The 57,671-nt window shown below is 45.8% G+C and carries 47 protein-coding genes and 2 pseudogenes (2 of these 49 running past the window's edge); 42 read left to right on the top strand and 7 right to left on the bottom strand.

Translation table 11 applies throughout. The features are described 5' to 3' along the window. Both DWZ44_RS03875 and DWZ44_RS03870 read left to right on the top strand, forming a co-directional pair. Nucleotides 1–3,346, top strand: partial view of an LPD28 domain-containing protein gene (locus DWZ44_RS03875; RefSeq protein WP_117804248.1) — the 3' portion only. 23 nt of this gene lie to the left of the window's left edge; the window shows 3,346 of its 3,369 coding nt (coding positions 24–3,369); its start codon lies beyond the left edge, outside the window; its stop codon occupies nt 3,344–3,346. Between the two features lies 1 nt (nt 3,347). Next, entirely contained in the window at nt 3,348–3,563 is a 216-nt protein-coding gene (locus DWZ44_RS03870) for a transposon-transfer assisting family protein (RefSeq protein ID WP_117500161.1), read from the top strand. A gap of 96 nt (nt 3,564–3,659) precedes the next feature. Here DWZ44_RS03870 and DWZ44_RS18610 read toward each other — a convergent pair whose 3' ends face one another. Further along, a complete protein-coding gene (locus DWZ44_RS18610) occupies nt 3,660–4,427 on the bottom strand; it encodes a hypothetical protein (protein ID WP_227567379.1) in 768 nt (255 codons plus the stop codon). On the opposite strand from DWZ44_RS18610, the gene DWZ44_RS18605 reads away from it, so the two are divergent. From DWZ44_RS18605 to DWZ44_RS03830, 8 genes and pseudogenes are all read left to right on the top strand, one after another. Next, nucleotides 4,426–4,770: a TnpV protein gene (locus DWZ44_RS18605; RefSeq protein ID WP_349101367.1), complete on the top strand. Its 345-nt coding sequence runs from the start codon at nt 4,426–4,428 to the stop codon at nt 4,768–4,770. The two genes, DWZ44_RS18610 and DWZ44_RS18605, sit on opposite strands and share 2 nt — an antisense overlap. After that, nucleotides 4,698–10,403 (top strand): annotated as a pseudogene (locus DWZ44_RS03865) (DEAD/DEAH box helicase family protein); the annotation flags it as partial. The gene DWZ44_RS18605 and the pseudogene DWZ44_RS03865, both read left to right, overlap by 73 nt. 797 nt (nt 10,404–11,200) lie before the next feature. Continuing rightward, complete coding sequence (gene ltrA / locus DWZ44_RS03860) at nt 11,201–13,060, top strand: group II intron reverse transcriptase/maturase (RefSeq protein WP_007045790.1); 1,860 nt, start codon at nt 11,201–11,203, stop codon at nt 13,058–13,060. Nucleotides 13,061–13,239: 179 nt separating this feature from the next. Then, a pseudogene (locus tag DWZ44_RS03855) lies at nt 13,240–15,264 on the top strand (helicase-related protein); the annotation flags it as partial. 1 nt (nt 15,265) lies between these two features. Beyond that, nucleotides 15,266–16,084 (top strand): DUF3849 domain-containing protein, encoded by an 819-nt coding sequence (locus DWZ44_RS03850; protein WP_117500081.1) that lies wholly within the window; start codon nt 15,266–15,268, stop codon nt 16,082–16,084. A 2-nt stretch (nt 16,085–16,086) separates the two neighbouring features. After that, the gene (locus DWZ44_RS03845) at nt 16,087–16,425 is read left to right on the top strand and encodes a plasmid mobilization protein (protein ID WP_003526263.1); all 339 of its coding nucleotides are present in this window, start codon (nt 16,087–16,089) and stop codon (nt 16,423–16,425) included. A 151-nt stretch (nt 16,426–16,576) separates the two neighbouring features. Further along, nucleotides 16,577–16,879 (top strand): hypothetical protein, encoded by a 303-nt coding sequence (locus tag DWZ44_RS03835; RefSeq protein WP_007045794.1) that lies wholly within the window; start codon nt 16,577–16,579, stop codon nt 16,877–16,879. Next, nucleotides 16,876–17,175, top strand: coding sequence for a CD1845 family protein (locus DWZ44_RS03830; RefSeq protein ID WP_008817075.1), 300 nt, complete (start codon nt 16,876–16,878; stop codon nt 17,173–17,175). The genes DWZ44_RS03835 and DWZ44_RS03830 overlap by 4 nt, the downstream gene beginning before the upstream one ends. A gap of 74 nt (nt 17,176–17,249) precedes the next feature. On the opposite strand, the gene DWZ44_RS03825 is transcribed toward DWZ44_RS03830, so the two are convergent. Continuing rightward, on the bottom strand, nt 17,250–18,662 hold the full coding sequence (locus DWZ44_RS03825) for an ATP-binding protein (RefSeq protein ID WP_117804247.1): 1,413 nt from the start codon (nt 18,660–18,662) through the stop codon (nt 17,250–17,252). A 115-nt stretch (nt 18,663–18,777) separates the two neighbouring features. Between DWZ44_RS03825 and DWZ44_RS03820 the strand changes: the two genes are divergently transcribed. Further along, nucleotides 18,778–20,190 (top strand): relaxase/mobilization nuclease domain-containing protein, encoded by a 1,413-nt coding sequence (locus DWZ44_RS03820; RefSeq protein ID WP_117500083.1) that lies wholly within the window; start codon nt 18,778–18,780, stop codon nt 20,188–20,190. 222 nt (nt 20,191–20,412) lie between these two features. On the opposite strand, the gene DWZ44_RS03810 is transcribed toward DWZ44_RS03820, so the two are convergent. Then, nucleotides 20,413–20,769: a helix-turn-helix domain-containing protein gene (locus DWZ44_RS03810; protein ID WP_117500085.1), complete on the bottom strand. Its 357-nt coding sequence runs from the start codon at nt 20,767–20,769 to the stop codon at nt 20,413–20,415. A 171-nt stretch (nt 20,770–20,940) separates the two neighbouring features. On the opposite strand from DWZ44_RS03810, the gene DWZ44_RS03805 reads away from it, so the two are divergent. The 5 genes from DWZ44_RS03805 (at nt 20,941) to DWZ44_RS03785 (ending at nt 26,132) form a co-directional block, all read left to right on the top strand. Then, a complete protein-coding gene (locus DWZ44_RS03805) occupies nt 20,941–21,144 on the top strand; it encodes a helix-turn-helix domain-containing protein (RefSeq protein ID WP_055066046.1) in 204 nt (67 codons plus the stop codon). Further along, nucleotides 21,122–21,805, top strand: coding sequence for a response regulator transcription factor (locus DWZ44_RS03800; RefSeq protein ID WP_117500087.1), 684 nt, complete (start codon nt 21,122–21,124; stop codon nt 21,803–21,805). Before DWZ44_RS03805 ends, DWZ44_RS03800 begins: the two co-directional genes overlap by 23 nt. A 9-nt stretch (nt 21,806–21,814) precedes the next feature. Beyond that, nucleotides 21,815–23,050 (top strand): sensor histidine kinase, encoded by a 1,236-nt coding sequence (locus tag DWZ44_RS03795; protein WP_117804246.1) that lies wholly within the window; start codon nt 21,815–21,817, stop codon nt 23,048–23,050. A gap of 62 nt (nt 23,051–23,112) precedes the next feature. Continuing rightward, nucleotides 23,113–23,796: an ABC transporter ATP-binding protein gene (locus DWZ44_RS03790; RefSeq protein WP_117500089.1), complete on the top strand. Its 684-nt coding sequence runs from the start codon at nt 23,113–23,115 to the stop codon at nt 23,794–23,796. Then, the gene (locus DWZ44_RS03785) at nt 23,793–26,132 is read left to right on the top strand and encodes an FtsX-like permease family protein (protein ID WP_117804245.1); all 2,340 of its coding nucleotides are present in this window, start codon (nt 23,793–23,795) and stop codon (nt 26,130–26,132) included. Before DWZ44_RS03790 ends, DWZ44_RS03785 begins: the two co-directional genes overlap by 4 nt. Before the next feature lie 141 nt (nt 26,133–26,273). On the opposite strand, the gene DWZ44_RS03780 is transcribed toward DWZ44_RS03785, so the two are convergent. Continuing rightward, the gene (locus DWZ44_RS03780; protein WP_034972320.1) at nt 26,274–26,516 is read right to left on the bottom strand and encodes a hypothetical protein; all 243 of its coding nucleotides are present in this window, start codon (nt 26,514–26,516) and stop codon (nt 26,274–26,276) included. A 218-nt stretch (nt 26,517–26,734) separates the two neighbouring features. Here DWZ44_RS03780 and DWZ44_RS03770 point away from each other — a divergent pair, with 218 nt between their 5' ends. The 20 genes from DWZ44_RS03770 (at nt 26,735) to DWZ44_RS03660 (ending at nt 48,153) form a co-directional block, all read left to right on the top strand. Beyond that, nucleotides 26,735–27,148: a sigma-70 family RNA polymerase sigma factor gene (locus DWZ44_RS03770; protein ID WP_117500091.1), complete on the top strand. Its 414-nt coding sequence runs from the start codon at nt 26,735–26,737 to the stop codon at nt 27,146–27,148. A 123-nt stretch (nt 27,149–27,271) separates the two neighbouring features. Beyond that, nucleotides 27,272–27,448 carry a DNA-binding protein gene (locus tag DWZ44_RS03765; RefSeq protein WP_117500092.1) on the top strand — a complete coding sequence of 59 codons (177 nt, stop codon included), beginning with the start codon at nt 27,272–27,274 and terminating at the stop codon, nt 27,446–27,448. A gap of 61 nt (nt 27,449–27,509) precedes the next feature. Beyond that, nucleotides 27,510–28,193 (top strand): response regulator transcription factor, encoded by a 684-nt coding sequence (locus tag DWZ44_RS03760; protein ID WP_117500093.1) that lies wholly within the window; start codon nt 27,510–27,512, stop codon nt 28,191–28,193. Further along, nucleotides 28,190–29,221, top strand: a complete 1,032-nt coding sequence (locus DWZ44_RS03755) for a sensor histidine kinase (protein ID WP_117500094.1) — start codon at nt 28,190–28,192, stop codon at nt 29,219–29,221. Before DWZ44_RS03760 ends, DWZ44_RS03755 begins: the two co-directional genes overlap by 4 nt. A 143-nt stretch (nt 29,222–29,364) precedes the next feature. Then, nucleotides 29,365–30,030: an ABC transporter ATP-binding protein gene (locus tag DWZ44_RS03750; RefSeq protein WP_040342337.1), complete on the top strand. Its 666-nt coding sequence runs from the start codon at nt 29,365–29,367 to the stop codon at nt 30,028–30,030. 16 nt (nt 30,031–30,046) lie between these two features. Then, the gene (locus DWZ44_RS03745) at nt 30,047–32,680 is read left to right on the top strand and encodes an ABC transporter permease (protein ID WP_117500095.1); all 2,634 of its coding nucleotides are present in this window, start codon (nt 30,047–30,049) and stop codon (nt 32,678–32,680) included. A gap of 637 nt (nt 32,681–33,317) precedes the next feature. Then, nucleotides 33,318–33,731 carry a sigma factor-like helix-turn-helix DNA-binding protein gene (locus tag DWZ44_RS03730; RefSeq protein WP_117500098.1) on the top strand — a complete coding sequence of 138 codons (414 nt, stop codon included), beginning with the start codon at nt 33,318–33,320 and terminating at the stop codon, nt 33,729–33,731. A 498-nt stretch (nt 33,732–34,229) separates the two neighbouring features. Then, nucleotides 34,230–34,580: a type II toxin-antitoxin system PemK/MazF family toxin gene (locus tag DWZ44_RS03720; RefSeq protein ID WP_117804244.1), complete on the top strand. Its 351-nt coding sequence runs from the start codon at nt 34,230–34,232 to the stop codon at nt 34,578–34,580. A 79-nt stretch (nt 34,581–34,659) separates the two neighbouring features. Next, nucleotides 34,660–34,821 (top strand): hypothetical protein, encoded by a 162-nt coding sequence (locus DWZ44_RS18370; protein WP_004797315.1) that lies wholly within the window; start codon nt 34,660–34,662, stop codon nt 34,819–34,821. Nucleotides 34,822–34,927: 106 nt separating this feature from the next. Beyond that, nucleotides 34,928–36,574: a recombinase family protein gene (locus DWZ44_RS03715; protein ID WP_243002022.1), complete on the top strand. Its 1,647-nt coding sequence runs from the start codon at nt 34,928–34,930 to the stop codon at nt 36,572–36,574. A 235-nt stretch (nt 36,575–36,809) separates the two neighbouring features. Continuing rightward, entirely contained in the window at nt 36,810–37,499 is a 690-nt protein-coding gene (locus tag DWZ44_RS03705; RefSeq protein ID WP_055181289.1) for a response regulator transcription factor, read from the top strand. Next, on the top strand, nt 37,475–38,740 hold the full coding sequence (locus DWZ44_RS03700; protein ID WP_117804243.1) for a sensor histidine kinase: 1,266 nt from the start codon (nt 37,475–37,477) through the stop codon (nt 38,738–38,740). Before DWZ44_RS03705 ends, DWZ44_RS03700 begins: the two co-directional genes overlap by 25 nt. A 177-nt stretch (nt 38,741–38,917) precedes the next feature. After that, nucleotides 38,918–39,592 (top strand): ABC transporter ATP-binding protein, encoded by a 675-nt coding sequence (locus DWZ44_RS03695; protein WP_015520995.1) that lies wholly within the window; start codon nt 38,918–38,920, stop codon nt 39,590–39,592. After that, nucleotides 39,589–42,033, top strand: coding sequence for an ABC transporter permease (locus tag DWZ44_RS03690; RefSeq protein WP_117804242.1), 2,445 nt, complete (start codon nt 39,589–39,591; stop codon nt 42,031–42,033). The genes DWZ44_RS03695 and DWZ44_RS03690 overlap by 4 nt, the downstream gene beginning before the upstream one ends. Before the next feature lie 408 nt (nt 42,034–42,441). Next, on the top strand, nt 42,442–43,479 hold the full coding sequence (locus tag DWZ44_RS03685; RefSeq protein ID WP_117804241.1) for a helix-turn-helix domain-containing protein: 1,038 nt from the start codon (nt 42,442–42,444) through the stop codon (nt 43,477–43,479). A gap of 176 nt (nt 43,480–43,655) precedes the next feature. Beyond that, nucleotides 43,656–43,727, top strand: a complete 72-nt coding sequence (locus DWZ44_RS03680; RefSeq protein ID WP_279220571.1) for a hypothetical protein — start codon at nt 43,656–43,658, stop codon at nt 43,725–43,727. A gap of 51 nt (nt 43,728–43,778) precedes the next feature. Beyond that, on the top strand, nt 43,779–44,978 hold the full coding sequence (locus DWZ44_RS03675; protein ID WP_330411355.1) for an ROK family transcriptional regulator: 1,200 nt from the start codon (nt 43,779–43,781) through the stop codon (nt 44,976–44,978). 361 nt (nt 44,979–45,339) lie between these two features. Further along, nucleotides 45,340–46,368 (top strand): zinc-dependent alcohol dehydrogenase, encoded by a 1,029-nt coding sequence (locus DWZ44_RS03670; RefSeq protein WP_117804239.1) that lies wholly within the window; start codon nt 45,340–45,342, stop codon nt 46,366–46,368. Nucleotides 46,369–46,377: 9 nt separating this feature from the next. Further along, nucleotides 46,378–46,770, top strand: coding sequence for a VOC family protein (locus DWZ44_RS03665; protein WP_055219658.1), 393 nt, complete (start codon nt 46,378–46,380; stop codon nt 46,768–46,770). Between the two features lie 18 nt (nt 46,771–46,788). Then, entirely contained in the window at nt 46,789–48,153 is a 1,365-nt protein-coding gene (locus DWZ44_RS03660) for an MFS transporter (RefSeq protein WP_117804238.1), read from the top strand. A gap of 32 nt (nt 48,154–48,185) precedes the next feature. On the opposite strand, the gene DWZ44_RS03655 is transcribed toward DWZ44_RS03660, so the two are convergent. Then, nucleotides 48,186–48,491 carry a MarR family transcriptional regulator gene (locus DWZ44_RS03655; protein ID WP_238061358.1) on the bottom strand — a complete coding sequence of 102 codons (306 nt, stop codon included), beginning with the start codon at nt 48,489–48,491 and terminating at the stop codon, nt 48,186–48,188. Nucleotides 48,492–48,714: 223 nt separating this feature from the next. On the opposite strand from DWZ44_RS03655, the gene DWZ44_RS03650 reads away from it, so the two are divergent. The 5 genes from DWZ44_RS03650 (at nt 48,715) to DWZ44_RS03630 (ending at nt 55,443) form a co-directional block, all read left to right on the top strand. Further along, complete coding sequence (locus tag DWZ44_RS03650; RefSeq protein WP_117804237.1) at nt 48,715–49,569, top strand: YitT family protein; 855 nt, start codon at nt 48,715–48,717, stop codon at nt 49,567–49,569. 256 nt (nt 49,570–49,825) lie between these two features. Next, entirely contained in the window at nt 49,826–51,226 is a 1,401-nt protein-coding gene (gene rhaB, locus DWZ44_RS03645; RefSeq protein WP_117804236.1) for a rhamnulokinase, read from the top strand. Between the two features lie 34 nt (nt 51,227–51,260). Beyond that, a complete protein-coding gene (locus DWZ44_RS03640; RefSeq protein ID WP_117804235.1) occupies nt 51,261–52,682 on the top strand; it encodes an arabinose isomerase in 1,422 nt (473 codons plus the stop codon). 46 nt (nt 52,683–52,728) lie between these two features. Then, nucleotides 52,729–53,550, top strand: coding sequence for a rhamnulose-1-phosphate aldolase (gene rhaD / locus DWZ44_RS03635; RefSeq protein ID WP_055265851.1), 822 nt, complete (start codon nt 52,729–52,731; stop codon nt 53,548–53,550). A 210-nt stretch (nt 53,551–53,760) separates the two neighbouring features. After that, nucleotides 53,761–55,443 carry an AAA family ATPase gene (locus DWZ44_RS03630; protein WP_117804234.1) on the top strand — a complete coding sequence of 561 codons (1,683 nt, stop codon included), beginning with the start codon at nt 53,761–53,763 and terminating at the stop codon, nt 55,441–55,443. A gap of 64 nt (nt 55,444–55,507) precedes the next feature. On the opposite strand, the gene DWZ44_RS03625 is transcribed toward DWZ44_RS03630, so the two are convergent. Both DWZ44_RS03625 and DWZ44_RS19445 read right to left on the bottom strand, forming a co-directional pair. Beyond that, nucleotides 55,508–56,440, bottom strand: coding sequence for an AEC family transporter (locus DWZ44_RS03625; protein ID WP_117804233.1), 933 nt, complete (start codon nt 56,438–56,440; stop codon nt 55,508–55,510). Nucleotides 56,441–56,826: 386 nt separating this feature from the next. Beyond that, nucleotides 56,827–56,910 carry a putative holin-like toxin gene (locus tag DWZ44_RS19445; RefSeq protein WP_415976438.1) on the bottom strand — a complete coding sequence of 28 codons (84 nt, stop codon included), beginning with the start codon at nt 56,908–56,910 and terminating at the stop codon, nt 56,827–56,829. A gap of 310 nt (nt 56,911–57,220) precedes the next feature. Here DWZ44_RS19445 and DWZ44_RS03620 point away from each other — a divergent pair, with 310 nt between their 5' ends. Beyond that, nucleotides 57,221–57,671, top strand: the 5' portion of a protein-coding gene (locus DWZ44_RS03620) for a type I restriction endonuclease subunit R (RefSeq protein ID WP_117804232.1). Its footprint extends 2,468 nt past the window's final position; the window shows 451 of its 2,919 coding nt (coding positions 1–451); the start codon lies at nt 57,221–57,223; its stop codon lies off the right edge, out of view.

Raw genomic sequence — 57,671 nt, 5'->3', positions numbered from 1 at the left:
AGTCAAGCAGTCGGTCAGCACCAGAGATGCGGCAGCGTTTTATGGGATCGAGGTCAAACGAAATGGCATGGCCTGCTGTCCCTTTCACGATGATAAGAACCCCAGCATGAAGGTAGACCAGCGGTTCCACTGCTTTGGCTGCGGTGAAGATGGGGATGTGATCGACTTTACCGCAAAGCTCTTTGACCTCTCCCCAAAAGAAGCGGCGGAGAAACTGGCACAGGACTTTGGCCTGATCTATGACAGTCAGGCCCCTCCCCGTAGGAGATATGTCCGGCAGAAAACAGAGGCACAAAAGTTTCGGGAGGACCGGCAGCGGTGTTATCGCGTACTGTCCGATTACTACTATCTGCTGAAAAAATGGGAGGCCGACAATTCTCCCCGGACACCGGAGGAAGAACCGCACCCCCGTTTTGTGGAAGCAATCCAGAAGAAAACCTATGTAGAGTACCTGTTGGACCTTTTTTTTTATGAAAGTGAAGAAGAACAAAAGGCATGGATTGCAGAACACACAGCAGAAATCACACATTTGGAAAGGAGATTGAAAATCATGGCTGAGAACAAACCCACCAACCGAGAGCGGCTAAGGGAAATCACAGATGGCATCGAGCAGGGGATCAAGGAACTGTTTGAGAGTGAAAAGTATATGCGCTATCTGTCCGTCATGTCCCGCTTCCACCGCTATTCGGTAAACAACACCATGCTCATCTATATGCAGAAGCCGGACGCTACATTGGTAGCCGGATACAATAAGTGGAAAGACCAGTTTGAGCGTCATGTAAAAAAGGGCGAGCATGGCATTACCATCATTGCTCCCACACCATATAAGAAGAAAATCGAGGAGCAGAAACTGGACCCGGATACCAAGGCTCCGATTTTGGATAAAGACGGAAAGATCGTCACAGAGGAAAAAGAAATCGAGATCCCCATGTTTCGCCCGGTCAAGGTCTTTGATGTGAGCCAGACCGACGGGAAACCTTTGCCTGAGCTTGCTTCCTCCCTTTCCGGCAATGTGCCAAATTATGAGGCATTCATGGAGGCTCTGCGCCGCAGTGCGCCGGTGCCGATCACTTTTGAAGCAATGGCCGCCGATACGGACGGCTATTTTTCTGCCGATCATCAGAAAATCGCCATTCGCCAGGGCATGAGTGAGGTGCAGACGGTTTCGGCCACAGTACACGAGATTGCCCACAGCAAGCTCCACAATCAGAAAAAGATTCAGATTGCCAATGACGAGCAATATCAGGAGATCGAGCTGTTTGATAAACCCGGTCTGTTCTCCAATGGGCGGATTGTCCGTGATAATCTGCCGGAGGGCGTTTATTGCTATGACCTGCGCGGTTCTGACTACGACCCCGGAGAGCCGGTCTGTGTAGAAGAACAAGTGGTTGTAAACCATGCAGGTTCCGTTCTGCTGACAGAGCCGCTGGAGCTGGCGGAAGATGGACGCCTGATGCTGACCGAGGAAGAAGGGCTGAATTTTGTTGGCGGCTTTTCTACCCTCACCCAGTTTTTGCAAGAACAGAGGAAAGACCGCCACACGGAGGAAGTGGAGGCTGAAAGCATCTCCTATGCAGTCTGCAAATATTTTGGCATCGAGACCGGAGAAAACAGCTTCGGCTATATTGCAAGCTGGAGTCAGGGCAAGGAGCTGAAAGAGCTGAGAGCCAGTTTGGAGACCATCAATAAGACCTCCGGCACTTTGATCTCTGACATTGAGCGCCACTATAAGGAAATATGTAAAGAGCGTGGGATTGATCCCCATGCAAAGGCAGAGCCGGAAACCGCCCCGATAGAGCAGCCAACCGGCAATCTGACTTACTATGTGGCAGAGTGCATGGAGTTTTCAAACCTTGGAGAATATCACGATAACCTGTCTTTGGAGGAGGCGGTCCGCATCTATCAGGAAATTCCGGCAGAGCGAATGAACGGGATCAAGGGCATTGGCTTTGAGCTGAAAGACGGAAGCGACTATGAAGGACCGTTTCCAATTTTGACCGGGCAGACCATTGACCTGGACACTATTCAGGCAATCGACTATTACCGTGACAATCCGCTGGTACAGAAAGCGGTAAAGGAACTGGCTGCGGCCATGTCGGAAATGGAGGTACTGGGGGCGGATGCCAACCAGCAGGAGGCTTTGTTTCTGATCAACGATACTACCTATTTTCATATCCAACCTTGTGACAGCGGATGGGACTACACTCTTTACGATGCTGCGTCCATGAAAGAGCTGGATGGTGGTCAGCTGGATATGCCGGAGCTTTCCTGCATGAAGGCAGTTCTCCAGATTTGTGATGATAACGATCTGGACAGCACTTTGCTCAGACGCGCTCCCTTGTCTATGGTTGAGACCTTGCAGGAAGCTGCTTATGAGCAGATGCAAGCAGAGGCAAGTCAGATGACCGCTTCTGCCCAGCTGCCGGAAGCGCAGGAGCAGGCACTGGATGAATACCCCATGCCAGATGAGCAGGTATCCACACAGGATATGCAGGAATACGGCTACTCCTATGATGGGATGCTCCCTGTTACCAGAGAACGGGCGTTGGAACTGGATGCCGCCGGTTTGACCGTCTATGTGCTGCATGAGGACAATACGGAGAGCATGGTGTTTGACCCGCAGGAAATCATGGATCATGGCGGTCTTTTCGGTGTGGACCATGAGGAATGGGAGAAAAGCCCTCAGTTCCACGAAAAGGTCATGGAGCGTCAGGAACATCAGCAGGAACGCGAACAGGCATTTCTCTCCCAGAACAGAGATTGCTTTGCCATCTATCAGGTAAGTCGTGACGATCCGCAGAATGTGCGCTTTATGAATCTGGACTGGTTAAAGTCCCATAACATTTCCATAGACCGCAGCAATTATGACCTCATTTACACAGCTCCTCTGAGGGAGTCTGGCACTGTGCCGGAGCAGCTGGAAAAACTCTATCAGCAATTCAATCTGGAAAAGCCCGTGGACTTTCACAGTCCCTCCATGAGCGTCAGCGACATCGTTGCGATCAGACAGGACGGTAAGGTATCCTGTCATTACTGTGACAGTGTTGGTTTTACCCAGATCCCCGGATTCCTGCCAGAAAACCCGCTGAAAAATGCGGAAATGATGCTAGAGGACGATTACGGCATGATCGACGGTATCATCAACAATGGCGCAAAAGAACCTACGGTGGCAGAGCTGGAACAGCAGGCCCGAAGCGGTCAGCCCATTTCCCTGATGGAGTTGGCAGCCGCCACCCATCGGGAGGAACGGGAAAAGAAAAAGTCCGTCATGGAGCAGCTGAAAGGCCAGCCCAAGACAGAACACAAAAAGACAGCACCCAAAAAGAGTGCGGAAAGGGAGATTTGATATGGGCAACTTTACTTTTGAGGAAATGAACCTGATGTGCATTTACAATACCGGCAGCCGCACCGGGCTGATTGACAGTCTGCGTGAGATGCGCGGCGAGCTTTCGCCGGAGGAAACGGAGCTGAAAGAGTTGACCGACAGCGCTCTTACGAAGCTCTGTGCGATGACCGATGAGAAGTTTGCCGAACTGGAGCTGTACCCGGATTTTGACCAGTAAACAACATAACCGCAGGGATGGGGTGGCGATCTGCAACCCCGCCTTTTTACCCCAAAACTGAAAGGAGGACAGAATACTATGCCAACCAAAGCTGAACTATATGCACAGATGGCGGAGAAAGTGGCAACGCAACTCACTGGAAGCTGGCAGGAATGGGCAGGGTTCCTTACTACGGCAGCCCGACTTTACAAGTACCCGTTCCATGAGCAGCTGATGATCTACGCCCAGCGCCCGGACGCTACCGCCTGTGCAGAGTACGATTTGTGGAATGAAAAGATGGGCCGGTATGTAAGGCGTGGCTCCAAGGGAATCGCTCTGGTGGACGATTCCGGGGACAGACCCCGCCTGCGCTATGTTTTTGATATTTCCGACACCGGAACCCGTGAACATTCCCGCACTCCCTGGCTGTGGCAGCTGGAGGAGCGCCATTTGGATTCGGTGCAGGCCATGCTTGAGCGCACCTATGATGTTTCCGGTGATGACCTTGCCGGACAGCTCACGGAGGTAGCCGGAAAACTGGCTGAGGAATACTGGACGGAGCATCAGCAGGACTTCTTCTATATCGTTGACGGTTCCTTTTTGGAGGAATATGATGAGTTTAACATCGGAGTACAGTTCAAGGCAGCAGCCACCGTCAGCATCACTTACGCTTTGATGTCCCGCTGCGGACTGGAGCCGGAACGCTACTTCGACCACGAAGATTTCATGGCAATCTTTGATTTCAATACCCCGTCCACCATCGGGGCGCTGGGAACAGCGGTCAGCCAGATCAACCAGCAGGTGCTGAGGCAGATCGGCGTTAGCGTCCGAAATGCAGAGCGCGAAGCCAACCAAGAAAGGAGCAAACAAGATGAACAATCCCATGACCTATATCCAGAACGGAGACTATCTGATTCCCGACCTGAAGCTGAGCCAGCAGCCGGAGAAACCCCTGGGCAAGTACGGCAGGATGAGGAAAACCTACCTGAAGGAACATCGTCCCATCCTCTACAACCAGATGCTGCTGAGCGAGAAGCTGTACCAGCACCTTCTGGAGATCGACGAGACCGCCCAGAACAGACTGGAGCAGATGATGCCCCAGCTGGCGAAGGAAGCGGGAGCCACCGAGGAACTGAAAGCCAGCGATCCCATGAAGTGGGTGGGGCTGATGAACACCTGCAAAGCTCAGGCAGAGGAGATTCTGATGGCGGAGCTTATCAACAGCTGACTCTAAACCTGTTCCTCTCCGAAGCGGAACAGATCCAATCCATAGATGAAGCAGAGAATGTAGCACATACATCCTCTGCTTTTTCTTTTGCCCAAAATGACATTGACCATGTGCTGCGTTTGGGAGGCAATACAGACCGTCAGAGGGAGCGTGTGGTTGCAGCCTTTGAAAAGCAGAAAACCACCGCTGAGATTGCCGAGATACTGAAAACGCTGTACCACGGTGGCAACGGCCTTGGCAGTGTGAGTGCATGGTATGCCGAGGATGGTATCCATCTTTCCCACGGGAAGTCTGTCCGTTATGACAGGTCTGCCCAGGTCATTTCTTGGGAGCGCGCCGCAGAGCGTATCGGGGAGCTTTTGGAAAGTGGTCAGTTTGCCTCCAATGTGGAGCTTGCAGAAGCGGCAGGCTATGAACGATCCCTCCTCTCGGAAAAGCTCTGGCATCTGTATCACGATCTCAGTGAGGACGCCAGAAAAGCCGGATATTTGTCCTGCCTGTCAGAGATCAAAGGCAATGGATTCCCAGAGGAGACCCGCCGTCTGACGGAGAAGCTGAGTGAACCGGCTTTCCGCCAGACCCTCAAGGAAGAATACGCTGCCTTCTGGACTGCCTATCAGCAGGACCGTGACCTGTTGCGTTTTCACTATCATAGACCGAGGGAGATCTGGGAGAACCTGAAGGACCTTGACCTGCCACGCAGGACCTTTTCTTCAGAGCTTTCCCAAGTGCCAACCGTCCAGCACTTTATTACCGAGGATGAGATCGACGCCGCCATGACCGGCGGAAGCAGTTTCGCCGGAGGAAAAGGCCGTATCTATGCGTTCTTCATGGAAAACCATACGGATAAGGAAAAAGTGAGATTCCTTAAAGACGAGTATGGCATTGGCGGACGCTCTCATGCCCTGTCCGGCGCAACACACAGCGGCGAAGATCACGATGGGAAAGGACTGCACTATAAAAAGCAGGACTGCCCGGATGTTCACTTGAACTGGGAAAAGGTTTCCAAGCGCATTACCTCACTTGTCAAGAAAGGTCGCTATCTTACCGAACAGGAACAAGCGCAGTATGACAAGATCCAGGCTGAAAAGGATCTGGCAGAAGAAGATGCCATTCAAGCCCAGCAGCCGGAGATAGAGGAAGAAACGCCAAAGCCTACCCTTCGGGAGCAGTTTGAGCAGTATAAGCCTGTGGTGACTGCCGCCATATCTGAGGATGTGGCATATCGAAATGCCTGCGGTCATTCCGACCGTGAAAATGCTGTCATCGAGGGCAATGCCGCTGTGCGCCGTGCGGTTCTTGGCTCTAAGGATATGGAGCTGATCCGCCTTTATTCGGATGTGCCGGAGTTCCGCCAGCGCCTGCACCGGGAAGTGATCGACGAAACCTATCCAAAGCTCCATGAGCTTCTGCGCCCTCTTTCTCAGGAAGATATTGATACTGCCCTTTGTGCATGGAACGGCAATATCGAGAGTAAACACGCTGTCGTCCGCTATATGAAAGACCATGCAAGAGAGAAGGATACCGCTGCATGGCTGGCTCAGGAATACGGTGGCAGCAACAGCCCGTTCGTTGTCCGTGCCGGAAGCCCGGAGGAAACACAGCTGCCCTGGCCGAAGGTACAGCGCAGGCTTGCCCAGCTGATTCAGGAGGACCGGTTCTATACCGAAGAAGAACAGGATCGTTTTGACAATATCGACCCTATCGCCATCCGGGAAGCCCTGGAGGAAAGAGGGATCGTCAACGGACAGGTGGCAGACCCGGAAAAACTGGACAATGACCCGTTTATCCAACAGGTGATGTCGGATGCCGAGCAGATCGCAGCTGCCGAGACAGAACAGACTTCCGAGGTTTCCATTTCTGATGAGGAATATGATGCAGTTCGCCGCCCGACTCCGCAAAGAACCTCCTATGATCCTGCCGCCCCGGTTTATGCCGTGGGCGATACCGTGTATATCGAGGATGACGCCTATCAGATCACCGAGCTGCGGGAGGACACCGTGCAGCTTCTGCCTACCGGCATGGTATATCCCATCTATCGGGCAGAGCGCAAAGAACAGTTCGAGCAGCTGCTTCGGGCAGACCGCCGCAATGCTTACTATACCGAGTTTCTTCCCATTGACCCGGACAAGGCAGATCAAGACCTGCGGGATGTATTGGCCCATGGACTGATGGATGAAGCGGATAAACAGCAGCTTTCCACGCTACTGCAATCTGGCAGGAGCAACAGTGAGATCGCCTACTGGCTGAGCAGAGCCTACCCTCATGAGATTGAGACCCTGAATCTGGAGACCGGCGATATTGCCGATTACCGTACCACGGCACAGGGCATGGAGCTGGAAGTCCTGGACGCAGAGGAAAAGCGTCTGGCTGTGCTGTATTTCCGCTGGGATGAGGTTGCGCCTTTGCTGCGCGGGATGTATGCCCGTCAGCAGGACGGCTTTGGACAGGAACAGCCCCAACCGGCTACCGAATCCCCGACCTTCCATTCCGAGACCATGGCCGTCTATCCGGGCGATAAGAACCATCTACCTTATGATGTGGTGGTGGAACGGTTGCATATTGAGGAGCCGGAGCCGCCAGCCCCTGTAACAGAGCCGGAGAAAACCTTTGAGGAAGTGCTGGATGAACACCCGGTTTCCATTCAGGTCAACGGCCAGTGGCAGACCTTCCCCAATGCCAAAGCTGCCGAGGAAGCCTCCTATGAGGAATACAAGGCTAACCTGCGCCGCAATGCACAGAACTTCCGCATTACCGATGAGCATTTGGGTGAAGGCGGTCCAAAAGCCAAGTTCCAGGCAAATGTTAATGCCATTCGTTTGCTGAAAGAGCTGGAATCTGCCGGACAGCAGGCAAGCCCCGAACAACAGGAGATTCTTTCCCGTTATGTGGGCTGGGGCGGTCTTTCAGATGCCTTTGACCCGGAAAAACCGGCATGGGTTTCCGAGTATGCCCAGCTGAAAGAGTTGCTGACCCCGGAGGAATATGCCGCCGCCAGAAGCTCTACCCTCAATGCCCATTACACTAGCCCTACGGTTATTCAGGCAATCTATGAAGCGGTGGGGCGCATGGGCTTTGAGACCGGAAATATTTTGGAGCCATCTATGGGTGTGGGCAACTTCTTCGGTATGCTGCCGGAGGAAATGAGAAACAGCCGTCTATACGGTGTGGAGCTGGACCCGGTTTCCGGGCGCATCGCAAAGCAGCTCTATCCCAAGGCGGACATCACAGTAGGCGGCTTTGAGACCACTGACAGGCGGGACTTCTTTGACCTTGCCATCGGCAATGTGCCTTTTGGTCAGTATCAGGTCAATGACAAAGCCTACAACAAGCTGAATTTCAACATTCATAATTACTTTTTCGCCAAAGCATTGAATCAGGTGCGTCCCGGCGGTGTGGTAGCTTTTGTGACCTCCCGCTATACCATGGATGCCAAGGATTCCACCGTGCGCCGCTATCTTGCCCAGCGTGCCGAGCTACTGGGAGCGATCCGTCTGCCTAATGACGCGTTCAAAAAGAATGCCGGTGCCGAGGTTGTATCGGACATCATCTTTCTCCAAAAGCGGGACCGTCCGCTGGACATTGCACCAGAGTGGACGCAGACCGGACAAACGGAGGATGGGTTTGCCATCAACCGGTATTTTATCGACCACCCGGAAATGGTGCTGGGCAGACAGGAGCCGGTAAGCACTGCTCATGGTATGGATTACACCGTGAACCCTATCGAGGGACTGGAGCTTTCCGATCAGCTGCATGATGCTGTGAAGTACATTCATGGCACTTATCAGGAGGCAGAGCTGCCGGAGCTGGGCGAAGGCGAAGCCATTGACACCTCCATTCCTGCCGACCCAAATGTGAAGAACTATTCCTATGCCATTGTAGACGGGCAGGTGTACTATCGGGAAAACAGCCGCATGGTGCGCCCTGACCTCAACGCCACCGCCGAAGCCCGTGTAAAAGGTCTTGTGGGACTGCGTGATTGTGTGCAGGAACTGATCGACCTTCAGATGGATGCAGCGGTTCCAGACAGCACCATTACCCAAAAGCAGGCGGAACTGAACAGCCTCTATGACAGCTTTTCTGCAAAATATGGCCTTATCAATGACCGTGCAAACCGACTGGCCTATGCAGATGATTCTTCCTATTACCTGCTCTGTGCGCTGGAAGTCATCGACGAGGACGGAAAGCTGGAGCGCAAGGCGGATATGTTCACCAAACGGACCATCAAGCCCCATCAGGCAGTGGCTACTGTGGATACGGCAAGCGAAGCACTGGCGGTGTCCATCTCGGAAAAAGCCTGCGTAGATATGAGCTATATGAGTCGGCTTACCGGAAAAACAAAAGAAGAACTGGCCGGAGAGCTGCAAGGCGTGATCTTCCGTGTACCGGGACAGTTGGAGAAAGACGGCACACCCCATTATGTGACTGCTGATGAATACCTTTCCGGCAATGTACGCCGCAAACTGCGTCAGGCACAGAGGGCGGCACAGCAGAACCTTTCTTTTGCAGTCAATGTGGAAGCCCTTACCGCCGCCCAGCCCAAAGACCTGGATGCGTCGGAAATCGAGGTGCGTCTGGGCGCTACCTGGATTGACAAGGAGTACATCCAGCAGTTTATGTACGAGACCTTCAACACCCCGTTTTATCTCCAGCGCAGCATTGAGGTCAACTATTCCTCCTTCACTGCTGAATGGCAGATCAAGGGGAAATCTTCTGTATCCTACAACGATGTGGCAGCTTACACTACCTATGGAACCAGCCGCGCCAATGCTTATAAGATTTTGGAGGACAGCCTGAACCTGCGGGATGTCCGTATCTATGACACCATAGAGGACGCAGACGGAAAAGAGCGCCGCGTACTAAACGCCAAGGAGACCACTCTGGCTGCCCAAAAACAGCAGGCTATCCGGGAAGCCTTTAGGGACTGGATCTGGAGAGACCCGGAGCGACGCCAGACTTTGGTGCGCCAGTATAACGAGGAAATGAACTCTACCCGTCCCCGCGAGTATGATGGCAGCCATATCACTTTTGGCGGCATGAACCCGGCCATTACCCTGCGGGAACACCAGAAAAGCGCCATCGCCCATGTGCTGTATGGCGGAAATACCCTGCTGGCACACGAAGTAGGCGCAGGCAAAACCTTTGAGATGGTGGCCGCTGCGATGGAAGCCAAACGCCTGGGCTTGTGCCAGAAATCTCTCTTTGTGGTTCCCAACCATCTGACTGAGCAGTGGGCATCGGAGTTTCTGCGCCTCTATCCTTCTGCCAACATCTTAGTCACAACCAAAAAGGACTTTGAGACCCATAACCGCAAGAAGTTCTGCGCCCGTATTGCGACCGGTGACTACGACGCCATCATCATGGGACACAGTCAGTTTGAGCGTATCCCCGTCAGCCGGGAGCGTCAGGAACGGCTTCTCTATGAGCAGATCGACGAGATCACCGAGGGCATCGCAGAGGTGCAGGCCAGCGGCGGCGAGCGTTTTACCGTCAAGCAGCTGGAGCGTACCAGAAAGTCTCTGGAAGCCAGACTGGAAAAGCTGCAAGCCGAGGGGCGAAAAGATGATGTGGTAACTTTTGAGCAGCTGGGTGTGGACCGGCTGTTTGTGGACGAGGCCCACAACTACAAGAACCGTGCGAAACGTTGTGCATAAGTCGTAGCAGACAGCTATGACGAAAAGCACCATGCGATAGCACTTGATATATCAAGAAAATATCGTAGAGAACTCAAATCTCAAATTCAGAGGCGAAATTCCTCTGCCGTACAGAATCAATGCCGGAAAGGAGAAATCCCTCAGCGGTCTGTCAAACCGCAGGCAGTACGAGAGCTAATACTCCACTGTGCGTTGTCTATCTGTAAATAGACAGGGTACAAAGCGTGGTGAAGTCGTAACCTGAAAACCTAAACCGAAAGGCATGGATAATAATGGTGCGGGCTTCCGAAACCTATGGCTATCCAGTAGTGAAAGCTATGCAGCATCGTAAGAGTGCTTGGCATCCGAAAGGATGAAGATTGGAGAAAGCAGATACGGCTGGTTTTTCCGTATATGCCCCATGAAATGAAATATTCATGCGGAACCACACAACAACTGTGATTCAAAGTGTGGTTAGGTTCTCCCGGTGTAAGGTAGCGGCCTAAGGGTTTCAACGGTCTATTGACCACAAGGATAGAGATTTGGGAACGTTTGAGAGCCTGTATTTGGAGTATTACAGCACAATGAAGAATACAGGAAGTCAGCCGTGCCATAGTAGTCTGCAATTGGGTAATGCCAATTACACGGGGCTGAAATGCCCCACGGCGAAGGGCACGAGTCAGATTGATTTGTAAATTTCACGAAAGAAAATCCAAATAACTCCCTGAAAGACGGGTGGCGAACTGCGAGGTGAAAACCTTGTGCATTTAAGCGTCAGATTTTCAACAGAAAAAGAATTGAAACAGTTTCAAGACCTGCTCTATGAAAAATCGGGGCAAGGCGTTTCATTCACGGGACTGTTGGAAGCAATGGTCAGCGAAGTGACTATTGTAACCGCTGTTCATAACATCAAGTCCAACAAGGGCAGCAAAACTGCCGGTGTGGACAGGATGAAAATGGACAAGTATCTGCAAATGCCAAAAGAAGAACTATTTCAGTTGATTCAATCAAATATCTCCAATTACAAGCCGAAGCCAGCCAAACGGAAGTATATCGAAAAGGCAAACGGCAAAAAGCGACCTCTGGGTATTCCCACTGTATTGGATAGGATTATACAGGAATGTATGCGACTGATTCTGGAACCGATATGCGAAGCGAGATTCTATCCGCACAGCTATGGTTTCCGTCCTTACCGGGCGCAGAAGCACGCTATCCGGGATATTGTCAATGTCATCAATGCAAGTGTGAAATCCAAAGACCAGCCGGTATGGGCAGTCGAGGGAGATATAAAGGGCTGTTTTGACAACATCAATCATAGATTGTTGCTGAAAAAGCTATGGCGAATCGGAATCCACGATAAGAGGGTTCTGAAAATCATCAGCCAAATGCTAAAAGCCGGATATATCGATCAGGACTTATACCATGCAACAGAAATGGGAACACCACAGGGCGGTATATTATCTCCGTTGCTGTCCAATGTGTATCTCAATGACTTTGACTGGTATGTGGGGCGCTGCTATATGGAGCCGCACCGTCAATGCAAGCACAAATGCAACGATACCCGAAGGCTGAAATGGTCTGGAATCACCCCGAAATACAATTTTCGCTATGCGGATGATTGGGTGATCCTGACCTCTACGGAACAGGAAGCGTTCCGTATGAAGCATGAACTGACAAAGTATTTTAAGCATCGCATGAAGTTGGAACTGTCACAGGAAAAGACCTATGTAACCGATTTGAGAAAGAATGGTATTCATTTCCTCGGTTACATAGTCAAGGCAGAACGAAAGAGGAAAACACCAGACCCAGCCACATGGTCAGATAATCTGGTAGGAAAGCCATTCCCTGATATGGAACGATTGACGAAGAAAATCCATACCTTGCAAAAAGAAGTTAGGAAAATTGGATTATACACGCAATCCAACACGCAGGCGGCTCAAATCCAGTATGTGAACTCCGTGATTATGGGACTGGCACAGTATTTGCAACCCTCTATCTGTTCTCATGCCTACCATGCCATTGACCGTAGAGTGAATAATACGGCGTTGGCAGTATGGAAAAACCTGTTTCCCAAGCAGTACAACCAAATGCAGGTGCCGTTAAAGGAATTAAGTAATCTGCCACATCGGCACGAAGGTTATGACAGTAAAACCTTCGCAATTCAAATTGATGGGAAATGGTTCGGAATAACCTATGCGTTTATTACACACAGTCGTTATGAAAGCAAACCATTTGACCAGAAAATGACCCCTTATACGGAGGATGGACGCAGGCGGTATGTAAATTATCGTACCAAGCATAAACCGTTGCCCTGTGACCGCCCCTCCATCAATACACCCGAAGATATAGCCTTATCCATCTACGCTAGCGGCAAGGGATGGAAAGCCAATTTCGAGTATTTTATGAATCGGGAATATGCCTACAACCGAGATAAGGGAAAATGCAAATGCTGTGGTAGATATTTCTCTGAACTGATTCCGAAACATTGTCATCATGTAAATCCACGACTTCCGATTGAAAGAATCAACAAAGTTCCAAATTTAGCATGGCTATGTATACCGTGTCACCGCATGGTACACAACAGTCCTATACCGCCAGAGTTGGATGCCAAGGCGGTACGCAAAATCAAGAAATATCGTGAAAAACTCAAAAAGTGAAATTTACAAGTGCGCTGTATTCGTGAGGGTACAGATGCAATGAAATCAGTAGAAAGTAAGTCAATCTGATGGTAGGCCGGGTGCGCTGAAAGGTGCACGCCCGGCGTGAGACGGGGGAAAATCCGGAGGAAACGAATGTGCGGCTTCGCCGCACATCACGTTCAAAGGATTACCTATCGTCATTGTTTTTATACACAAAAATGCGGAATGTGGCTGGTCTTTCCACATCGGACGCGCAGAAATCCTCCGATATGTTTGCCAAGTGCCGCTATATGGATGAGATCACCGGAAACCGTGGCGTGATCTTTGCCACCGGCACACCGGTCAGCAACTCCATGACCGAGCTTTACACCATGCAGCGTTATCTTCAATATGAACGCCTGCAAGAGCTGAACATGACCCACTTCGACTGCTGGGCTTCCCGATTTGGGGAGACCGTCACAGCATTGGAGCTGGCACCGGAAGGCACCGGCTACCGGGCAAGAACGAGATTCAGCAAGTTCTTTAATCTGCCGGAGCTGATGAACCTGTTCAAAGAAGTGGCCGACATCAAGACTGCCGATCAGTTAAATCTCCCTACCCCGGAAGTGGAGTACCACAACATCGTGGCGCAGCCTACCGAACATCAGCAGGAAATGGTCAAAGCTCTTTCGGAGCGTGCATCGCTGGTACACAGTGGAACTGTTGACCCGTCCCAGGATAACATGCTCAAGATTACCTCGGATGGCCGTAAGCTGGGGCTTGACCAGAGAATCGTCAACCAGATGCTGCCGGACGAACCTGGCACAAAGGTCAATCAGTGTGTGGACAACATCATGCAGATCTGGCGGGACGGCAAAGCTGACAAGCTGACCCAGCTGGTGTTCTGCGACATTTCTACACCGCAGGCAAAAGCTCCTGCAAGCAAGGCGGCGAAAACGCTGGATAATCCACTGCTTCACGCATTGGAAGGCGCTGTGCCTCTGCCGGAGCAGGAGCCGGCCTTTACGGTATATGACGATATTCGTCAGAAACTTATTGCCCAGGGGATGCCTGCCGACCAGATCGCTTTTATCCATGAAGCCAATACCGAAGTGCGGAAAAAGGAGCTGTTCTCTAAAGTCCGTACCGGTCAGGTTCGTGTCCTCTTAGGCAGCACCGCCAAGATGGGCGCAGGCACCAATGTGCAGGACCGTCTGGTGGCACTTCATGACCTGGACTGTCCGTGGAGACCGGGAGACCTTGCCCAGCGCAAGGGTCGTATCGAGCGTCAGGGTAACAAGAATCCTCTTGTCCATGTGTACCGCTATGTGACAGAAGGAACCTTTGATGCATACCTCTGGCAGACGGTGGAGAATAAGCAGAAATTCATTTCCCAGATTATGACTTCTAAATCGCCGGTGCGTTCCTGCGATGATGTGGATGAAACAGCCCTCAGTTTTGCCGAGATCAAGGCTCTGTGTGCCGGAGATCCCCGCATCAAGGAGCGTATGGATTTGGATGTGGAGGTATCCCGCCTGAAGCTGATGAAAGCCGACCACCAGAGCAAGCAATATCGTCTGGAGGACCAGCTGCTCAAATACTTCCCGGAGGAGATTGAAAAGCACAAAGGCTTTATCAAGGGCTTTGAATCTGACCTGGAGGTTTTGGCAGCACACCCGCACCCGGAGGACGGTTTTGCCGGTATGGAGATTCGTGGAGACCTGCTGACCGATAAGGAGAACGCCGGTGCAGCCCTTTTGGATGCCTGCAAGGAGGTCAAAACCTCCGATCCGGTGCAGATCGGCAGCTACCGGGGTTATGCCATGTCCGTGGAATTTTTCGCTTGGAAACAGGAATATACGCTCCTGCTGAAAGGACAGATGACCCACAGGGCAACCCTTGGTACAGACCCTCGCGGAAATCTTACCCGTATCGACAATGCCCTCACTCAGATGCCCCAGCGTCTGGAGGCGGCAAAGGCACAGCTGGATAACCTCTATCAGCAGCAGGCTGCCGCAAAGGAGGAAGTCGGAAAGCCATTCCTTTATGAAGAAGAACTGACAAGCAAAAACGCCCGTCTAGTGGAGTTGGATACCCTGCTCAACATCGACGGAAAGGGGCAGGCACACACCGAGTCTGTTGTTGCCAAAAGCACACGGACTTCGGTGCTGGATAACCTAAAACGCCCGGTGCAACCCCGCAGTACAGACAAGAAACCAAAACAGCATGAGGAGGTGCGATAACATGAATACTAACGATCTGAATACAGCTCTTTATGAAAAGATGGCTGCCGAACAGGACAAGTTCCGGGACTGGCTGAAAAGCCAGCCCCCGGAAGAAGTCTTAAACCATGCCTATGAGTACACCATCCGCGAGGACATCGTGATGGCAATAGAGGAACTGGAGTTGACCGACACCCAGGCTCAGGCACTTTTGGAATCTTCTTTGCCGCTGGCGGATGTGTACCGCTACTTTGAAAAGCTGGAGACCGGTCACATGGATGTGATCCGGGACAGCATTGAGAACCGTGCCGACGATGTGTGCAGAGCTAAAGAGGAACTGCGAACAACACCGATCTATCCCCATTCAGCTGCCTATGCGAGAGAACATGGGGAGCTGGAGCAGTACCGAGCTTCCAACAATGTAAATCGCCAATGCAAGGAGTCTATTGAAGCGGCGGTGCGGGAGCACTTCGACGGAATGTATCTCAGCCACGATGCGGCAAAGGGTGTGATCGAGACCTATGGCATGGAGCGTGTGTCCATGGTTCTGTCTAACACGGTCCAGCTTCAGGACTGGGATGGGCGTTACTCCCGACGCAACAAAGAATGGGCCAAGACCATTCCCAACGATAATCCCGAAACCGTCCGTTGTGGTTATGCCTTAAACAGCCACCCTGCTGTGCTGGATGGTTTTATTGATCTGGTGCGTGAAGAACAGCAGCGCAGCCGTACCCAGAGAGAAAAACTGGAACCGTCCCGTCACTCAGTGCGGGATAAGCTCAAACAGGAGCTGCCCGCCCATAAGTCTGCCGCCCCGAAAAAACGGGAGCCGGAGCGATAACCATGGCAAAGCGCAAGCGGGATGTGCCGGTTTTGTTTTGGGTGTCCGCAGAAGAACTGGAACTGATCCATCAAAAGATGCAGCAATACGGGACAGAGAATTTGAGCGCTTATCTGCGGAAAATGGCGCTGGATGGTTATGTGGTCAAGCTGGAACTGCCAGAGCTGAAGGAGTTGGTCTCCCTGATGCGCCGAAGCAGCAACAACTTGAACCAGCTGACCCGCAAAGTGCATGAGACCGGGCGGGTTTATAATGCTGACTTGGAGGATATATCCCAGCGGCAGGAACAACTGTGGGAGGGTGTGAAGGAAATCCTTACCCAACTCTCCAAACTTTCATAACAGGGATAGATACTCCATTTGCGGAGGGAGGAACGGCGTTTCTTCGCCGCACCTTCCTCCGCTTTTTCTTTTTGTCTGTATCCTTGTCTTTTGCCTGTCCGTACCGGATAATATGAGTAGAATAAGAAGCGTAGCAAAGGAGTGAAAACAGATGCTGACCTTTGAAAAGGTGCTGGAGATTTTTGCGGATTACCTGACCGCAGACGAGACCATAGAAGTTTATATCAGCCGCCATGGATGTGTAAGAGTTGAATTTGACCAAGATTTTCACTATTGCTCTGGCGAGGTGTGCCATACTCCCAAGGAACTGTTCGACCTCTTAGCCGATGATTACCGGACTTATCTGGAGATTGAACTGACCAAAGGAAAACGGGAAGTGACGGAAGATGATGAGAGAGAAGCGGATGCCCTGTGCAAACGGCATCTGGAGCGTTGGAAGGAGGAACAGGAATGAAGATTTTGAAATGTCTGCTGATGATCGTAACTGCACCGGTCGTTTTGGTGTTGACGCTTTTTGTCTGGCTCTGCACGGGGCTGATCTACATATCCGGTCTGGTGCTTGGTCTACTAAGCACGGTAATTGCTCTGCTTGGCGTGGCTGTGCTGATTACCTATTCCCCGCAGAATGGTGTGATTTTGCTGGTTATGGCATTTTTGATTAGCCCGATGGGGCTGCCGCTGGCTGCGATCTGGCTACTGGGAAAGGTGCAGAGTTTGAAATTTGCGATACAGGATTGGGTGTATGGGTAAATGATGTGAATATAATTTGGAATGAAAAAGAAGCAGGACAATGGGAGATGAGACCCAATGCCCTGCTTCTCTGTTTATTCGGAACGAACTGTAATATATTTTTGATTGCGACTTTTAGGTTTATCGGGAATAGTCATTTCTAATTGCCCGGATTCTAAAAGCGGATTGATATGTTTCAAAGTGAAGTTTCTTAAATCTTTGAAGCCGCAAAATACTGCAAGCTCTTTCTTGGATTTTGGTGTTGTGCAAAAAGTCAAAATCTGTTTGGATACCGTTGATAGTTCAATAACTTGGTGGGTAACTTGGTGGATAACTTGGTGGGCGTCACCCTCTAAGTTGTAGTTTACATTTTTCAAGATGACTCTGAAATCTGTCGCTGTTGAGGAAAATTCGGGCTTATATGCCTCTGTGTATCCAGGCAGCTTTTCGGTTTCACTGACGATTTTGCGTAGGCCACTTCCACGGCGTTCCATGTACTTCATGCGGTGGAACAGGTCAGCAATCACAGGGTTTCGTCGCATCGAACGGATACTGTAAATATCGTATTCCTGAATTGAGCCGCCGCCAAACATACCGCCCGGAGATGTGATTTCCACCCGATCATCAAACATATCAATATGGATTTCGCTGCCAAGTACAATATAATCACGATGGATAAGCGCATTAACAAGAGCCTCTGTCACAGCTCGTTCAGCATAATCTGGCTTGTCTACACGATACTGTGCCTCTTTGACAAAACGGACTTTGGAATTATTGCGAATAAATTCACTGCCGCTTTTCAGTAGATAAATCAGATTCCCTTCGTATTCTTTATCGTCCAGTGCATCATCAAAGATAGAGCCTTTTTCCAAGCCATTCCACCGGGTACAGAACATACGGGAGTTATAAACTGTGTGCTGATCGGTCATGAGCTTTCCGGCATTGGTCAAGACCCCATTTTTGTCAGCCAAACCGAAGGAAACATAATCGGATGGCTCAAAGCGGAGGCCGGTTCGTTCCAGATAGGTTGCCTCCAGGAGTGTGAAGCTGTAATCCTTTTTCACAGCTTCTGTTGTTAAGGTGTCAAAGGACTGATTGGTTCCCTTTAAGATCAGTTCATTTACAATGTAATCCGGGGCAATTACGCTTTCATTTCCAACACGGATATATGCTTCCATCACTCCGTCTGCCTTGTAATAATATGGGGTGCTGCGGCCGGGAGAAACCTCCAGAGCTAATAGATTTTTACCATCTTCCTGTAATGGTTTTAAGATAAACTGAGGTAATGGTGTGATTCGTTCTTTAATTAAGCGGCTGATCGCTTCAGCATCCTTTTGAACATCGGACAAGCCAATAGGTTTCCGGTCATCAGAGATTCCGAAAAACAGAGTTCCGCCGATTCCATTAGAAAAGGAACTGACACTTTTTAACCAGCTTTTTGGTTTCTTTATTTCAAGTGCAACTTTGAAATCACATTCGGTTGCTTCAGCAATTAGCTGTTCTATCATAAAATCCCTCCTTTGAGGTATTGGTAGTTTCTTTATATTATACCCATAAGGAGAGTTTATTTCAACGATAGGCACAAAGAGTTCAGAGAAAATATTTTTGAGAGGAGGGTTTTTTATGGCAACTACAAGAATCATGCCGCTTCATGTTGGCAAGGGCCGCACAGAAAGTCGGGCGATCAGTGACATCATCGACTATGTAGCAAATCCACAGAAAACAGATAACGGCAAGCTCATTACCGGCTATGCGTGTGACAGCCGGACTGCGGATGCGGAGTTCCTTCTGGCAAAGCGGCAGTACATTGCCGCTACCGGACGGGTGCGCGGCGCAGATGATGTGATCGCCTATCATGTGCGCCAGTCCTTCCGCCCTGGTGAGATTACCCCGGAAGAAGCAAACCGGCTGGGCGTAGAATTTGCAAAGCGTTTTACTAAAGGCAATCATGCCTTTGTGGTCTGCACTCACATAGACAAGTCGCACATTCATAATCACATTATCTGGTCATCGGTCAGCTTAGAATATGACCGGAAATTCCGAAACTTTTGGGGCAGCACCAAGGCGGTTCGCCGGTTAAGTGATACAATCTGCATTGAAAACGGACTGTCCATTGTAGAGAATCCGAAACCTCACGGAAAAAGCTATAACAAGTGGCTGGGAGATCAGGCAAAGCCCTCTCACCGAGAGCTGCTTCGTGTGGCGATTGACAACGCATTATCACAAAGCCCTGCTGATTTTGAGGAACTTCTGAAGCTACTGCAAGAATCCGGCTGTGAGGTATCAAAACGAGGGAAATCATATCGCTTGAAGCTCCCCGGTTGGGAGAAAGCCGCCCGTATGGACAGCCTGGGCGAAGGATATGGATTGGAAGATTTGCGGGCAGTTCTCTTAGGAAAGAAAGCACATACCCCGCGAAAGAAAACAGTCACACAGGCAGAGCCGCCGAAGGTCAATCTGCTGGTGGACATTCAGGCAAAATTGCAGGCTGGAAAAGGTGCTGGCTATGCTCGATGGGCTAAAGTTTTTAATCTGAAACAAATGGCGCAAACCATGAATTACCTGTCAGAGAACAATCTGCTGGAGTATACGGTTTTGGAAGAAAAGGCTACGGCTGCCACGGCACATCACAATGATCTTTCGGCGCAGATCAAAGCGGCTGAAAAGCGCATGGCGGAGATTGCTGTTCTGCGTACTCACATCGTAAATTATGCCAAGACCCGTGAGGTCTATGTGGCATATCGTAAGGCGGGATACTCTAAGAAATTCCGGGAGGAACATGAGGAAGAAATTCTGCTCCATCAGGCTGCTAAGAATGCCTTTGATGAGATGGGCGTCAAGAAGCTGCCCAAGGTCAAAGAGTTGCAGACAGAGTACGCGAAATTGCTGGAAGAAAAGAAAAAGACCTATGCCGAGTATCGGCATTCCCGTGAGGAAATGCGGGAGCTTTTAACGGCAAAGGCCAATGTAGATCGGGTGCTGAAAATGGAGGTAGAACAGGATGTTGAAAAAGAAAAAGACCACGGCCAGCGGTAAGCTGGTCCTGGTCAAAAGCGTTCGCAGAACGCGCAGCCACAGAATGAAATTCTGTGTTCAAAGGGGCTTGGGGGCGCTGCCCTCAACAAGCAAGCAGAGAGGAAAATCACAAAGGGATTTTCTCCTCTGCGGGCCTGTGTGTATTAACACAGGCATTGCTTGCCTCTTTTCTCCGAAATTGAAAAGAACCAGTGAGAGAATCGTTAAATTTCACTCACTGGCTCAATTCATTTCAAATATCTCGGACAACTCTGTCAGTTCTTTCACCGTTTCTTGGGTGTGATGCAACAGGGTGTCACGCATTTCTGGCGGACAGCTGGAATAAAGCATTTTCATCTGATTGACACCTTCATCTTCCAGAGAAATATCTGGATTTATAAGCGTATCTAAAGAGATGTGCAGGACCTTTGCCAATGCTCTCAAAATCAAATAAGAAGGATTCATTTTCCCCTTTTCGATATTGGCGATTTGCTTTACAGAAACATGGCTCAGATCCGCAAGCTCCTGTTGTGTCAGGTCTTTTTTCTTTCTGGCTTCCCGCATTTTTTGCCCTAAAGCAGTTAAATCATCAATCGGCATAATCGTTCACCTCAATAATATTGTATCGTTCCGGTTTGATTTGAGGAATAACCTTATCATTCCGGTTTTTTCGGTACGATTATACTGATTTTTCTTTTTTGCAACATGGTTGCAGGCTTGTATTCTTCGAGCAATAGAAATATAATGGAATGTATTGCAGGAGGTGCAGAGATGGACTATATGACCCTAAAAGAAGCAAGTGAAAAATGGGGAGTTTCAATTCGGCAGATAAACTATTATTGCGCCGGTGGCCGTATTCCCGGTGCTGTGAAGGTGGCTACAATTTGGCTGATTCCGAAAGACGCGGAAAAGCCTGTGGATATGAGAACGAAGCAAGGAAAGGAGCAAAAAAATGCAAAAGATACTTTATGTTGAAGATGATTTGAGCCTGATTGATGGATTGCAATATACTTTGGAAGCAAGTGGATATATGGTGGACAATGCCAAAACTGTAAAGGAGGCTTTGGCCCTATTCCGAAAGAACACCTATGATTTACTTTTGCTGGATGTTACGCTCCCAGATGGCACAGGCTTCGATGTTTGCAAAGCGGTACGGAACAGCTCAACCGTTCCCATTATATTTTTGACAGCTTCGGATCAGGAAATCAGCATTGTCCGAGGACTTGATATGGGTGCCGACGATTATATCACCAAACCGTTCAAGCTGAATGAACTTCTATCCAGAATTAAGGCAATCCTGCGCCGTTCCTTGCAGTTTTCCAAAGCAGATACCTTTTTGGAAGCCAATGGTATTCGTGTAGATACGGCGGAACGGCTCGTTTGGAAAAATGATGAACCGCTTGACCTCCCGCTGGTGGAATACAAATTACTATGTTTGTTCATGCAAAATCCTAATCACCTTATGCCGCGAGAAATGATCCTGGATAGGATGTGGGATGGCAACGGAAACTTTGTGGATGACAATACCTTGTCTGTGTATATCCGGCGGCTGAGAAACAAAATTGAGGACACACCCAATCAGCCTAAATACTTGCTGACGGAACGAGGTATCGGCTATAAATGGGTCGTTGAGTGAGGACAAGGTATGGGCAAATTAGGGAAAGAAACAAAGAATCTACTGTTGGCAATCACCGTCATCTGCCTTATTTCATTTCTACTTGCCGCAGGACTTTCGTTTTTACTTGCAAAGGACTTCCAACATGAGATGTTGCTCCATGACTATGGTGTTTCCGGCTACCAGCTGAACCATGAGGATAAATTGCAGATTTCAGCTTTTACTGCTCACCCCAACGAAAGCGATATAGAACGAGGCAAAGAAGCGCTGGCCTCTATTGGATACAGTGAAGCAACATCTATGCAGCTATTGCCAACTGTTCGGGAATATCGAAATCAGACGATGCTGTATCTACTCTTGCTGCTGTTGTTTCTGTTCGGTATGGTATATCTGGTTCTGCTGTTTTATCTGCGACGCCAGCATAGAGCTATTGATGATGCGGGAAGTAAGATTCGAGAATTTTTGGATGGCAATTCTATGTCCAGAATTGAATGTTCCCAAACCGGTGATTGGTATAGCCTTTTCCATGATGTCAATGAAATGGCGACTATTCTCTCCGCCCATGCAGAGAGCCAGAAGCAGACAAAGGAGTTCTTACAGGACATCATTTCGGATGTATCACATCAGATTAAAACGCCGCTATCTGCTTTGAAAATGTACCATGAAATCATAAGCAGTCATAAAGGAGAAGCCGAAACGGTGGCGAACTTTTCGGAAAAATCTCAACGAGAGATTAAGCGAATGGAGAACGTTATTTATACACTGCTCAAACTGGCGCGCCTGGATGCGGGAATTATACAGATGGAAAAAGCAGAAGAAAATGTTTCCGCTCTCATGCAAGATGTTTTGGAACGATTTGAAACATGGGCAGAACAGGATCACAAAGAGATCACCCTTTCGGGTAAGGATGATATTTCTCTTAATTGCGATGCACTATGGATGTCGGAGGCGATTGGAAATATCGTCAAAAATGCTTTGGAACACACACAACCGGGCGGTCACATTTCGGTGCAATGGACACAATCACCCCTGTTGACTCAGATCGTCATTACAGACGATGGCAAAGGTATCCACCAAGAGGACTTATACAACATTTTCAAACGCTTTTACCGCAGCCGCTTTTCGTCAGATGTGCATGGGATAGGATTGGGCTTACCGCTGGCTAAATCTATTGTGGAGGCACATGGGGGAACTATTTCTGTAACCAGCACACTCAATGTTGGAACTACCTTCACATTGAACTTTTTCAGCCTTACAAATGAGTAAGATGCAGGTCACTTGGAAGTAAGCCGAAGGGGGTATGATGTGACCATAAGGAGGTACTGCGTATGAATATTCTTGAAGTACAGGACTTGTGCAAAACCTATGGAAAAGGTGAAGCAGCGGTTCAAGCGTTGCGTCATGCAACATTTTCGGTTCGCAAAGGTGAATTTATTGCCATTATTGGTGAATCTGGCTCCGGCAAAAGTACGTTGCTGAATGTTGTGGGTGCTCTGGACAAAGCCACTTCCGGCAAGGTCTGGATCGACGGTCAGGATATTTTCTCAATGCCGGAGAAAAAACTGACCGTGTTCCGGCGGCAACACATCGGTTTTATCTTTCAGTCATTTAATCTGATCCCGGAACTGAATGTAGAACAGAACATCACTTTTCCGTTGCTGCTTGACTACAAGCGGCCAGACCAGAGGTTTGTCAACGAGCTGCTGAATGTTTTGGGACTGACCGAACGCCGTCATCATCTTCCCAGTCAGCTCTCCGGTGGCCAGCAACAGCGTGTCGCTATCGGCAGGGCTTTGGTTACACGACCTGCACTGATTTTGGCGGACGAGCCGACCGGCAATCTGGACAGTAAAAATAGTCAGGAAGTCTTGGCTCTCCTGCAAACCATGTCGGCCAAGTACCAGCAAACCATTTTGATGATTACCCACAACAAAAATCATGCAAGTGCGGCAGACCGCATTTTCAATATGTCTGATGGTGTGCTGAAGGAGTTGGGGGCGAGCCGGAAATGAAACACTACCTCGACTTGGTTTCTATCTCCAACAAGGTTCACCGCAGGCAAAGCCGCATGACACGCATTTGCATTGTGCTGGCGGTTTTCCTGGTTGCAGTCATGTTTGGACTGGCCGATATGTATTTGAAAAGCATGACGGATGAAACCCGGCATCAAACTGGAGATTGGCATTGTAAAATCACAGCTATTGACGAAAAAACATCCGAATATATTGCTGCCCGCCCTGAAATAGACTTGTCTGGCTGGCAAGGCAACATTCCCGCAGAAATCGGCTGCACAGTGGCAGATCAGCCCGTTTCTGTTGCAGGGATGGACGAGACAATATTTTCTGAAATTTATTTAGGTTCTGTCCTTTCAGGTGAGTTCCCTGAGATAGCTGGACAGGTAGCTGTTTCATCTACATTAGCACAAACAGCAGGAATTTCGTTGGGAGATACTCTTGCTTTGAACTCTCCTGATGGGAGTACAATGCAACTGGCGATTACGGGAATTATGGATGATGATGCCGCCAATATGATCTCGGGAAGTGCCAGTGCAATCCTTTTGACACCTGAAGGGCTGTCAAGCATTCAAACTGCGGATCTAAGCGGCAACTGGCAGTATGTCGTTCGGTTCTCGCTGCTCACTAATGTTGGTTCCAGCATTGCTGATATTCAGCAGCAAAACGGCATATCTGATGCACAAATCACCCAAAATGAAGAACTGCTCAGTATGCTCGGGCAGCTACCGGGTTCCAATATGTCGCAGATATACACAATGGCATTTCTGCTTTCTTTGGTGGTAATGGGAACTTGTGTTATGATGATTTCCAGTAGTTTGAATAGTAATGTCAGCCAGCGCATGGAGTTTTTCGGTTTACTGCGCTGTTTGGGAGCCACTCGTCGCCAAGTATTGCGCTTTGTGCGCCGTGAGGCTTTACAGTGGTGCATTACCGCCATACCCATTGGTATCGGGTTAAGTATCGTGGTGGTTTGGGGACTGTGTGCAGTCATGCGGCAGCTCAGCACTGTATGGTTTGGTTATATGCCTATCTTTGGCATTAGCTGGCTAAGCATTGGTGTGAGCATTGTATTGGGACTTATTACCGTTCTATTGGCGGCTCGGACCCCCGCAAAAATGGCAGCAAAGGTTTCCCCATTGGAGGCTGTCACAGGCAATACACAGCAGGAATCCTCGTTCCGCCATGCGGCAAACACTCGGCGGTGGCATGTAGAGGTAGCACTTGGTATCCATCATGCCAAGGCCAAACGGCGCAGCTATATTCTGATGACAAGTGCATTTGCAATCTGCATCACCTTGTTTTTAGGGTTCTGTACGCTGGTTCCCTTTATGGAAAACGCATTTATGCCGAAAGAATGGTCGCCCGAGCTTTCCATTGTCAGTGACACAAATACTTGTTCCATTCCGGCGGATCGAAGGGATGCCGTAGTACAAAATTCCGCTGTTAGTCGAGTGTTTGGCAGAATGTTTGCTTATGATGTTCCTGCCCAAATTAGCGGCGCAATCCATAACAGCAATCTAATCTCCTATGAAGAAAATCAGTTCCGCTGGGCGCAAGATCAACTAATTGCAGGTTCTATAGATACTGTAACGAACACGCCGGGACAGGTCTTGTTTGTGGCAAACGCAGGAACAGAAGTGCAGGTGGGAGATACCATTACACTGACAATAAACGGGAAGGATCAAACAGTTACTGTAGGGGGTGTTTTGTCTGACAGCCTATTGGCTCGTGCAGAGAGAACGGAAACACTGATCTGCTCCGAGGAAACTTTTTCGCAGCTGACGGGTGAGACTGGGTATACTATCCTGGATGTCCAGTTCCGCTTTGGTTCTGATGAAGAAGATGTTGCCGAGGTTGAAGCATTGTTCGGTGAAGGAGTCACTTTCACTGATGTCTTAATCCAAGCACAGCAACAACGTGGCCTTTATTATGCTTTTGCAACATTGGTATATGGTTTCCTGTCAATCATTGTAGCCATTACGATTTTCCATATTATGAATACCATCAGCATGGGAGTTTCCGCCCGAACTCGTCAATATGGAGTAATGCGTGCCATTGGCATGAGTAATCAACAGCTTACACGCATGATTTCTGCGGAAGCTGTCTCGTATGCCATAAGTGGTGTCATATTGGGATGTATTTTCGGATTGCTGTTTCATTGGTTCCTGTACTCCAGCCTTATCACTCGCACATTCGGAAATCCCTGGAGTGTTCCGTGGCTGGAATTGTGCTTGATCATAGGCGTGATTCTCGCAACCACGGCGCTGGCTGTACGAGGCCCAGCAAGAAGATTACACGCTATGTCGATTGTGGAAAATATCAGCTCGCAATAAAATTATATGGCATACGGCCAATAGGCTAAATACTCATGTGGATTTGAGAGGTTGTCCCTCCGAGAAGATCGGTGTGGGCAACCTTTTTATTTATCTTACAGATAAGTAAGATGGAAGTCATTTGGAAGTAAGATTGATTCCTTAAAATCGAAACAAATAAAGATTTCCTGCCGGACGACGGCAAAAGAAAAAAAGCCGTCGTAGAGCAGACAATTTGACACGCCCATTTGAAACGGCGGCTTTGATTTTCAGAGCCGCCGTTTCTTTGCGTTTACACAATCCTATGACGACTTGCAGGGACACGGTAGCCGATTGGAGGTTATTTTGCCGTGTCTCGTTTGCTTTTTCAAAGCTCACATGATCTACATCAGTTAAAAAAAGCATTGCTCCTCCTCCGGGCAAGTATAACATTGCATCGGCATTATCGTTCCATGTAATTCAGTATAATAATGACTGTTCTTGGCGCGCCAGTTTTCCCTCACGGAAATCTGGCGTTTTTTGTTGCCATTTTTTCGGAGATGACCCGGTTGTCTGCCGGTGTCGGTCTCCGCCTCCATTCGATTCACCCGTCAATCACCTGTGAATCGAAATGGAGGTACATAATGAAGAAAATTAACCTTCGGGAACTTTATCCTAATGTTTATACAACAGACTTTTTTGTAGATGTGACAGAGGAAGTAATGGAGACTATTCGAGCAGCTGAACGTGCGGAAGCTGCGTATGAGCGAAAGATGTATCGCTATAAGGCGTACTACTCCCTGGACTGCGACAACGGCATTGAAAATGCGATTCTGATGAAGCCCCAGACACCGGAAATGCTTTTGGAGGAAAAGCAGCTGCGGGAGCAGCTCTATGCTGCTGTGATGGCTCTGCCAGAGAAGCAGGCCAAGCGGATCTATGCCCGGTATTATCTGGGTATGCGTGTGAGTGAGATCGCCACAGCGGAGGGCGTAGACCAAAGCCGTGTCCGTGATAGTATCCGGCGTGGTCTGAAGCAACTAGCAAAGTATTTTTAGGATAGAACTACAAATGGGGCGCAAGGTCTCAAAATGCTTCTGGCACAGGGCCTTGCGCCCTATTTGCACGCTTGTATTCTTCGAGCAAAGGAAATATAATAAACCATATTGGAGGGAAACTATATGGATTATATGACGCTGAAAGAAGCAAGTGAAAAATGGGGTGTTACCCCAAGGCAGATCAATTATCTGTGTACCGGTGGGCGTATCCCCGGCGCTGTAAAGATGGCTACCATTTGGATGATTCCCAAGGATGCAGAGAAACCGGCAGACCGCCGTTTCAAAAATACAAAAAAATAATCCTCTCGTGAGGTTTCTGTGACATTTGGATGCTACACTAAGAATGAAGGAGTGTGATACAATGCGAATTTTAGTAGTCGAGGATGACCGACTTTTGAATAATACCTTGTGCTATAATCTGGATACTGCGGGCTATGCCGTGGACTCTGCATTGACAAAATCAGCAGCCAGCAACTTTCTGACCAAGCAGGACTATGACCTGATCGTGCTGGATGTAAACCTGCCGGATGGGAATGGCTTTGATTTCTGCCGTGAGGTAAAGGAGCGTCGGCCGGATACGGCGGTGATCTTCCTGACCGCAAACGATATGGAAAGTGATATGCTCAAAGGATATGAGCTGGGCGCGGAGGACTATGTGACCAAGCCATTTCCTATGAGCGTCTTTCAAAAAAAGCTGTCCGTGGTGCTGGGGCGGTTGGCGAAACAGTCTGGAGGCGATTGCTATGAGGATGGTGCGCTGTCCATCAATTTCTCGGAGATGACTGCTTCCCTGTCCGGTAAGCCGTTGGTGTTCACTCCGTTGGAATACCGGCTGTTGAAAATACTGACCAAAAATCCGCAGAATGTTTTGACCAGGCAGGTGCTGCTTGAAAAGCTGTGGGATGCCGATGGAAACTTTGTGGATGAACACGCCCTGACTGCGGCCATCAGCCGGGTGCGGAACAAAATTGAAACAGAGGGATGCCAGTACATCAAGACGGTGTACGGCATGGGCTATATGTGGATCGGAGGGGCATCGAAATGAATATGCGAAAACTCTCCATCAACAAAGCCTGTATCCTTTTGGGAACGCTTTTGCTGCTGGCGGTTGGTGCAGTCTGCGCCGCTGTTTATCTGCTGACCCAGAATATAACCGCTGTCCGGTGTGTGTTCCTGTTCAGTCTCTTTGTACTGCTCTGCGTTATCTTCTTTGTGGCTCTGATCCGCCGGAAGCTGGTTCGGTTCTCCGATGCCTTTTGTGGTCAGATGGATGATATGCTCTCCGAAAATATGCAGCCGAAGCAGACAACCTGCGAAGAAAGCCTGTTCTACAAAATCAACTATCGGCTGGGGCGGCTGTACGAGGTCATGCAGGAAAATAAAAACAGCATCGCAAAGGAACGGACTGACCTACAAGAGCTGATCTCTGACATCTCTCATCAGGTCAAGACCCCGATTGCCAACTTGAAAATGATCAACAACACGCTGCTTGAAAATGAGGTTCCTCCGCAGAAGCAAAAGGAATTTCTGACAGCCCAGGCCAGCCAGCTTGATAAGCTGGGCTTCCTCATGCAAGCCATGATTAAAACCTCCCGACTGGAAACGGGAGTCATTTCGCTGGAGCAGAGACAGCAACCGGTTTACGATACCCTTGCCGCTGCCCTAGGCGGGATTTTGCTCAATGCCGAAAAGAAAAAGATAGATGTGCAGGTGGAATGCCCGGAGCATTTGGATGCACGCCATGATAGAAAATGGACAAGCGAAGCCCTGTTCAACATTCTGGATAATGCTGTGAAATACACCCCGGCAGGCGGGCAGATCCGTGTGTCGGTGGAAGGCTGGGAAATGTATGTGAAGATCGACATTGCCGATACCGGCATCGGCATTTCAGAGCAGCACCAGGGGACGATTTTCAAGCGGTTTTATCGGGAAGATGTGGTGCATGATGTGGACGGTATTGGAATCGGTCTGTATCTGGCCCGTGAGATTGTGACCTTGCAGGGCGGTTATATCCGGGTAGCGTCTGAGGTTGGGAAAGGCTCAACCTTTTCTGTTTTCCTGCTCCGAAAGTAGAGTAAGCACACCCCGAAAATTGAAATGTCACAGATTCGTGACATTTGGGGCTGAATTTAGCGGAAATTTTTTGTGGCTCGTGACATTTCTGTGAGGTTTGGTCGTTACAATGGGTTTATCAAAAAGAAAGGATGGTGTTCTCTATGAGCATTTTGCAAACGACTGAACTGAAAAAATATTATGGTGCAGAGCCGAACATTACCAGAGCCTTGGATGGTGTGACCCTCTCTATTGAAAAAGGAGAATTTGTAGCTATCGTAGGAACCTCCGGCAGTGGTAAATCCACGCTGCTGAACATGATCGGCGGATTGGATGTGCCCACCTCCGGCCAGGTGGTCGTGGATGGCAAGGAGCTGTCCAAACTCAAAGACGAGGAACTGACCGTTTTCCGCAGAAGAAAGATCGGCTTTATCTTCCAGAATTACAATCTGGTACCGGTGCTGAATGTCTTTGAAAATATTGTGTTGCCTGTGGAGCTGGACGGAAACAAGGTAGACAAGAAGTTTATGAACGAAGTAGTGCAGATGCTGGGGCTTGAGGATAAGCTGAACAATATGCCCAATAACCTCTCCGGCGGCCAGCAGCAGCGCGTAGCCATTGCCCGCGCCTTGGTGTCAAAGCCCGCTATTGTCTTGGCTGATGAACCCACCGGCAACCTGGACAGCAAGACCAGCGCCGATGTGCTGGGGCTTCTGAAAACTACCAGCCAGAAATTCCACCAGACCCTCGTAATGATTACCCATAACAGTGAGATCGCCCAGCTTGCCGACCGCATTATTCGGATCGAGGATGGTAAGATCGTGCAGTAAAGGGGGGGGCGGGACTATGAATGACATTCTATTTGGCAACAATAATTCCAAAGTAATTACCAAGCTATCCAAACGCTATTTCAAGAAGAATAAGGTACGCAATCTGGCTGCACTGCTGGCAATTATCCTGACTGCTTTCCTGTTTACCTCTATCACTTCCCTGGCGTTCAATATGGCGTCCTCCATCCAACTCTCTCTGCAAATGCAGAAAGGCAGCAAGGCGGATGGCACTTTGGGGTATATGACGGAGAAACAGTACGAGCAGCTTGTAAACAGCGATTTTGTGGACCAGGCAGGACACCGGCGTATCATTGGCTATGCAAGCAACACTTCCAGCCATTCCATTGAAATCAATTATGAAGATAGTGTGCAGCAGGAACTGACCTTCTGTGTGCCTACCCACGGAGCTGCACCGGAGAAAGCGAATGAGATCGCCACTACGGATTTGGCGCTGAAGGCGCTGGGTGTAGAACCTGAGATCGGCGCAGAGGTTCCGTTAGAATTTGAACTGCGGGGGAAAACTTATCATTACGATATGGTGCTTTCCGGCTGGTGGGAAGCAAGCAATGACTCTGTGAGCGTTGCGACTGTTTCAGAGCAGTTTATAAAAGAAAATCCCGATGTGGTTCAGAACACTTATGCGGTAGACCATGTAATGTCCGGCGTTACTTTTTCCGATGTCGTGCTGAAGAATAAAGCAAATGTTCAGCAGCAGTTGAATGAGTTCGTTTACTCCATTGGCGGCAATCCAGAGGATATGGGCGCAGACAATTTCATTCTCGCCTCCGAAAATCAAATGTCCCAGGGATTGACTTCATCAGAGTCCATCGTGCCTGCTGTTGTATTTATCCTGATGTTTGTCGTGTGCGGATACCTGCTGATCTACAATATCTTTGATATTTCCGTGATGCAGGATGTTCGTCAATACGGTCTGCTGCGGACGATTGGAACTTCCACACGGCAGATCAAGAGCATTGTGAACCGTCAGGCGGTCTGGCTCACGCTGATCGGACTGCCTATTGGTCTGATTGCCGGTTTCTTTGCCGGTTGGGTGCTGCTTCCTATCGTGACAGAGATCATTAACCTTGAATACTCTATGGTGGGTACATCCGTATCGACCTCGCCCCTGATCTTTGTTATTGCCGCTCTCTTTACAATTTTGACCGTGCTTATCAGCACCCGGAAGCCTGCAAAAAAGGCGGCAAAGATTTCTCCTCTGGAGGCGATCCGCTACACCGAGCAGAACGCCTATAAAAAGAGCAGTGCCAAGCGTACCAATAGAGTAAAGCTGTCCCGCATGGCCTTTTCCAACCTGGGGCGCAATCGTCGGCGTTCAGCGTTTATCATTATTTCCCTGCTTCTGTGCATCGTCCTGTTTAACTCTATCATCATTGTGACGCAAAGCCTTGATGAAGAAAAGTGGGTAAACCGTGTTACCAGAACAGATTTTAATGTCTATAACTCCGCCGCATTTAATGTAATGGAGGGCGTTCAGCACCATGAAGATACGCTCTCACAACAGGCAGTGGATCTGATTGCCGGACAGCCCGGAGTTGAGGATGAACGCTATCTTTACCGAAATACAAAGGACGATAGAAATGTGCTGGTTGACTATGGGTTTGAAGATTTAAGCGGTATAGAGCTATTCCATGAGGAAGAAGGCGTTGTAAATCAAAGCTATCAGGGATATAGCCTGTACACAAGTTCTGATACCGAAAGGCGCTATTTTGGTAATGTGATGGGAGCCTCCGAGAATTTCTGGGCGGATATGCGTATTTTTGAAGGCGAAAAAGATGCCGAAACCTTAACGCAGAAAATGGCTACCGGAGAATATGTCATTATTGGTTGCCCCATCGACAAATTGACAGAGGAACCAAATAACACTCCGCTGACCGATCAGTTACAGGTCGGGGAGAGCATTTCCTTCTACAAGGATGGGGAACTGGTCAAAACCAGCACCATCCTTGCAAAAGCGATTCTCGTGGGAACAGAAACAGAAACGCCCACAGGCACTACCGCTCAGGCACACATCGCCGGTGATGCTCCTTTTGTATATCTGCCGGACACTGTATTCAAGGAAATCTATGACGCTCCCACGCTTCTGACTTATGGATTCAATGTGGAGGAAGCCTTGCAGCCGCAGATGGAAGAATTCTTGAGCAGCTATGTGAGCGAAAATACTTCGGTTGCCTATACTTCCACCAAGCTGTTGAAAGAGCAACTTGATTCGGTCCGCAGCATGATTCTGGTTATCGGCGGTTTGATTGGCTGCATCATGGCCTTTGCGGGACTGATCAACTTTACCAACATGATTATTACCAACATCATCACCCGCCGCCATGAGTTCGCTACCATGCAAAGCATCGGTATGACCGGCAAGCAGCTTCGCCGCCTGATGGTCTATGAGGGCATCTATTATGCCGCCGGCGCAGACATTATTGGCGGAGCAGCCGCAGCGGTCCTGGCAGTCACGGTGCTAAAGAGCGCATTAAATGGCCCCTCCATGTGGTTCTTTACCCTGAACATTACATTGGTTCCTGTTCTGGTCATTGGTGTGCTTTATCTGCTGCTGGCTGCGGTCATTCCGCTGATTGTTCTCCACTTCTTTAACAAGGGAACTGTGGTGGAACGGCTGAGGACTTCGGAGTAACGGCAGAGATTGCTACAATAAATAATCATAAACCTATTGAAAGCCGGGAGGAGGCATTTCCTCTCGGCTTTCCTCAAAAAAATTGAAATCTCACAGATTGGTGAGATTTCAGCTTGTTATTTTGTCGAAATGGCGTATGCCCGTGACATTTCTGTGAGGATTGCCTGTTAAAATAAAAGAAAAGTGAAAAAGTTGCCGCACGATGGCAAAAGAAAAAAAGCCATCGTACAGCGACTATATTGTTATGCACTTTGCAACGGTGGCTTTGAAAAAATCAGAGCCGCCGTTTCCTTTCGTCTATCTAAAATGAACGACGACCCTACACCCTGCAATCTGGTACGGCGGCACATAGGAGGATGCCGCCATGTCAATTTTCGTCATTCACAATAGCCATGAGTTACACCAGCTAAAAAAAGTCTTGCCCCTCCTCCGGGGGAGTATGACTATCTATCAGTATTATCGTTCCATCTAAATCAGCAGAATAGTAGGTATTTTTGTCGCGCCAATTTCCCATTACGGGGAGTTGGCGTTTTTTGCTTTCGATTTTTCGGGAAGGCGTCCGAAGTATGTCGCTGCCGATCCCCGCCTCCTTTCGATTCACTCGTCAACCGCCCGTGAATCGAAATGGAGGTACATAATGAAGAAAGTCAATCTTAGGGACTTATATCCCGATGTTTATAAAAACGATCATTTTGTAGAAGTAACAGAAGATGTGCTGGAGACGATCCGTGCCGCTGAGCGTGCAGAAGCTGCTTATGACCGGAGGATGTATCGCTATAAAGCGCATTACTCTCTGGACTGTGATAACGGCATTGAAAATGCGATCCTGATGAAGCCCCAGACGCCGGAAATGCTCCTGGAGGAAAAGCAGCTGCGGGAGCAGCTCTACGCCGCAGTGATGGCTCTGCCGGAGAAGCAGGCCAAGCGGATCTATGCTCGGTATTACCTGGGTATGCGTGTGAGCGAGATAGCAGTAGCGGAGGATGTAGACCCAAGCCGTGTCCGTGACAGCATCCGGCGTGGTCTGAAGCAGCTGGCAAAGTATTTTTGAAAAAGTTTCGTTTGGTGCGCTCGTTTTTTGCTCTTTTTGTCAGAGTTAATAAGAAGGACAAGTTTTCCCCCTTCAACAGCACTTTGACAATTTCATAGACAGCATAACAGGTACATAACCCGTGTACGAGCGAGTGTGGAACGCCGCGAAGATAGAGCAGTCAGGGAGGTGATGAACAAAGCTGCTTTGGAGCGATCTACGATTCCACAAAACGGATGGTGGCAGATTCGGCGCGAGGACTGCACGGGGGCTTAAAGATACTTCCTCACGGCCTCCTAAAGACTTGGGGGGAACCCTGCGGCGCACGAGTAAAACGACGCTGCGGAGTTATGACAACCGCGCCAGCGGAGACCTGCTATGTTCCCAGCGTTAGGGGGCGTGGCAAATATGACGAGTAATCCGAACAGAATAACAGTAGCCGCACCAGGTTTTTATCCGAAGATTTTTTTCAGACTGGTGCGGCTGTTTAAGTATTAAGATATTAAGGAGGCGAGAGTGATGTTTGAAAAATTCCATCGAGGTGACATATATTCGGCTGATTTAAGTCCTGGTATTGGCTCCGAACAAAGTGGCTCTCGTCCTGTACTCATTCTTCAAAACAATGTGGGAAATTGTTTCAGTCCTACGATTATTATTGCAGCAATTACCAGTGTAAGTAAAAAATGCAGAAAATTCCCCACGCATTACCACTTAAACGACAGATGCGGTTTGATGAAACCATCTGTTGTTATGCTGGAACAGATCAGAACAATCGACAAGTCGAGGTTAAAAAACTATATTGGTCATCTAAACAAGGATGACATGGAAAACATAAACAAGACGCTCTTGTGTAGTCTGGGGATTACATAAAAGTGCCGAAAGGCCGTATCATTTTCAGGCTGTGCAAGTAGAGTTATAATTTCGTTAGGAATTGCGGAGGTGATTCTGAATGGAGAATATCCAGAATAAAAGCGCATTGATTCCTTCAGATGAAATCCGGTCAGAAGAACTTCTGGCGGAACAAAAATTTGAAGCGTTTATCACTTCGCTGGCACATATTATCGAGAAATATGGTATGAGAGTGCTGGGCGAGGTTGACGGAGCTGCGTGAGAATCGCAGCTTTACATAGGATATTTTCCAAAAGTAAATTTTGGAGGTATGAATTATGAACTGATATGGAAAACGCTGTGTTTTGTATCCGAGGGTCAGCACAGAGATGCAAGTGGACGGATACAGCCTGGAAGGTCAAAAAAATATGCTGACACGATTTGCGGATCGTGAGGAAATGATCGTTGTTGATACTTATGAAGATGCCGGTAAATCCGGTAAATCCATTGAGGGACGACCTGCCTTTCAAAAAATGCTCAGAGATATTGAGGATGGCTTGGACATTGACTATATTTTAGTGTATAAGCTGTCACGGTTTGGCCGTAATGCAGCAGATATACTTAACTCTTTGGAGTTGGTTCAATCTTATGGTGTAAATCTGATTTGCATAGAAGAAGGGATTGATTCCTCTCAGACAAGCGGAAAACTTTTGATTTCTGTACTATCTGCTGTGGCTGAGATTGAGCGTGAGAATATTATCGAGCAGACGATGAACGGGCGGCGCGAAAAGGCACGGCAGGGTGGATGGAATGGTGGCTTTGCTCCCTACGGATATACACTGGAAGATAACAAGCTGATGATTGAAGAAACAGAGGCTGTGGCAATACGGAAGATTTTTGAATTATATACTTCATCGGAAATCGGTTTGGGTGGTATTGCGAATCAGTTGAACTTACAAGGTATACGGAAAATTCCGAGGCAGAATGGCACATTAGAGGATTGGACAGGACATTTTATTAAACTGATATTGGATAACCCGGTTTATTGCGGTAAAATTGCCTATGGACGGAGAACGAAGGAAAAAGTCAAAGGCACAAAAAACGATTACCAGATGAAAAGAAATGACGATTACATTCTGACAGAGGGACAGCATAAAGGAATCGTTAGTGAGGAGGTATGGGAAAAGGCTCATGCCAAGCGTCTTAGAACCGGAGTAAAGCAACCGTCAAAAATTGGGCGGGATCGAGTTCATTTGTTATCAGGTCTGCTGAAATGCCCGGTTTGTGGAAGTCCCATGTATACGAATAAACACGCATGGACAAATAAAGATGGCACTTACAAAGAAATTTACTATTATGTATGTAGTCGGAATAGGATGGTCCGGGGTAAGCATTGTGAATATAAGGCGATGCTGAAAAAGACCGATATTGAACCGATGGTCATTGAGGCAATTCGTGAGATCGTAAGGAATGAGGAATATGCCCAAGCCATTAAAAAACGGATTGGCGTTCAGATTGACACGAAAGCAGTGGATAAAGAACTGGAGGGCTATCAGGCAAAGCTGAAGGAAGTTGATCTGAATAAAACAAGATTGGAACGGGAAATTGACAGTCTCCCTGCTGATGCAAAATACCGGGAACGAAAGCTCCATGATATGACCTTGCGGTTAGATTCCCTATATGATGTCATTGTTGAGCTGGAGGAAAAAATCGAAGATGCCAGACTTCGGCGAGATGCAATTAAGCAGCAGGCAATTACTCTTGAGAATATTTACAAAATCATGGTGAATTTCGACTGCGTTTATAATATAATAAATGACGAAGAAAAGAGAAATGTGGTCACAGCCTTGATTAAGGAAATTGAAATTTACAGGAATGACGAGTCTGAATATCCGCTAAAGCGGATTGGTTTGAATTTTCCGGTGTTCAAGGATGGCGGGGAAGTTACGGAGCTTTTGTGGGACAAAGGGAATACCGTTGAGACGGTTGTTCTTTTGTCCCAACTGAAACAAAAGCCAGATGTATCTCACAGGTAAAGAGAAAATGCGGAATTGAGGTTGGAAAGAATTTGCGCGTTGCAACGAGGAGAATGGACTGCTTGCAGGGCAATTCGACGACTGCCGCGACAGACTTGGAACTTGTTCCAAGTCCTAATTTACCTAAAAATGAAGATAGCAGGCAACCGCAGTGTCCAGAAGATAAAGAGAGTGCAATTGTGGAGGCATTGAGGCATTTTAAGATGAATAGTTAATAAAGAGAGGTGCAGATGCTATGCCAGGTATACTCGTGGTTGAAGATGATGAAAATTTAAATCGTGGAATTACATTTTCACTGAAAAAATCCGGATATGAGGTTTTTTCAGCAGAATCAGTGAAAAAAGCGAAAAGAATTGCAAGTGATCATAATGTGGATGTTACCATTTGTGATGTGAATCTTCCGGATGGGAATGGACTGGAATTTGTAAGGTGGATGAGATGCAATTATAATACATACATTATTTGTCTTACAGCACTAGATCAGGAGATGGATCAGGTCATGGGATATGAAGCAGGGGCAGATGATTATATTACAAAGCCGTTTAGTCTTTCGGTACTTCTTTTGAAAATAGAAGCACATTTCCGCCGCAGACAGGAGAAAACGGAAGCCGGAAAGATGATTTCGGGAGATATCGTATTTATCGCAGGAGAAATGAAAGTCCTGATAAAGAGTCGTGAAATCAGTCTGACAAAAACGGAGTTGAAAATGCTGACTTTTTTTCTTCAGAATCCGAAACAGATTCTTTCAAAAACACAAATATTGGAAAATGTGTTTGATCTGGAAGGGGATTTTGTGGATGAAAATACAATCGCTGTCAATATCAGAAGACTCCGTGAGAAAATCGAAGACAATCCGGCTGCACCGGTCTATATCAAGAATATCAGAGGTCTTGGGTATATATGGAATCAGGAGGTAAGGCAGTGACAAAGAGATATCGCAAGAAGATTACAGTAGTGCTCTCCTTGGTATTACCTGTCATATTATTGTTTGCAATATTAAATTGCTTTACCACGTATGTGTTTTATGAAGATTACAAATATAAAATGAATCTTATGACAGAGATTGCTGCAAAGGAAGAATTTTCCGGGCTGGATGCTGTTTCGGAATTGCTTAAGGATAAGGATATTGAAACCAACGAACAGGGAAAGCGATTATTGGAGCAATATGGATACTGGGGAAATAAAGGGAATGCATTTTATTCGCAATTCCAGCATCAGGTTATGGTGATCGGTGCTGTAAGCACTGTGATATGCGTGTTTTTTTTGACTTTTTTACTTTATTGGAAGAAAAAAGAAGATGCGTGTCATCAGAAAATATTAGACCAGTTGGAAGAAATTCTGATCAGATTCCGTGAAAATAAATTTGATGATTTACTGAAAACGGAAAATTACGCAGAATTGGAAAAATTGAATGACCAGCTTGAAGCAATCGGACATCATATTCAGTTGCTAAAGGAAGAAGCACGGACAGAAAAAGAGAGCACGAAAGAAATGGTTTCTGACATCTCACACCAGTTAAAGACACCGGTTGCAGCTTTGGATATATGTTTTAGTGTGCTGATGCAGAATGACTTAAGTGCCACAGAACAGGAGGAGTTTCGTATCCGTTGTCGGAGTGCTCTGGATGGACTGGAGACATTATTGCAGTCGCTTCTTGAAATATCCAAGATGGAAACTGGACTGATTCAGATGAATAAGAAAAAACTTCCACTTATAGATACTGTCATATCTGCTGTGAATCGTACATATCCAAAAGCGGATGAGAAAGAAATTGAATTCGTTTTTGACTATGAAAAAGAGCTGGAAACATGCACGATTATGCAGGATAAAAGGTGGCTTGGCGAAGCTGTGATCAACGTTCTGGATAATGCGGTCAAGTACAGTCCGGGTGGTTCAAAAATATTTATCCGGTTACAAAAAAGAAACGATCTTGTAAGAATGGAAATTGAGGATCAGGGAATTGGTATTCCGCAGAATGAGTATCACAAAATTTTTCAACGATTTTACAGAGGAAGTTCCAGGGAGGTCATGGAAAAGAGTGGTACAGGAATCGGACTTTTTCTATCGAGAGAAATTATCGAAAAGCACGCAGGTATGATTACGGTAACCTCCGGCAAAAAGAAAAAAGGAAGCACGTTTGTGATTCAATTACCATATGTTAGTTAAATTTTAAATGAGCAGAAATCTTACAATTCTGTAAGACTTCTGCTCGTTTTTGAAAGTGAAATGAAAGATTATCCTGATACAATTTGGATGTAGGTTGAAAAATGACCAAATATATAAACAGACAAAGAAAGCGTGTTGAAAAGGTACGTTTTACAGAATTGAAAAGGAGGTAGCACATTGAGTGTGATATTAGAAACCAAGCAGCTTTGTAAGTTTTATGGCGCAGGTGAGAATCAGGTCAAAGCGGTCAATCAGGTGGACATTCAGATTGAGCAGGGAGAATTTGTCGCAATTGTCGGAAAGTCAGGTTCCGGTAAAAGTACATTACTTCATATGCTTGGAGGGCTAGACACCCCGACAAAAGGCAGTGTTACTTTAGCAGGGAAAGATTTATACAGGATGAAGGAAGATGCCCTTGCTGTTTTCCGCAGAAGAAAAATCGGATTTGTTTTTCAGGCATTTAATCTGGTTTCATCTGTTAATGTCTGGGAAAATATTGTACTGCCACTGGGGCTGGATGGAAGAAAAGTGGATGAAGCGTATGTAAATGATATTATTGCAACTCTGGGGATTGAAAAGAGGATTTACAATTTGCCAAATCAGTTATCCGGAGGACAGCAGCAGAGAGTAGCAATTGCAAGAGCACTGGTGAATCGTCCGGAAATTATATTTGCAGATGAGCCGACAGGAAATCTTGATTCCAAGACCAGTGATGAGGTGATCGCCCTGCTTAAGATGACAGCAAAAAAATATGGGCAGACAATTGTAATGATTACCCATGATGACGAAATTGCACAGGTCGCTGACCGTATTCTGGTGATTGAGGACGGACAGGTGGTGGATTTCAGATGAAGACAATAAGCAGGATTGCATATAGCAATGACAAAAAGAACAAGACAAGAAGTATACTGATTATGATGTCCATATGTCTGACTACGATGCTGCTTGTGATTATCAGTACTGTGGGAAATGGAATGATACGTTTGCAGAAAAGTCAGGCGGCAGGCTCATATGGAAGCAATTATGGTCTGTTTGTCGCAGCAGATGGTACGCAATTAAAAGAAGTGGAACGCAGAGCTGAGATATCTGATATCGGCATCATGTGTACGGAGGGCATCCTGAAAGGAAATGAAAATGGCGGGTTTGTCTGCATGGATGAGACTGCAAGAAAAATGCTTCCCTATAATAAGGAATATGAGTTAAAGGAAGGAAAGTATCCGGAAAAAATGCAGGAAATTGCCGCCGGAAGAGCTTTTTTTCGTGCAATGGGATATGATGATGTAAAGGTCGGAGATACGGTTACACTGGATTACCGTGCAGGGATGCGGTCAGAATATAAGCCGGAAGAGTTTGTTGTCAGCGGAATCCTATATGATCGGGATGAGTATACCATCGAGGCATCTTATGTTGCTTTCGGGTCACAGGAGTTTTATGATGAGCACGTCGCAGAGAATGACAGACAGTATAATATCTATTTTACGTTAAACGATTCTGCAAATGTATCTATGAATAATATTGAACCGGTTATAAAGCAGATTGCAGCATCTTGTGGAATCGAAGAAAAAAACGTTATAGTCAATGATCTCTATTTGCAATGGGTCTTGCAGCCGAGTTATGAAACGATTGCGGTATGTGGAATTCTGATTCTTGCAATTGTACTTTTCTCTGTTGTGGTCATTTATAATATTTTTCAGGTCGGTATTGTCAACAAGATACAGGAGTATGGAAAAATCAAGGCTCTGGGAGCGACAAAAAAGCAGATGAAACAACTGATCTTCAGAGAGGGCATTTTTTTGACCATTTTTTCCATACCAGTTGGATTGCTTCTTGGTTTTCTGATTGCAAAATGCGGTTTTAACTGGCTGGTAGAACAGGGAAACCTTGTATCAACCGGAACTAGCTCTATGGGAGTTCAAAATCAGCAGGTGCCTCTGTTTTCCCTGCCTGTTATGCTTCTCTGTATTTTCGTATCATTTCTTACCGTTGCTTTGGCACTGCGTAAACCAATGAAAATTGTTTCACGGATTTCACCTATCGAAGCAACACGGTATTTAGAAAATGCAGAAACACACAAAAAAGGAAAACGAAATGGCAGAAAAAATGTCACCGTGTTTTCTATGGCAATGGCAAATGTAACGGGTAATCCCAAAAGAACTATTGGTACTATCCTCACAATGGGTTTTTCTTGCGTATTGTTTGTGATTATCTCTAATTATGTGGGAAATATTGACACGGAGCATGAAGCACGTCTTTCCGTTAATCATGGACAATTTGAACTGCAGCTTGACTATTCTGCTGAGTATGATGAAAGATATCCGGAGAATAACCTGGATACGATTCTGACGGATGATCCATTGAATGATTCGCTGATTGAAGAAATCAAAAGCATTCCGGGAGTAACAGATGTCATGACGAGAGAGATTGTCTCTGTAAATCTGAACGGAACAAGATTTCCGGCTGATATTGTGAGTAAAAATGATTTTGATTTTATGCGCCAAGACGGGGACATTGGCTCTATGGACTATGATCAGGCGGTAAAGAATGGTGAAATTTTCTTTGGCTGGTCAACGTGGATGGAACAAGATGGATATGCTCCGGGTGAATCCATTGCATTTGACTTTGAGAATGGAAGTGAAACCTATACCTATCAGGGAAAGATTGCAGGATCCTTTGTAAGCGCGGACACTTATCTTGTCATTCCGGAAGGTGTATATCGTTCCATGAATCCGAGAGGAACAGCCTATGGCTATCTGTGGGTGGACTGTGATAAAAAAGATGTGGCATCTGTAGAACAAAGTCTGAATACTTTGATTTCTAATACTTCGCATATAAAAATGGATAGTTATCATGCGCAGTTACAATCTGCCGAATTTGCAAGCAGCATGATGAAGCTTGGCTGTTATCTGTTTATGGCGGTTGTAGGACTCATCGGGTTTATGAATATGGCGAATACCATGATCATGAATATTACGACAAAAAAGCAGGAATATGGTATATTACAGGCTGTGGGTATGACAAATAAACAATTAAATTTATGCCTGCAGTTACAGGGACTGATTTTTACGGTTGGGACCATATGCGTAGCTTTGATCATTGGTCTGCCGCTCGGCTATGCACTTTTTTTCTATGCAAAACATAATGGAATATTTGGAATGAATATCTATCATGTTCCAATCGTACCAATTTTTATTATGATTTTTTTGGTCGGTCTGTTGCAGATTGTACTTTCCTGCGTTTTAAGCAGTAATCTGAAAAAGGAAACGCTGGTAGAAAGAATAAGATATCAGGGATAGCAAGTAATATGTAATGAATTAGGTCTTAATGAAGAGGAGAAATAGATAACTTCCATTTTGTATGTATGATAAATCTAAACAGTATTTTAGCAACATTTCCTGAGTGGGGACAGAAAGTGCCCCCACTTTCACTATTTGGGGGCGAAAAGCGCCACCATATATCATAAATGATGGGTTCAAGGGGAAAATCCCTTGCTAGAACAGCATTTGGATGGAGACATCTCTAATGCGTATCTAGCCGTCAACCTAAGAAGTATCAAGGCAGCCAAAACAGCAGATTAATTATGCAACATTTCCTAGCGGTTAATTAAATTGAATAGAAATTAAACATTGTTCAATTGAGCAATCTATATGAATCTGATATACTGAGTATACAAAAGCTTTTGAATTTTTTAGGAGATGAAGCAAATGGATATAGGCGTTGTTATAAAAAAATATAGAAAAGAAGCTGGTATGACGCAGGAGGAGATGGCAAACAGATTAGGCGTGACGACACCGGCTGTAAACAAATGGGAGAATAGTAATTCCAAGCCGGATATTGAACTGCTGGCACCAATTGCAAGACTGCTTGATATTTCACTTGATACATTACTTTCTTTTCATGAAAAACTTTCAGATATTGAAATCGAAGAAATTATCAGGAAGATGGACAGGATGTTTTCAGAAGAAGGCTATGAAAAGACTTATGAATGGGCATTGAGATTTATAAAGGAATATCCGAATTGTAACATGCTTATCTGGCAGGTTGCGGTAATGCTTGATGCAAGAAGAATAACGGATAAATGCATGAATCCGGAAAAATATGATAAGCAGATTAACGCATGGTATGAGCTGGCACTACATGATGAGAATGAAGAGATACAGCATCATGCAGCAGATTCCTTATTTGGATTTTATTTACGTAAGAAGAATTACGCCAAGGCAGAAAAATATCTGGACTATTTTTCAGAACACGATCCTATGAAAAGTTATTATCAGGGAAGATTATTCCAGGAGCAGGGAAAAATCAAAGAAGCATATGAGAAATATGAAAATGTTATTTTTTCCGGCTTTAGTACACTTAATTTTGTTCTTTCCACAATGGCGGGACTGGCATTGCGGGAAAATGATATCGGTTATGCGAGATTTTTGTCAGGGAAGGTACAGGCAGTTGCACATACATTGGAAATGGGAAAATATAATGAGCATTCGCCAATGCTTGATATTGTATGTGCAGGGAAAGATGTAGAGGGAACATATAAGGTGGTAAAACATCTTCTTAATAATGTGGGTACTATGTATGATTTTAGAAAGTCCGGTTTATATAAGCATATGAAGTTCAGAGATATTGATGAAGCTATATTAGATGGTGTAAAAGAAAAACTTCTTGAAGGATTCAGAAATGAGGAAGAATTCGGCTACATGGCAGGATATGAACCGTGGGAGAAATTAATTTTTGACAGATAAGTTTTTTGAAAACTGTCGTTTGGTAAAATCTATTCCATTTTTAAAAGCCTTGCGATAAAATATGTTCTGTGAGACGGTAGTTCTTTTGTCCCAACAAAAGCCAGATGACACGATAGAGATCGACTTAGATTTAGAAGTTGGATGCAATCAGTGCTGAGTTGAAAGCTCGTGATCAGATGGAATGGGTCAGATTGGTAAATGGTATTCGTAATATGGCAGAAGAACTTGTGCTAAAAGAATTGGTGTAGATCTAAAGCGTGGAAAACTCCTTCGGGAGCTTTTGGCTGTTTATAAGATAAATTCTGTCGGAGATTTATTATAAAACATTACTTTACAAGAAGAATAAAAAAGCATATAATTCTTTTATAATATATTTAATAAAAGAGGGTAAGAAAACGGAAAATAAAGATAAAAAAAATACAACAAGAAAAAAAATAATTAATTATGTGCTAAACAAGCATGTTACATCCAAGGCGGAAATCGCAAAAGAGTTAAACTTGAGTATGCCGACTGTGTTAGCAAATGTGAATGACTTATTAGAAAAAATGGTGTTGGAAGAAACTGGGGAATATGCTTCGACCGGTGGACGAAAGGCAAAAAGTATAGGGATTAATAAGTCATACTGTCATGCAATGGGAATTTTGATTACAGCGAATCATATAGAAATGGTATTAGTAAATCTTGGAGATGAGATTATAAAAAAAGATCGCATCCGTTTAAAATTTACGGCAGAATTATTCTATTGTACAGAGGTGGCACAAAAGGTCAAAACTTTTCTTGAAGGCGAATTAGCGAAGGACACGCTACTTGGGATTGGGGTGGCGATTCCAGGAATTATTGATCAGAAAGAACGGATCGTTTTAAAATCCCATGCTTTAGGTATAGAGAATTATAGTCTGCGCTTTTTAGAGCAGGCTTTGGAAATTCCAGTATATTTTGAAAACGATGCTAATGCTGCAATGCTTGCAGAAAAAAAGCAAAAATATCCAAATGCGATATATCTGTCTTTGAATCACACCTTAGGAGGTGCATTCTGCATAGATGGAAAGCTGTTTCGCGGGCAGAACCAGAAAGCAGGGGAGTTTGGTCACATGATACTCGTTCCCGGTGGAAGAAAATGTTATTGTGGTAAATCAGGATGTGCAGATGCATATTGTGCAGCAAGTGTACTGACACAAGATAACAGGCAGTCACTGGATGCATTTATGGAAAAAATTGAAAGCGGTGATGAAAAAAATTTGCAGACATGGAATGAGTATTTGGATCATCTTGCTGTTTTGATATCAAATCTGCGGATGGCATATGATATGGATATCATACTAGGAGGCGATGTGGGAGGTGTATTGTCAGATTATATGATACCACTGGGAGAAAAAGTGATGGCATATAATGGCTTTGAGCACGATGTTTCATACTTGAAAAATTGTTCGTATAAGAAAGAAGCGTCAGCTGTTGGAGCCGCGAAATACTTTTTCACAAAACATATGCTAGAATTGTAGTAACTGTTCACAGGTAGGAATTTTCTGAACTGAAAATTCCGTACGGTACAGTTCCCACTGACAGGTTGCAAAGAGAATGCGGATGTCCGCTTTATATGTGTGAAAAACGAGAAGTTATGTAAAATTAAAAAAAGAAATTATAGTAAAAAACGGAAAGAAAACAGTAACTACGGTTTCCTTTCCGTTTTTTTGCGTGTTAATTGTAAAAAATATACAAAAAATATATTTTAAAATTATGAAATATATCAAAATATGAAAAAACATATTGACAAATTGTGTTTACATTGTAATAATATAATTACTTTAATAAAATGTTTTATAAAACATAAAATAAAACAACATAAAAAAGGAGGAAACAATTATGTTACAACAGGTAATGACAAATCCAGGAGAAATTATTTTCAGAGAGGTTCCGGTTCCGGAGGTAAAGGAAAATCAGGTTTTGGTAAAGATTATGAATATTGGTGTTTGCGGATCAGATATTCATGTTTATCATGGAAAACATCCGTTTACAAAATATCCGGTAACACAAGGACATGAGGTTTCCGGTGAGATTACAGAACTTGGAAAAAATGTCACAGAGTTTCATGTGGGACAGAAGGTGACGATAGAGCCGCAGGTATATTGTGGACATTGCTATCCATGTCGTCATGGAAAGTATAATCTCTGTGAGGAATTAAAAGTAATGGGATTTCAGACGACAGGAACAGCATCTGAGTATTTTGCAGTGGATGCATCTAAAGTAACACCTATTCCGGAAGATATGTCCTATGAAGAAGGAGCTATGATCGAACCTCTTGCTGTGGCAGTTCATGGTGTAAAACAGATGGGCGATGTGGCTGGCATGAATATTGCAGTCCTTGGAGCAGGACCGATCGGAAATCTCGTGGCACAGACAGCAAAAGGAATGGGAGCAGCGAAAGTGATGATCACAGATATCAGTGATCTTAGACTGGCGAAGGCAAAAGAATGTGGAATTGATGTGTGTGTGAATACCAAAAATAAAGACTTCGGTGAGGCGATGATCGAAGCATTTGGACCGGATAAGGCAGATGTGATCTACGACTGTGCCGGAAACAATATCACAATGGGACAGGCAATTAAATATGCAAGAAAAGGAAGCACGATCGTACTGGTGGCTGTTTTTGCAGGAATGGCAGAAGTAGATCTTGCAGTGGCAAATGACCACGAACTTGACATTAAGAGCACGATGATGTACCGCCATGATGATTACATAGATGGAATCAGACTGGTAAATGAGGGCAAAGTTCATTTGAAACCGCTCATCTCAAAGACATTTGCTTTTAAAGATTATCTGAAGGCATACCAGTATATTGATGATAACCGCGAGACAACGATGAAAGTAATTATCAACGTCAGTGAAAAGTAAGGAGTTCGTATGGAAAATAAATATGGAATTGTCGGAATTGCCCATGTCGGGCTTCCGACAAACGATTTACAGAAAACAGTTGAGTTTTATAAGAGTCTTGGATTTGAAGTAATTATGCAGTCTTATAATGAAAAAGCAGGGGAAAAAGTGGCATTTTTACAGATAAAAAATTACTGCATAGAGACTTTTGAAAATGGGAAGGCGGAAATGTCAGACGGTGCATACCAACATGTTGCACTTGATGTGGAAGACATTGAAAGTATGTATCAGAAAATCTGCAATGAAAAATACACAGTTATTACAGACGGAATCGAAGAACTGCCATTTTGGGAAAATGGTGTGAAGTTTTTTATGATTAAGGGACCAAATGAGGAAAGAATAGAGTTCTGTCAGAAAATCTGATAAAAATAGGAGGGACATATGGGATGCGAAAGCAAAAATGGAAAAGTACCGCTGATCAGTAAGATTGCATATGGGTTTGGTGATGTTGGATGTAATTTCAGCTGGATGTTTGTCAGTAATTTTCTGATGATATTTTATACAGACGTGTTCGGAATCAGTATGGCGGCTGTGTCAGCACTGATGCTTTTTTCAAGATTCTGGGATGCAATCAATGATCCAATCGTCGGGGGACTTACGGATAAAACAAAATCGAGATGGGGACGGTACCGTCCATGGCTGTTAGTAGCGGCACCAATTACAGCAATTCTTCTTGTCATGACATTCTGGGCAAGACCTGACTGGCCGCAGAATGGAAAGATCATTTATATGGTAATTACATATTGTCTGCTGGTTTTGGGGTATACCTGTGTGAATATTCCATATGGAACCTTGTGTGGTGCTATGACACAGGATATTGATGAACGTGCAAAAATAAATACATCCCGTTCGGTTGCAGCGATGATTGCAATTGGTGTGTTAAATATTATCACAGTTCCGCTGCTCAGCAAATTCGGCAGTCACAGTGCAAAGACAGGATATCTGACGGTTGCGGTCATATATGGATGTATTTTTACAGCCTGTCATTTCTTCTGCTTTGCGAAGACGAAAGAGGCAGTGATTACTCCGGAAAAAGAAAAAATTTCTGTAAAGATACAGTTGAAAGCAGTTATGCAGAACAGACCATATCTTCTTGCATTGGCAGGACAGATATTATTTGGATTTACATTGTATGGTAGAAACGCAGATATTCTGTACTACTTTACATATGTGGAAGGAAATGCCTCCTACTACACAACTTATTCGATGTGCATCATTATTCCTTCTATCATCGGGGCAGCCTGTTTTCAACCATTATTCCGCAAGCTGAATAATAAAGGAAGAACAGCATCTCTCTTTGCTTTGTTTACAGGAATTTCCATGTTGTCTATGTTTTTCTTCAATGCCAAAGAATCATCAGCTATTTTTTATGCATTATCTGGTCTCACACAGTTTTTTTTCTCTGGATTTAATACCGCAATCTATGCAATTATTCCAGACTGTGTGGAATATGGTGAGTGGAAAACCGGACTTAGAAATGATGGTTTTCAGTATGCATTTATTTCACTTGGAAATAAAATCGGAATGGCAGTTGGAACAGCACTTTTAGCAGGATTACTTGGAAAATATGGTTACATTGCAAATCAGACACAAAATGCAACTGTACTTTCAATTATGAAACATGCATTTACGACGATTCCAGGTGCACTTTGGATTGTGACTGCGGTTGTATTATTTTTCTACCGGTTAAATAAAAAACGTTATAACGAGATTGTGGAGGAACTGAAAAATGGAAGAAAAAGTTAACATCGTGGCATTGGAAGAATTGCTGATTGATTTTACGGAAGCAGGACACAGCCAGGATGGGAGGAAATTAAAATACCGATACCAATAGAAATTTTAAAATCGGATACAATCTGAATGGCGTTTGCTTTTCTTCCGCCGGTGGATGCAAAAAGCCGTTTTTTTTCTATCAGACCTTCCTGCTCCAGAAGGTTGAGGTTCTGGCTGACTGTGGATAAACCCATCTGCAGTTCCTGAACGATCTGCTGCTTGGAGGTCTTTTTCTTTCTGTAAATATATTGGTAAACCTTTGATTTATTTATTTTTTTGAGACTAATGTTGGTCAATCCCTTTTCGCTCATGTTGTTCTCCTGATTACGTTGCAAGATAATGTTAAGTTTATTGTAGCATAGAACGAAAAAAAGCAATAAAAAGGATATGTATTACAGAAAGCTGACGGAAAAGCAACAACGATACACAAATATGTTGGAATGATTCCCGGAAAGGGTTTACATATCTTCAAAATGCCATTAATATAAGGAAGGGATCTTCCCATCCATAAAAAATAAGATACGGAGAATTAACATGAAAAAACAACTGAAGGATACTCAGATTCTGTTGGAAATCCTGATCCTGACAGCAGCTGTTGCTATTATTGCAGCGGCAGTCTATTTTTTTCTGGTACCAAGCCATACTTCTGTCAGCAGTATTTCGGGTCTTGGTATCGTACTTTCCAACTTTGTACCGTTGCCTCTTTCCACCATCACCATGATTCTGAACGTAGTACTTCTGATCATCGGCTTTTTTACCTGCGGAAGAGAATTTGGTGTAAAAACCGTCTACACCAGTATCATGCTTCCTGTTTTTCTTGGACTTTTTGAAAAAATCTTCCCGGATTTTGGTTCAATGACAAACAGTCAGGAGCTGGATGTTCTGTGCTATACACTTGTAGTCAGTGTGGGACTCAGTATTCTTTTTAACAGGAATGCTTCTTCCGGCGGACTTGATATTGTAGCAAAGATCATGAATAAATATCTTCATATGGAGCTTGGAAAAGCTATGTCGCTGTCCGGTATGTGCGTTGCCCTGTCTGCAGCACTCGTTTACGACAAAAAAACGGTAGTCCTGAGTATTCTTGGAACGTATTTTAATGGAATTGTTCTGGATCATTTTATTTTTGATCATAATATCAAACGCCGGGTATGTATCATCACTCCAAAGGAAGAAGAACTTCGGGAATTTATTCTTCATGAGCTGCACAGCGGTGCTACGATCTATGAAGCCTATGGTGCCTATAACATGCAGAAGCGCAAAGAAATCATCACGATCGTAGACAAGACCGAATACCAGAAGCTGATGAATTTTATCAACAAACTTGATCCGAAAGCGTTTATCACAGTTTATAATGTATCCAACATGAGATATCAGCCTAAAATGTAAAAAAGTTCCGCAGCACCTCAATCACAGAAGTGCTGCGGAATTTTTTTACCGTAATTTCCTGTGAAAACGTTTCTTGAATTACCCCATGGAGCAAAAACTCCGGCGCGGCTGAAGGAGAAGAAGAGCGAACGGATGCAGATGGATACGATCAATGACATCGTTATAGTGCAAATAAGGACACTTTTTTAGACAAAGTGTGTTCTTTTTTTACTACATAAAGTTATCTATAATTAGAGACAGAAAATGGAGGAAGGGTATGAAAAGATATTATTTAGCAATTGATATAGGAGCATCCAGCGGAAGGCATATTCTCGGGCATATGGAAGATGGGAAAATGGTTCTCGAGGAAATTTACCGTTTCCCGAATGGAATGCAGAAACGGGACGGTGAGAAGGTGTGGGATATCGAGGCACTCTTTGAAGCCGTGTTGGCCGGAATGAAAAAATGCAGAGAACTTGGAAAGATCCCGGTGAGTGTCGGAATTGATACATGGGCAGTTGATTTTGTCCTTCTGGACAAGGATGATCAGCGGATCGGAAATGCCGTTGCTTATCGCGATGACCGCACGAAAGGAATGGATGAGGAGGTTTATCGCACAGTGCCGGAGGAAGAACTCTATGCATCGACCGGTATTCAGAAACAAATTTTTAACAGTATTTATCAGCTCATGGCGTGGAAGAAGAAAAAGCCGGAACAGCTGGAAAAAGCAGAGACGTTGCTGATGATTCCGGATTACCTGAATTTCCTGCTTTCCGGCGTGAAAGCGCAGGAATACACAAATGCAACAACGACCCAGCTCGTCAATCCGGAAACCGGGGACTGGAACAGGGAGATGATTCAAAAACTGGGATACCCGGAGAAAATCTTCCTGCCGATCCGTGAACCGGGGACTGTGATTGGTCGTCTGAAAAAAGAAATTCAGGAGCAGGTCGGCTTCGACTGTGAGATTGTTCTTCCCGCAACACACGACACAGGCTCCGCAGTAGTCGCTGTGCCAAGCAATGAGGAACATGTACTCTACATCAGCTCCGGAACCTGGTCTCTGATGGGAACAGAATTAAAAGAGGCCGATTGCGGAACAGAAGCTATGCAGCACAATTTTACCAATGAGGGCGGCTACAACAGAAAATACCGTTTCCTGAAAAATATCATGGGTCTGTGGATGGTCCAGTCTGTGAAAAAAGAAATCGCAGAAGATTTAAGCTTTGGAACGATCTGCGAAATGGCATCGAAATGCACCATCCCATCTATCGTGGATGCAAACGACGATCGTTTCCTTGCACCGGAACATATGACAGCCGAGGTACAGAAGGCATGTGAAGAAAGTGGCCAGCAGATACCGCAGGGAATTGCAGAGGTTGCAGCAGTGATCTATAACAGCCTGGCAGTATGCTATGCAAAGACATTAAAAGAACTGGAAGAAAAAACAGGCTGCCGGTACCGAACTATTCATGTCGTAGGCGGCGGCGCCAATGCCGGTTATCTGAACCGGCTGACAGCAGAAAAGACCGGAAGAACCGTGCTGGCGGGACCGACCGAGGCAACTGCCATCGGAAATCTGGCGGTACAGATGATCACCGGAAAAGAATGCAGCAATTTGAAAGATGCGAGAAACTGTATTTTCCATTCCTTCGAAATCAAACAATATGAGCCATAAAAAATGAGACGAAAGGTTAAAAGAGGCAAAGAACATGTTAGTTGAAACAAAAGCAAAAGTAGGTGTATTTGCAATCGCACTGGGTGCATATCTGCCGCAGTTCCCGACGCTGGTTCCGGAATTTGAGGCACAGTATGATGCGTTCAAAAAGACGATTCCGGATACCGTTGAAATGATCGATGGTGGAATCGTTACAACGAAAGAATTATCGATGGAAGCAGGAGATAAGTTCCGCGCAGCGGATGTAGATCTTGTTATTTTACAGCTTCTGACCTACGCGACCAGCTACAATATGCTCCCGGCAGTCCGTGACCTGAATGTGCCGGTTGTGCTTGTGAATGTACAGAAACGGAAAGCACCGGATTATGCCAATACCGATACACCAAAATGGCTCGGTGAGCTGTATGCCTGTGGAGCAGTCGGTGAGATGGTAGCCGATCTGGAGCGTGCGGGCAAACGTCATGCCGTCATCACCGGTGTTGTAGAAGGCGGAGATGCTTACGTGGCAAAGGAAATCGATGAGTGGTGCCGGGCAGCCCAGGTTCGTAGAAGATTCCGCTACACCAATATTGCCCAGATCGGAAGACCATATCCGGGAATGATGGACCTGTATATCGATGAAACCAATCTTTACAACCGAATGGGACTTTACACGAAACAGTTCGACTGGGAGAAAATGTGGGCGATCGCGGATCCTGTCACAGATGAGGCCGCAATCCGCGCCAAGGCAGAGGAGATTCTGGATACCTTTGACATCGAGGGCGGTGCAACGGTAGAGACCGTATGGGATATGGCAAAATATGTCGTTGCTTTTGAAGAATGGGTAAAAAAAGAAGATCTTGGTATGGTGGCATCCCATTATGACGGCTTTGCCAAGGGGGTTGCCGGAAAACTGGACAGCATGCTGATTCCGGCATTTTCCATGCTGATCAAACAGGGTACAGCCTGTGCCGTAGAGGGTGATATGAAAGTTGCAATGGCAATGAGCATTTTGAAAACAATCGCCGGAACCGGTCAGCTTTCTGAGATGTATTCGATCGATTTCAATGAGGATATCTGTATTATCGGCCACTCCGGATCGGGAGATGCTGATATTTCGCAGGCGAAAAAACCGTCCATGAAAATCGTTGATGTTTTTCATGGCAAGACGGGCGGCGGATATCTGACGCAGTTTTATCCGCCAGTCGGAGATGTTACATATCTTGGAATTACGCAGGATAAAGATGGTCATTTTAAATTTGTTGCTGCAGAGGGTGTCAATGAGGATGGTCCGATCTTTACCTTTGGCGATACAAACATGAGAACACGTTTCTCCATTGGGGCAAGAGAGTTCTGCAACAGATGGAGTGAGGCGGGACCAACACATCATATGGCAGCTGCTGTCGGACATCATATTGATACGATTCTGAAAGTGGCAAAAATCCTGGATGTGCCGGTAGAGGTTGTGTGCCGGTAAATATCGATAAAAGAAGAGGAAAAGAGAGAAAGAAGAGGGAAAAAACATGAAATTCTTAGATGCAGAATTTGTAAAGGGCTTTATCCGCATGGCAAATGATGGCTGGGAGCAGGGATGGCATGAGAGAAACGGCGGAAACCTTTCTTACCGTGTGAAACCAGAAGAGGTTGAAGAGGTAAAAGAAAACTTTGAGGCCAGAGAGTGGAATCCGATAGGAACCGCCGTTCCAAATCTTGCGGGAGAGTATTTCCTGGTAACCGGAAGCGGAAAATATTTCCGAAATGTCACAATCAAACCGGAAGACAGCATCTGTATGATTGAGCTGGATGAAAAAGGTGAAAATTACCGCATCGTCTGGGGTCTCGTCAACGGAGGACGTCCGACCTCAGAGCTTCCGAGCCATCTGATGAACCTGGAGGTAAAAAAACTTCAGGACGAAAGATACCGCGTTGTGTACCATGCACATACCACCAACGTGATCGCGCTTACCTTTGTTCTGCCGCTGGAAGATAAAGTATTTACCCGCGAACTCTGGGAGATGGCAACCGAGTGTCCTGTTGTATTCCCGTCCGGAATAGGTGTCGTTCCGTGGATGGTTCCGGGAGGCAGAGAGATCGCCGTTGCCACGAGCGAGCTGATGAAGAAATATGATCTTGCTATCTGGGCACACCACGGCATGTTCGCCGCCGGCTTTGATTTTGACCTGACCTTCGGTCTGATGCATACCGCAGAAAAATCTGCAGAAATCCTGGTAAAAACACTTTCTATGCAGCCAACGAAACGCCAGACGATCACACCGGATGAATTCCGCCATCTGGCAAAGGATTTCGGTGTAACACTGCCAGAAGAGTTTTTGTATGAGAAATAAAACTGGAAACTGATAGTGAAAAATGGCCGTCTGATCCTTGCACTGAGGAATGGGACGGCCATTTTTTTGCTGTGCAGAAGAAAAAGTCTATTAATTTCTTTCGGAATTTGATAAACTATAAGATAAGATTATCGATTAGAAAACAGTGGAACATTTCATTATCAGACAGAAAATGCTGGTGTGTCTGCGCTCAGAAAGGAAAGATGAAATATGACTTCAGCGATTAGTATAGGAAAGCAGGATTTTGCTTCCCTTCGAGAAAATCATTATTTTTATGTTGATAAAACCGATTTTATCAGACAATGGTGGGAAAGTGGAGATGACATTACGCTGATCACACGTCCGAGAAGATTTGGCAAAACATTGAATATGAGCATGCTGAATTGTTTCTTTTCCAGACAGTATGCAGAAAAAGGTACCATCTTTGAAGGGCTTTCCATCTGGAAACAGGAAAAATACCGCAGACTGCAGGGAACTTATCCGGTGATTTTTCTGAGCTTTGCGGACGTAAAACAGAATAACTATCAAGATGCAGTGCAGAAGATAAAAAATATTATTGTAGATGCTTATCGCCAACATCGGTATTTGGAGCAGGAAGAATGCTTTACGCAAAATGAGAAACAGCAGATGCTGGAAATTACAGAAAAAATGAGTGATGTGACAGCACAGGATGCATTAAAAAATCTTTCCAGTTATTTGAATCTTTTATATGGAAAAAAAGTTTTGATCTTTCTGGATGAATATGACACGCCCATGCAGGAAGCCTATATTCATGGATACTGGGGTGAATTTGCCGGATTTATGAGAAGCCTTTTCAATGCGACGTTCAAAACAAATCCATATCTGGACCGCGCTGTGATGACTGGAATTACCCGTATTTCCAAAGAATCTGTTTTTTCGGACCTCAATAATCTGACGGTTATTACAACAACATCGGATGCCTATGCAGACTGTTTTGGTTTTACAGAAGAAGAGGTATTTCAATCATTAGATCAATTTGGAATGCCGGAAAAGAAAGATCTGGTAAAGCAATGGTATGACGGATTTTGCTTTGGCACGCATCGTGATGTTTACAATCCGTGGTCTATTACAAATTATCTGAAAGAGAAAAAACTGCGGCCCTACTGGGCAGCTACAAGTTCCAATGGATTGATCAGCAAACTCCTGCAGTCAGCATCGGTAAATATGAAGGAAGAACTGGAAAAACTGATCAACAGACAACAAATTGTAGTTAATTTTGATGAGCAGATTATATTTGGACAATTAGAACAGGATGAAAGTGCGGTATGGAGTCTGTTGGTGGCAAGCGGTTATCTGAAAGTGGAGGAGATTGAATACAGAGGACTGACGCTGGAGCCGTGGTATTCTCTTTCCATCACAAATCTGGAGACTGTGAGCATGTTTTCGAATATGTTCAAAAGCTGGTTTGCAGCGGCATCTGCCAATTATAATGAATTTATCAAAGCATTGCTGAATGGGGATGTAAAAGCGATGAACCTCTATATGAATGATATTGCACTTGCTACATTTAGTAATTTTGATGCTGGAAAACATGCGTCCGAGCGGAGCCAGCCAGAGCGGTTTTATCATGGATTTGTACTTGGGCTGCTGGTGGAAGTGAGAGATCTTTATGAGGTGCGTTCCAATCGGGAAAGTGGGTATGGAAGATACGATGTGATTCTAATTCCCAGAAATTTGGATCGAGATGCTATGATTCTGGAATTTAAAGTAAAAGAAACGGAAGAAAAAACGCTGCAGGAAACGGTACAAAAAGCACTGGCGCAGATTGAAATAAAGAAATACGACGAGGAACTGAAAGAACGGGGAATCCCAAAAGAAAGAATCCGGCATTATGGATTTGCGTTTGAAGGGAAAAAGGTACTAATTGGGTAATAGAAAACGCTGTCAATGCTTCTCTGGAAGGGGAAGCGGGACAGCGTTTTTTTGTTAATTGTGATTAGATTACCATCTGAAGCAGCATTACCATAAGCGGCATCGTCACAATAGAAGCCAGCGTAGTAACAACATTGATGGCACTGGCATAGCGTGAATCGTTTCCGTATACCTGACACATCTGTGTAACTGTAGAGGCAGATGGCGTGATGACGGCGAGAAAAACAATCAGAATCAGCGTCGGTCCGTCTGCAGAAAGATCGGCAAGATGGCTGATTTTCAGAAGAACAAGTGCCATCAGAGGAACGGCGATCAGGCGGAGAAAGGTCACGAAGTAAATCCGTTTATTCGCAAAAATCTGCCGGAAGTCCATGCCGGCAAAAAGCATACCCGTAACAATCATACTGGCAGGGCCAACCATGCTTCCGACAGAATGAAGCGTATTGTTGACCAGCGCAGGAAGCCGGATGCCCGTGAAAAAAAGAAGAATTCCGACGAAAATAGAAATAATATTGAGGTTCAGAACAATCTTCTTCCAGTCATAGGAAGCCTCACGGCTGATCACCTTTTTACAGTGTGTCCAGAAAAAGACAAGCTGTACGCTCATATAAACACAGCTGTAAAGCACCCATTCCGCTCCTAAAACAGCCGTCACAAGCGGCACAATCAGATTGCCGGAATTGGAGTAGTAAACAGAAGTTATCTCAACCGCATCCAAATGAAACACCCGTCCAAGAGCTGAAACCGCAAAAAGAAGCACAACCTGCATCAGAAGCGAAGCCGCAAACGCAACCAGCAGCCCCCGCACCGTTTCCGGCGTGTAATCGACCTGAAACGCATTCAGAATCACGCAGGGAATGATCAGGTACAGCACAATTTTCGACAGAACTTTGCTGTCCTCATCCTTTAAAAGTCCGGCTTTTACGATTAAAAAGCCCATAAAAATCATAAGAAAAAGCTGCGCGATCTGCTGCGCAAGAAGAATACCGATCGTCATAAAAATCTCCCCATATGTGTGTCTTATAGAAAATATTATAAGGTGGAGGAGAGGGGATTTCAATTTCTTTTTGAGAGATTTGGGTCGAAATAATGGTGAAAATATAAGAAAAATGGCTGTTGACCAAAAGAAAATGCTGTCATATAATATATTCGACAAGAGAGCCGTTGGTCAGTGTACACCTGACCGCCGGATAAAGCTTCTAACTAAAAATAGCGTCTAACTTTACCAGAGCAGAGGCGCTATTTTGATTTGACAAAATTACACGATTGCAATATAATATACTTAACAAGACAGCCGGAAGGTGAGCGCAATCACCCGATCTGGCGAAAATGTTGAATAGCTATAAGAAATAGCCGTCCTACCTTTACCAGAGAACAGGACGGCTATTTCTTATTTGCATAAGTCAAAATTGCAACAATAAGTAAAGCAACGCTGATTATAATCTGCAATTCTTCGTATGTACTCATAATAATCATCCTTTCTGCAAGACTCAGATCAGATGAAAGCACGTCCCCCGGCTGCCCGGTTAAATATATTAGAGTGTCTAAGATTCCCAATAAAAAACGAACAAGGAAAACTCATTTCTTGAAATGTATTATAACAGAAAAGAGAAGTAAAAGAAAGTAATAAAAAATAGTCAGAAAATTTGAAGTTCCTGTAAATGTGCAGTGTATTGAATTTGAATATAATACAAAATAGAACAAAAGTTTGAAATTTACAAAGGTATATGAGATAATAAAGAAAAATGGAAGAAACGTCAGGAAAGGGGAGAAGCCTATGTCGCATATTTCAGAATACGAAGTCGAAAACATATTGATCGACCGCTTAGAGAGTATTGGATACAGCTTTATCAAATTGAATACCTATGAGGATGTCCTTGCCAATTTCCGCGCACAGCTTGCAGAATTCAACGCGAAAAAGCTGGAAGAAAAAGGCCATGCGGCATCCTTTTCTGACACAGAATTTAATCGTATTATGATTCACATGGATAACCATTCCGTGTATGAATCTGCGAAAATTTTGCGAGATAAATATATTCTGCAGCTCGATAATGGAGAGAATGTATATCTTGATTTCTTTTCCAACGATACAGACAGAAACATTTATCAGGTAACGCATCAGGTCACTATGGATAAAGCACATAAAGAGGATGTTGTATATAAAAATCGATATGACGTAACCGTACTGATCAACGGACTTCCGATGATCCAGATTGAGTTAAAGCGTC

The organism is Blautia sp. AF32-4BH (assembly GCF_003460565.1).
Classification (GTDB): domain Bacteria; phylum Bacillota; class Clostridia; order Lachnospirales; family Lachnospiraceae; genus Fusicatenibacter; species Fusicatenibacter saccharivorans.
This window is presented reverse-complemented; position numbering and strand designations above follow the sequence as displayed.

What these genes read in the sequence shown, in the direction of transcription:
- DWZ44_RS03665 (WP_055219658.1), top strand. Translation starts at nt 46,378, where the DNA reads ATGGAAAATAAATATGGAATTGTCGGAATTGCCCATGTCGGGCTTCCG.
- DWZ44_RS03780 (WP_034972320.1), bottom strand. Translation starts at nt 26,516, where the DNA reads ATGCTTTTTTTAACTGATGTAGATCATGTGAGCTTTGAAAAAGCAAAC.
- DWZ44_RS03785 (WP_117804245.1), top strand. Translation starts at nt 23,793, where the DNA reads ATGAAACACTACCTCGACTTGGTTTCTATCTCCAACAAGGTTCACCGC.
- DWZ44_RS03690 (WP_117804242.1), top strand. Translation starts at nt 39,589, where the DNA reads ATGAAGACAATAAGCAGGATTGCATATAGCAATGACAAAAAGAACAAG.
- DWZ44_RS18610 (WP_227567379.1), bottom strand. Translation starts at nt 4,427, where the DNA reads ATGGGATTGTTCATCTTGTTTGCTCCTTTCTTGGTTGGCTTCGCGCTC.
- DWZ44_RS03835 (WP_007045794.1), top strand. Translation starts at nt 16,577, where the DNA reads ATGCTGACCTTTGAAAAGGTGCTGGAGATTTTTGCGGATTACCTGACC.
- DWZ44_RS03830 (WP_008817075.1), top strand. Translation starts at nt 16,876, where the DNA reads ATGAAGATTTTGAAATGTCTGCTGATGATCGTAACTGCACCGGTCGTT.
- DWZ44_RS03805 (WP_055066046.1), top strand. Translation starts at nt 20,941, where the DNA reads ATGGACTATATGACCCTAAAAGAAGCAAGTGAAAAATGGGGAGTTTCA.
- DWZ44_RS03795 (WP_117804246.1), top strand. Translation starts at nt 21,815, where the DNA reads ATGGGCAAATTAGGGAAAGAAACAAAGAATCTACTGTTGGCAATCACC.
- DWZ44_RS03845 (WP_003526263.1), top strand. Translation starts at nt 16,087, where the DNA reads ATGGCAAAGCGCAAGCGGGATGTGCCGGTTTTGTTTTGGGTGTCCGCA.
- DWZ44_RS03705 (WP_055181289.1), top strand. Translation starts at nt 36,810, where the DNA reads ATGCCAGGTATACTCGTGGTTGAAGATGATGAAAATTTAAATCGTGGA.
- DWZ44_RS03650 (WP_117804237.1), top strand. Translation starts at nt 48,715, where the DNA reads ATGAAAAAACAACTGAAGGATACTCAGATTCTGTTGGAAATCCTGATC.
- DWZ44_RS03760 (WP_117500093.1), top strand. Translation starts at nt 27,510, where the DNA reads ATGCGAATTTTAGTAGTCGAGGATGACCGACTTTTGAATAATACCTTG.
- DWZ44_RS03820 (WP_117500083.1), top strand. Translation starts at nt 18,778, where the DNA reads ATGGCAACTACAAGAATCATGCCGCTTCATGTTGGCAAGGGCCGCACA.
- DWZ44_RS18370 (WP_004797315.1), top strand. Translation starts at nt 34,660, where the DNA reads ATGGAGAATATCCAGAATAAAAGCGCATTGATTCCTTCAGATGAAATC.
- DWZ44_RS03745 (WP_117500095.1), top strand. Translation starts at nt 30,047, where the DNA reads ATGAATGACATTCTATTTGGCAACAATAATTCCAAAGTAATTACCAAG.
- DWZ44_RS03700 (WP_117804243.1), top strand. Translation starts at nt 37,475, where the DNA reads ATGGAATCAGGAGGTAAGGCAGTGACAAAGAGATATCGCAAGAAGATT.
- DWZ44_RS03630 (WP_117804234.1), top strand. Translation starts at nt 53,761, where the DNA reads ATGACTTCAGCGATTAGTATAGGAAAGCAGGATTTTGCTTCCCTTCGA.
- DWZ44_RS03790 (WP_117500089.1), top strand. Translation starts at nt 23,113, where the DNA reads ATGAATATTCTTGAAGTACAGGACTTGTGCAAAACCTATGGAAAAGGT.
- DWZ44_RS03750 (WP_040342337.1), top strand. Translation starts at nt 29,365, where the DNA reads ATGAGCATTTTGCAAACGACTGAACTGAAAAAATATTATGGTGCAGAG.
- DWZ44_RS03655 (WP_238061358.1), bottom strand. Translation starts at nt 48,491, where the DNA reads ATGAGCGAAAAGGGATTGACCAACATTAGTCTCAAAAAAATAAATAAA.
- rhaB (WP_117804236.1), top strand. Translation starts at nt 49,826, where the DNA reads ATGAAAAGATATTATTTAGCAATTGATATAGGAGCATCCAGCGGAAGG.
- DWZ44_RS03850 (WP_117500081.1), top strand. Translation starts at nt 15,266, where the DNA reads ATGAATACTAACGATCTGAATACAGCTCTTTATGAAAAGATGGCTGCC.
- DWZ44_RS03640 (WP_117804235.1), top strand. Translation starts at nt 51,261, where the DNA reads ATGTTAGTTGAAACAAAAGCAAAAGTAGGTGTATTTGCAATCGCACTG.
- DWZ44_RS19445 (WP_415976438.1), bottom strand. Translation starts at nt 56,910, where the DNA reads ATGAGTACATACGAAGAATTGCAGATTATAATCAGCGTTGCTTTACTT.
- DWZ44_RS03625 (WP_117804233.1), bottom strand. Translation starts at nt 56,440, where the DNA reads ATGACGATCGGTATTCTTCTTGCGCAGCAGATCGCGCAGCTTTTTCTT.
- DWZ44_RS03800 (WP_117500087.1), top strand. Translation starts at nt 21,122, where the DNA reads ATGCAAAAGATACTTTATGTTGAAGATGATTTGAGCCTGATTGATGGA.
- DWZ44_RS03770 (WP_117500091.1), top strand. Translation starts at nt 26,735, where the DNA reads ATGAAGAAAATTAACCTTCGGGAACTTTATCCTAATGTTTATACAACA.
- DWZ44_RS03720 (WP_117804244.1), top strand. Translation starts at nt 34,230, where the DNA reads ATGTTTGAAAAATTCCATCGAGGTGACATATATTCGGCTGATTTAAGT.
- DWZ44_RS03660 (WP_117804238.1), top strand. Translation starts at nt 46,789, where the DNA reads ATGGGATGCGAAAGCAAAAATGGAAAAGTACCGCTGATCAGTAAGATT.
- DWZ44_RS03715 (WP_243002022.1), top strand. Translation starts at nt 34,928, where the DNA reads ATGCAAGTGGACGGATACAGCCTGGAAGGTCAAAAAAATATGCTGACA.
- DWZ44_RS03765 (WP_117500092.1), top strand. Translation starts at nt 27,272, where the DNA reads ATGGATTATATGACGCTGAAAGAAGCAAGTGAAAAATGGGGTGTTACC.
- rhaD (WP_055265851.1), top strand. Translation starts at nt 52,729, where the DNA reads ATGAAATTCTTAGATGCAGAATTTGTAAAGGGCTTTATCCGCATGGCA.
- DWZ44_RS03825 (WP_117804247.1), bottom strand. Translation starts at nt 18,662, where the DNA reads ATGATAGAACAGCTAATTGCTGAAGCAACCGAATGTGATTTCAAAGTT.
- DWZ44_RS18605 (WP_349101367.1), top strand. Translation starts at nt 4,426, where the DNA reads ATGACCTATATCCAGAACGGAGACTATCTGATTCCCGACCTGAAGCTG.
- DWZ44_RS03810 (WP_117500085.1), bottom strand. Translation starts at nt 20,769, where the DNA reads ATGCCGATTGATGATTTAACTGCTTTAGGGCAAAAAATGCGGGAAGCC.
- DWZ44_RS03730 (WP_117500098.1), top strand. Translation starts at nt 33,318, where the DNA reads ATGAAGAAAGTCAATCTTAGGGACTTATATCCCGATGTTTATAAAAAC.
- DWZ44_RS03670 (WP_117804239.1), top strand. Translation starts at nt 45,340, where the DNA reads ATGTTACAACAGGTAATGACAAATCCAGGAGAAATTATTTTCAGAGAG.
- DWZ44_RS03870 (WP_117500161.1), top strand. Translation starts at nt 3,348, where the DNA reads ATGGGCAACTTTACTTTTGAGGAAATGAACCTGATGTGCATTTACAAT.
- DWZ44_RS03755 (WP_117500094.1), top strand. Translation starts at nt 28,190, where the DNA reads ATGAATATGCGAAAACTCTCCATCAACAAAGCCTGTATCCTTTTGGGA.
- DWZ44_RS03685 (WP_117804241.1), top strand. Translation starts at nt 42,442, where the DNA reads ATGGATATAGGCGTTGTTATAAAAAAATATAGAAAAGAAGCTGGTATG.